Consider the following 57,184-nt stretch of genomic DNA (forward strand, 5'->3'; position numbering starts at 1 on the left):
GTGCCGCGGCGAGCAGGACCAGGCCGGCGCGGGCGGTCGTGAGCGGGCTGGGGCGCCCGGCCCGCCGGACCAGCCACCACACGGCGCCCGCCGCCAGGGCGAGGACCACGACCTGGACGACGGTGCGTGTCGCGGTGGACGCGCCGGGGCCCGTCCGGGCGAGGAGGAACCAGATCGACCCGATGTCGGGGGTCTCCGCGGTCGCGCGGCCGGGAAGGGTGACGACGACATAGGCCGCGGCGGCGGCGAGCAGCGCGTCGACACGGTCGCGGGTGCGACCGCCCACGGCGACCACGGCAACGAAGGCGGCGGCGACCGGCAGCGCGAACGCCGCCCCCACACCGGCTCCGACCCCGGCGAGCCACGTGCGGCCCGTGGTCCAGCCCCACAGCAGCACGGCCACGCCGACCGCCGCCACCAGCTCCCACGACAGCCAGTGGACGAGGAGCACGGGAGCGATCGCCCACCCGGCCGCCGCCCAGGGTCGGCGCGCGTCGACGCGGACGAGCAGCGCGGTGGCCAGCAGGGCGAGGGCGGCGAGGACGACGGCGAGGACGGCCGTGGTCGCCACGGCTCCGGTGCCGGGCAGCCACTCGGCCGCTCGCTGCAGCCACGTGGCCACCCGCGGCGGAGCCCCGGCGTCGACCGACGTGCCGGCGAGGTCGGTCCAGCACAGCTCGGCGTAGGGCTGGTGCTCGTTGCCCCACCCGGTCGGCACGCACGCCGTCTTGCTCAGCATGCCGGCGGCGAGGGTGAGCGCCGTGGCGCCGGTCAGCACGTGCGCAGCGCTCCACCACCGGTGCCCGCCGGCGTGGTCGCCCAGTGGGCCGCCGACGACCTCCGACATCGCCGCGGCGACCGGGTCGGTGCGCGTGGGCGCGTCGTGGTCACCGGTGTCGACCTCGGGCGAGGAGCGGTCGCGGTGTTCCACCGTCGTGCTCAGCGGCGGAGGTCGGCCAGCGGCTGGCGCGGCTGGAAGCGCCCGCTCGGCGGCGGGGTGGTCGGCGGCGGGGTGGTCGGCGGCGGAGCCGTCTCGGTCGGAGGGGGCGGGGGCGGCGTCGTCGGGGGCGGCGTCGTCGGGACGGGCGTCTCGGTCGGGACGGGAACCTCGGTCGGAACCGGCGTCTCCGTCGGGGTCTCCGTGGGCGTCTCCGTCGGCGTCTCGGTGGGCGGGCCGGCGGACTCGGTCGGCGTGTTGGACGGCTGCGGCGCGGACGAGGACGGCGGCGGGGGCGGCGGCGGGGTGTAGTCGTGGCCCTCGTCCGGCGCGTCACCGTCGACGTAGACGGGCTCGGGGAAGTCCTCGACGTCCTTGCCCTCCATCACCCGTCCCATGATCGAGGTCCAGGTCTTGGCGGGGTAGTTGCCGCCGAAGTAGCCGGACTTGCCGTCGGAGCTGGTCGGCAGCCACAGGTCGGCACCGTCGGGCCGCGGGACGTCGAGGCCCTCGCGACCCTTGCCGCGGACGTACATCACTGCGGTCGAGATCTGCGGGGTCATGCCGACGAACCACGAGGAGGAGACCTCGTCGTCGTCGTTGGTGGCCGTGCCGGTCTTGCCCGCCGCGGGGCGATCGAGGGCCAGTGCCTCGGTGCCCGACCCGGACTGGACGACCTGCTGCAGTGCGTAGGTCACGTCGGCCGAGATGTCGGGGTCGACGGTCTCCTTGCTGCGCGGCTTGGCCTCGTAGAGGACCTCGCCGCTCTGGTCGACGACCTTCTGCAGGACGTGGACCTCGTTGCGGACGCCGTTGTTGGCGAGGGTCGCGTAGGCGTTGGCCATGTTGATCGGGCTGACCTGGGCCGTGCCGAGGGTGACGCCGACGTTCTCCTGGAAGTCGATCGAGCGGCGCGGGATGCCCCACCGCTCCGTCTCGTTGCCCGGGATGCCGAGGTCCTCGGCGGCCTGGATGACCTTCTGCGGCCCGTCGTCCATCGAGTCGACCATGTCGACGAAGGCGGTGTTGACCGAGTTCTCGGTGGCGGACAGCATCGACACGGCCGAGCCGTAGTCGGTGTCGCCCTGGTTGCTGAACTCGGTGCCGGCGATGTCGATGGGGCTGTTGCCCTCGAAGGTGTCGTTGAGCGAGAAGCCGTCACGGATGGCCGCCACGTCGGTGGCCGCCTTCATCGTCGAGCCGGCCATGCCACCCGAGACCGCCCAGTTGATCTGGGAGTCGAGGTAGTCCTGGCCGCCGTAGAAGCCGAGCAGCTCGCCGGTCGAGGTGTCGACCGTGGCGGCGCCGATGTGCAGGTCCTTGTTGCCGGCCGGGCCGGGCATGCCGGCGTCGGGGCGCTGCTCGTCGACGGCCTCCTCGACGTCGGTCATCACCGTCGGGTCGAACGTGGTGGTGATGCGCAGACCACCGCCGTCGATCTCGTCCTCGGTGGCGATGCCGCGGGCGAGGATCTCCTGCTTGACGAGCGCGAGCATGTGGCCGCGCTGGCCGCCGAACTGGCTCTGCGCCGCGATCTTGGGGAACTTCGGCAGCTTCTTCAGCGCCTTGTCACGCTGCTCGGGCGTGATCGTCTCCATCTCGGCCATGCTGTCGAGGACGTAGGAGTAGCGGCCCTTGAGGTCGTCCTTGGCCTCCTTGCCGTTGGCCGGGTCGTACTTCGAGGGGTTGTTGAGCACCGTGGCGAGCACGGCGGACTCACGCAGGTTGAGGTCCTTGGCCGGGTGGTCGAAGTAGGCCTCGGAGGCGGCCTCGATGCCGTAGGCGCCGCGACCGAAGTAGATGGTGTTGAGGTAGCCCTCGAGCACCTCTTCCTTGCTCAGCTCCTGCTGGATCTTCAGCGACACGACCGCCTCGCGGATCTTGCGCTTGTAGCTCTGCTCGCTGGTCAGGTAGAGGATCTTGACGTACTGCTGGGTGATCGTGGACGCACCCTGCCGGTCGTTGCCGCGGGCGTTGGAGAAGAGGGCGCGCGCGATGCCCTTGGGGTCGATGCCCTTGTCGGTCCAGAAGGTCTGGTTCTCCGCGGCGACCACCGCGTCCTGCATGGACTCGGGCATGTCGGCCAGCGGGATCGAGACCCGGTTCTGGTCCTCGTAGTAGGTGCCGAGCTGCTGCTCACCGTCGCGGTAGTAGACGAAGGTGGTCTGCGCCTCGAAGTCCTCGTTGGGCTCCGGGATGCTGATCGCCTGGTAGAGGACCACGACGACTCCGCCGAGGACCAGGGCACCGACGACGCCCACGATCGCCAGGATCTTCGCGACCCGGGCCGCCCGCTGCTTGCCGGTGCGCCTCGCCTGGGGCCGTCGTGTCTGGGCCTTGCCGTCGGCCCGCCGCTTCTTAGCACTCACAGGGCAACAGGGTACGGGGAGGGGTACGACAACCCCGATTCGTCGTGCCCGGATATATCGGTACGATAGGTCACATGGCACGTCGTGGCGACACCATCGAGCTCGCAGTCCTCGGACTGCTGCACGAGGGACCCATGCACGGCTACGAGCTCCGCAAGCGGCTCAACCTCATGCTCGGGTGGGGTCGCGTGCTGTCCTACGGCTCGCTCTACCCCGCGCTGAAGAAGATGCTCCGCGCCAACCTCATCACCGAGGTCGCGGCTCCTGCCACGGCAGCCACCCGGCGCCCGCGCATCACCTACGAGGTCACGCCCGCCGGCAACGAGCACTTCCAGCGACTCATGACCGAGGTCGGCCCCACCGCGTGGGAGGACGACAACTTCGACATCCGGTTCGCGTTCTTCTCCTCCACCGACATGGAGATCCGGCTCCGCGTCCTGGAGGGACGCCGCTCGCGTCTGCAGGAGCGGCTCGCGCGCGTGCAGGGAGAGCTCGAGCGCACCCAGGCCGAGGTCAACCGCTACGCCGCCGAGCTCCAGCGCCACGGGGTGGAGTCGGTGGAGCGCGAGGTGCGGTGGCTCTCGGACCTGATCCAGGCCGAGCGCAGCGACGTACGTCCCGCGCCTGCTCCAGCACCAGCACCAGCACCGACCACGAACGACTGAACACCTTCAACCAGCCACAACCAGCCAGCACGACCAGCGATGAGAAGGAGAGCCCCATGGGTTCGGTACGAGTAGGGATCGTGGGAGTCGGCAACTGCGCCACCTCCCTCATCCAGGGCGTTGAGTACTACAAGGACGCGGACCCGACCGGGACCGTCCCCGGGCTCATGCACGTCGTCTTCGGTGACTACCACGTCAAGGACGTCGAGTTCGTGGTCGCCTTCGACGTCGACGACAAGAAGGTCGGCAAGGACCTGTCCGAGGCCATCAACGCCTCGGAGAACAACACGATCAAGATCGCCGACGTCCCGACGCTCGGCGTCGAGGTCAAGCGCGGCCCGACGCTCGACGGCCTCGGCAAGTACTACCGCCAGACCATCGAGGAGTCCGGCGCCGACCCGGTCGACGTGGTCCAGGCGCTCAAGGACGCCGAGGTCGACGTCCTCGTCTCCTACCTCCCGGTGGGCTCCGAGGAGGCTGACAAGTTCTACGCCCAGTGCGCGATCGACGCCGGCGTGGGCTTCGTCAACGCCCTGCCCGTCTTCATCGCCTCCGACCCCGAGTGGGCCAAGAAGTTCGAGGACGCCGGCGTCCCGATCGTCGGTGACGACATCAAGAGCCAGGTCGGTGCCACCATCACCCACCGCGTGATGGCGAAGCTGTTCGAGGACCGCGGCGTCGCGCTGGACCGCACCTACCAGCTCAACGTCGGCGGCAACATGGACTTCAAGAACATGCTCGAGCGCGAGCGCCTGGAGTCCAAGAAGGTCTCCAAGACCCAGGCCGTGACGTCGAACCTCACCGGCGAGCTCGCCGACAAGGTCAGCGACCGCAACGTCCACATCGGTCCGTCGGACTACGTCGCGTGGCTCGACGATCGCAAGTGGGCCTACGTCCGCCTCGAGGGTCGCGCGTTCGGTGACGTCCCCCTCAACCTCGAGTACAAGCTCGAGGTCTGGGACTCCCCCAACTCGGCCGGCATCATCATCGACGCCGTCCGTGCGGCCAAGATCGCCATGGACCGTGGCATCGGCGGCCCGATCCTCCCCGCCTCGGCCTACCTCATGAAGTCCCCGCCGGTGCAGATGGCCGACGAGCTCGGTCGCGCCGAGCTGGAGAAGTTCATCGCGGGCGAGTGACCCCACCCCTGGCCCCGCGCCAGGTCGACGCAGGCCCCGTCCCCTCCGTGGGGGCGGGGCCTGCGTGCTGCGGAGGGTGGTGCGTACGCTCGCGGCCGTGACCGCACGCACCCCCCTCGTGGTCGGCTTCGACCTCGACCTCACCCTGATCGACACCGCGGCCGGGTTCCGGCAGGTGCTGCTCGCGCTCGGCGCCGAGCTCGGCGTGGACTTCCCGGTCGAGGAGATGACGGCGCGGCTCGGTCCGCCCCTCGACCACCTCCTCGCACCGCACCTGTCGCCGGACCAGGTCGGCCCGGCGGGTGACCGGTTCCGCGCCCTCTACCCCGACCACGCGATCACGACGGTGCCCGCGCTGGCCGGGGCGCACGAGGCGTTCGCCGCGGTGCGCGCCCACGGGGGCCGGGTGCTCGTCGTCACCGGCAAGTACGGCCCCAACGCCCAGCTGCACCTCGACCACCTCGGCCTCGAGGCCGACCACCTCGAGAGCTGGGTGTGGGGCGTCGGCAAGGCCGAGGTCCTGCGCCGGGAGGGAGCGCTGGCCTACGTCGGCGACCACGTGCACGACGTCGAGGGCGCCCGGGCCGCCGACGTGCTCAGCGTGTCGGTGCTGACCGGCGGGTGCACGCGGGCCGAGCTCGAGGAGGCGGGCACCGACGTCGTGCTCGACGACCTGTCGGCCTTCCCGGCCTGGCTCGACGCCGCGGTCCGCGACCGCAGCGCCTGAGACCCGCTCAGGAGCGAGCGGCCCACCAGGCGCGCAGCGCGGCCTCGGCCTGCTCGGGGGTCTGCGGGCCCTCGTCCATCCGCAGCTCGAGGAGGAAGGCGTAGGCCTGGCCCACCTCGCGACCGGGGCCGATGTCGAGGGCCTGCATGATCTGGTTGCCGTCGAGGTCGGGCCGGATCGAGGCCAGCTCCTCCTCCTCCGACAGCCGGGCGATCCGCTCCTCGAGCGAGTCGTACGTCCGGCGCAGGCGGTCGGCCTTGCGCTGGTTGCGGGTGGTGCAGTCGGCGCGGGTGAGGATGTGCAGCCGCTCGAGCTGGTCGCCGGCGTCGCGGACGTAGCGGCGTACGGCGCTGTCGGTCCACTCCCCCGAGCCGTAGCCGTGGAAGCGCAGGTGCAGCTCGACCAGGCGCGAGACCGCCTCGATGTCGTGGTTGGAGAAGCGGAGCGCCTTCATCCGCTTGCGGGTCAGCTTGGCCCCGACGACGTCGTGGTGGTGGAACGTCACGACACCCCCGGTCTCGAAGCGCCGGGTCCGCGGCTTGCCGACGTCGTGCATGAGCGCGGCGAAGCGGGCGACGAAGTCGGGCCCGCCGCCCAGGCGCTGCTCGAGGTCGATCGACTGCTCGAGGACAGTGAGGGTGTGCTCGTAGACGTCCTTGTGGCGGTGGTGCTCGTCTCGCTCGAGGGCGAGGGCGGGCAGCTCCGGCAGGACGTACGACGCCAGGCCGGTCTCGACGAGCAGCGTGAGCCCGAGCCGGGGGTGGGGGGCGCACACCAGCTTCACCAGCTCGTCGCGGACCCGCTCGGCCGAGATGATCTCGATCCGGCCGGCCATCGCGGTCATCGCCTCGACCACCTCGGGCGCGACGGCGAAACCCAGCTGCGCGGCGAAGCGGGCGGCACGCATCATCCGCAGCGGGTCGTCGGAGAAGGAGTCCTCGGGGGTGCCGGGGGTGCGCAGCACCCGCTCGGCCAGGTCGACGATCCCGCCGAACGGGTCGACGAACTCGCGGCCCGGCACCCGCACCGCCATCGAGTTGACGCTGAAGTCGCGGCGACCCAGGTCACCCTCGAGGGAGTCACCGAAGTCGACGTCGGGCTTGCGCGAGGAGGGGTCGTAGCTCTCGGAGCGGTAGGTGGTGATCTCGACCTGCCACGGTCCCTTGCGGCAGCCGATCGTGCCGAAGTCGCGGCCCATGTCCCACACGGCGTCGGCCCAGTCGGAGACGAGGCGCTCGGTGACGTCGGGCCGCGCGGAGGTGGTGAAGTCGAGGTCGTTCTGGAGCCGACCGATCATCGCGTCGCGGACCGGGCCGCCGACCAGCGCCAGCTCCTCGCCGGCGTCGCTGAACAGGGCGCCGAGCTCGTCGATGACCGACCCGATGCGGTCCAGCTCCTCGCCGACGCGGCGCTGGATCTCGACGATCGTGAGGGGCTGCAGTGCGGCGTCGGACACGACAGGCCACTCTACGTGCCGGCCGGGTGGTGCCGAACAACTAGCATCGGTGCGTGCCCCGCCCGTCGTCGTTCCGTGCTGCCCTGGCGGGGCTCCTGACCTTCGGCGTCGCGAGCGCGGGTCTCCTCGCGCCCGGTGCGGCCGCGCTCGCACCCGCCCCTGCCCCCGCCCCTGCCCCCGCTCCTGCCAGGGACGGCGACCCGCTCCTCGTGCACATCGACACCATGAGCCCCGTCCTGCCGGAGAGCGGTGACGTGGAGATCGGCGGGACCGTCACCAACGTCAGCGACGAGACCTTCACGCGGGTCAACCTGCACGCCTTCTCCTCCGAGACGCCCATCCGCGACCCGCTCACGCTCTCCCAGTCGGCCACGATCGACCCCACCCTGTTCGTCGGCGACCGGGTGACCGTGCCCGGCACCTTCGACACCATCGACGAGCTGGCCCCGGGAGCCTCCGCCACCTTCAACGACTCCGTGCCCGTCGAGCTCCTGGCCACCTCGGGTGAGCCGGGCATCTACTGGATCGGCATCCACGCCCTCGGCGACAGCTCGGTCCCGCGCGACCTCGTCGCCGACGGCCGGGCGCGCACCTTCATCCCCCGAGTGGCATCAGGAGGCGCCCAGCCACGCGAGGCCTCGGTGATCCTCCCGATCCGCAGCCGCGTGTGGTTCGACGAGGACGGCGCCGTCGCCGGCACCGACCGCTGGGCGAAGCGGCTCGCGGAGGGGGGCAGCCTCGACGGCGTCCTCGACATGGCCGACTCCGCCGGCTCCGCGCCGTACAGCTGGTTGGTGGACCCCGCCGTCCTCCACACGCTGGCGCGCCTCGCGAACGGCAACCCGCCGCGCACCCTCACCCCCGACCCCAACGTGCCCGGGCAGGAGCCCGCACCCGTGGAGCCGCCCGCGGACGGTGAGGAGACACCGACCACGCCGGGCGAGACGCTCACCCCGACCCAGCCGGTCCCCACCGAGGAGCCGTCCGACGAGGATGCGCAGCTGGCGGCCTCCGCCGCGGCGTGGCTGGAGCGGTTCAAGCTGCTCGTGGGCGCGACACCGGTGCTGACGCTGCCCTACGGCGACATCGACGTCTCCGCGTCGATCCGGAACGACCGCCCCCGCTTCGACCAGGCGGTCGCCCGCGGCGCCGAGGTGATGACCGCCCTGGCGCTGCCGTCCCAGCCGACCGTGGCGCCGGAGAACGACCTGCTCAGCCCCGAGGCTGTCGCCGCCATGCCCCTGGGCACGACGATCCTGCTGGGGGACAACGCCTTCGCCATCCCGCCCACCAGCCCGACGTCCGTCGTCCGGCTGCTCGGGCACGAGGTGGTGGTCACGAGCACCGGCGCGGAGGCGGGCGGACCGGCCCCGACGGCGTCCAACGACCCCCTCGCCCTGCGGCAGCGGCTGCTCAGCGAGGCCGCCCTGCGCCTCGAGGCCGACGACACCGCGCCGCTCGTCGTCACCCTGCCGACGGTGTGGCGAGGCGAGGACGCCGCGTCGTTCTTCACCGACCTCGAGCAGTCGTGGCTCGACCTGGTCCCCCTCGGGGACATCGCCGCCCGCACGCCCAAGGGCGTCCCGGCCGCGAGCCTCACCTACACCGACGACGACATCGACGACGAGCTCGGTCCCGAGGCCTTCTCCGCGGCCAACCGCGCCGGCGGGGCCGCCACGCTGCTGGAGCAGGTGGTCATCCCGGTGACGACCATCGAGGCGCAGGTGCGCGACGAGCTGCTGGTCACCCTGTCCGAGCAGCACCGCGAGCGACCCGGGCTGGCCGTCGGCGCGGCCGAGCGGGTCGAGGAGTCGATCCGCACCGACCTCGGCAAGGTCGAGATCGAGGCACCCCCGGCTGTCACCCTCTCCAGCGACTCCGGCCCCCTCGGCGTCACGCTCGTCAACGGCCTCGACCAGCCGGTCGAGGTGCGGGTGCAGGTGCGGACCGACGGCGAGCTGACGCTCAGCGGCGGCGGCGTACGACGCCTCGGTCCCGGTGCGCGCAGCGTCGTCCGGTTCGAGGCCACCACCAGCCGGGCGGGCGTGCACAACGTCCGCCTCTCGGTCACCAGCCTCGACGGCGTGCCGCTCGGGTCCTTCGACTCGCTGCCCATCCGGGCTGCCCGGGTGAGCGCGATCATCTGGATCGTGATGGCCCTCGGTGCGCTCGTGCTGTTCGGGATGATCGGCTACCGCCTGCCCGGCCAGATCAGGGCCCGTCGCGCCGAGCTCGCCGCCGCCGACAGCGAGCCCGAGGCCGAGCCGGACCCAGCAACCGATCCCGAGCCCGACCGCGAGCCCGATCCCGAGCCCGACCTCGAGCCGGCGCCGGCGGACGGACCCGCAGCGGGGACCCCGGCGGTGGAGCGATCGTGAGCGACCAGAGCGACCAGAAGGTCCTGGCCTCGTCGGCGATCATGGCGGCGGGCACCGTCCTGTCCCGCGCGTCGGGCTACGTGCGCGCCGCGCTGCTGGTGGTCGCCCTCGGGTCGGGCCTGCGGGGCGACCTCTTCGCGATCGCCAACACGCTGCCCAACATGGTCTACATCCTCCTGGCCGGAGGCATCTTCAACGCGGTGCTGGTGCCGCAGCTGGTCCGGCGGATCAAGGAGGACGCCGACGGCGGCGACGCCTACGCCAGCCGGGTGATCACCCTCTCGGCGCTCTTCCTGGGTGTCGTCACGATCGTCCTGGTCGTCGCCGCACCGCTGCTGCTGCGCCTCTACCTCGACAGCCGCTACCTCGACCCGGACCGGGTCACCCAGCTGGAGTCGATCGTCTCCCTGACCCGCTGGTGCCTGCCGCAGGTCTTCTTCTACGGCATGTACGTCCTCGTCGGGCAGGTCCTCAACGCCCGCGGGCGCTTCGGTCCGATGATGTGGGCGCCGATCGCCAACAACCTGCTGTCGGTCCTGATGCTGGTCACCTACCTCATCTTCTTCGGACCGACCGGGGACGGCGCGGCCCGGTCCGAGGCGCTCAGCACCAGCCAGGAGGTCATGCTCGGCCTCGGCTCGACGCTGGGGATCGTGGTCCAGTTCCTCGTCCTCGTGCCCTACCTGCGCGCCTCGGGGTTCACCTACCGACCCCGCTTCGACTTCCGCGACCCCGAGCTGGCGAAGACGCTGTCCCTGGGCAGCTGGACGGTGCTGTTCGTGGTCGTCACCCAGGCGGCGTACCTCGTCGTGGTCAAGCTCGCGTCGGGCGGCACGGTCGGCGGCGGCGACGGCACCGGCTACCTCGTCTACTCCAACAGCCTGCTGATCATGATGGTGCCGCACGCCATCGTCACCGTCTCGCTGGCGACGGCGATCCTGCCGCGGCTCTCGTCGTACGCCCACGAGGGCCGGCTGCCCGAGCTGGGCCGCACCGTCGGGTCGACGCTCCGCACGGCGCTCGCCCTGGTGCTGCCGTTCGCGCTGCTGCTGCCGATCACGGCGGGCGACGTCGCCGGCTTCGCCTTCGGCTGGGACAACCCGGAGGAGGCGGCCGCCTTCGCCCCGACCCTGGCGGTCTTCGGACCCGCGCTGGTCGTCTTCACCGTGCACTACTTCATGCTCCGCGGCTTCTACGCCATGGAGATGACGCGGCTGGTCTTCTTCATCCAGCTCGCGGTGTCGACGACCAACGTCGTCGTCGCCCTCCTGCTGGTGCCCTCCCGGCCGCCGGAGGACACCGCGCCCATGCTCGTCGTCGCCTACCTGGCGTCCTACACCGTCGGCGCGGTCGTGAGCTTCGTCCTCCTCCGCCGCAGGGTCGGCGGCCTGGAGACCCCGCAGCTGCTCCGGTTCCTGGTGCGGATGGCCCTGGTGCTGGCGTTCACCGGCGCTGCCGCGTGGGGGGTGGAACGTGCCCTCGCCGGCATGGGTGAGTACCCCGGACCGCTCCCGTCGCTGCTGCGCGGAGGCCTGAGCGCGGCGGCCGGGATGCTGATCTTCCTCGTCGGGGCCCGCCTGCTGCGGGTGCGGGAGGTCACCAACCTGGTCGACACCGTCGCGGCGCGCCTCCGGCGCGGGTGAGACTCCTTAGAGTGGCCTCAGCAGTGGGACAGGCGAGGAAGGTGGGGTGAGCGATGCCGATGTCGATGCAGGCGGGTGACGTGCTCGCCGGGCGCTACCGCTTCGACGACCTCCTCGCCGAGTCCGGGGCGGGTCGGTTCTGGCGCGCCCACGACCTCGTCCTCCACCGCCCGGTGGCCGTGCACATCCTCGCCGCGGACGACGACCGCGCCCAACCGCTCCTCGAGGCGGCGCGCCGCACCGGGCCCGTCATCGACCGGCGGCTGCTGCGGGTCCTCGACGCCGAGGCCGCCGAAGGGCGCTGCTTCGTCGTCAACGAGTGGGGCCAGGGCGACTCCCTCGACATCCTGCTCACCCGCGAGGGACCGCTCGCCCCCCGACGTGCGGCCTGGCTCGTGGCCGAAGTCGCCGACAGCCTCGTCGAGGCCCACGACGTCGGCCTCGCCCACGGCTGCCTGACGCCCGAGCACGTGCTGATCGACCAGCACGGGCAGGTGCGGATCATCGGCTTCGGGGTCGAGGCGGCGCTCCGCGGCCTGCCCGCGGGCCGGGTCAACGTCGACGAGATCGACCTCGCCGGCCTCCTCTACTGCGCGCTCACCGGCAAGTGGGCCGGTGTCTCGCCGTCGGCGTTGCCGCCGGCCCCAGAGGTGCACGGCGAGGTGCTGCGCCCTCGGCGCGTCCGGGCGGGCATCCCGCGCGTGCTCGACGCCCTGTGCGACCAGGTGCTCAACCCGCAGCGGGAGTCCGACCGCCCGCACCCGTCCGCGCGCAGCATCCGCGACCTGCTCCTCGAGCACGTCGGCGAGATGACCGGCACCCACGTCGCGGTCCCGGGCACGCGACCGACCCCCCAGCCGACCCCCCAGCCGGCCCCCCAGCCGTCGCCCCAGCCGTCCTCCCTCGCCACCCCGCCTCCCACCTCGGCCGTCGCCCCCACCACGGTGGTGCCGGTCGTGCCGGCGGCCGACCTCGAGCCGGGTGCCGACGTGGAGGTGCCCGACCTCCCCGCCGACCCCTCGGACGACCGTCCTGCCGACCCCCCGGGCGAGCCCGAGCCGGAGGTGACGACCGCCGTCCGGGCCGAGGAGCCGCCCGACGACCCGGCGCCGTCGAGCACCGACCTGCCCACGCAGGCCGGGATGCCGGTCTTCCACGACGACGACGAGGTCGACTGGCTCCGCGCACGCTCCGAGAAGCCCGCCCCACCGCCGCCCTTCGCCGACCCGGCGCCCAAGCCGCTCTTCGCGCCCGACCCGCCGGAGGGCGAGCCCGTACGCCGTCCCCGTCCGGGCAGCCGCGCCGTCACCAACCCGGCGTACTGGCCGTGGGACTCCAGCCACGACTCCGGCGTGGACCCGAACCGCGACTCGGGGGTGCGCCCGGTGGGCCGCGACACCGGGTCGTGGTCCTCCGGCTCGTGGACCGAGGACCGGTGGGACACCGGCGACGGGTTCGACGACACCGGCGACCAGGTGCCGGGGCGCACCTGGATCCGGCTGGCGATCATCGTGGGCATCTGCCTGCTCGTGGGCGTGGCAGCCGTCGCGGCCTACCAGCTCGGCCTGAAGCCACCGACGCCCGGCTCCAGCGAGGAGCCGACGTCCACGACCACCCCGAGCGCCGCCGCGCCGACACCGTTCGCCGACCTGACCGCCAACGACTTCGACCCGCAGGGAGCGGCTCCGCGGGAGGAGAACCCGGACTCGGTCCCCAACGTCCTCGACGGCGACCCCGCGACCTCGTGGTCCACCTCGACCTACGAGCAGAACTTCGGCCCCGCCGGGCTCAAGACCGGCGTCGGCCTCGTCATCGACCTCGGCACGACCAAGGCCGTCCGCCAGGTGCTGGTCACCACGGCGGGTGGTCAGACCTCGCTGGCGGCGTACGTCACCTCGGAGCCCCCCACGGGCGTGTCCGGGCTGACCCCCGTCGGGACCGCGTCGGGCGACGGCGAGCTGACCATCGACCTCACGGAGCCGGTGTCGGGCCAGTACGTCACCGTCTGGCTGACGCTGCTGCCGCAGGTCAGCGACGGGTTCCGCGGCACGATCACCGAGGTGCAGGTGCTCGGATGACCACCCCACGGGACCCCGGGTGACCCACACCCCGACGAGCGACGAGCGCTCCGACCGGGACCTCCTCCAGGCCCACGTCGACGGTGACGCCGCCGCCTTCGGCGAGCTGTTCGCCCGCCACCGCGACCGGTTGTGGGCGGTCGCGCTCCGCACGATGGGCAACCCGGAGGACGCCGCCGACGGGCTGCAGGACGGCATGATCGCCGCCTTCCGGCGGGCGGGCTCCTTCCGCGGGGAAGCCGCCGTGACCACGTGGCTGCACCGCGTCGTCGTCAACGCCTGCCTCGATCGCCTCCGGGCCGCGAAGATCCGCCGCTTCGAGTCCATGCCGGACGACGTCGAGGACCGCGGCACCGTGGTGGCGACCGCCGTGCACGACGACCAGCCCGAGTCGGTCGCAGAGGACGCCGAGCAGCGACGCCGGGTGCTCGACGCGCTCGCCACGCTGCCCGCCGAGCAGCGTGCCGCGCTCGTCCTCGTCGACATGGAGGGCTACCCCGTCGCCGAGGTGGCCGAGATGCTGGGCTGCGCGGAGGGCACCGTGAAGTCGCGCTGCTCGCGGGGTCGCACCAAGCTCGCCGCGCTGCTCGCCGACCTGCGCCACCCCGCCGGTGACCCGCCTCACGGGAACCCGCCCCCGGACGGTCCCGTCCAACGCATCGTGCGGCCACGCGGTCCTCCCGCGCCCTGAGCATCCCCACCCGCACCCGTCCCCCGCACCACCGCGACACCCGAGGAGGTGACCGCCGATGTCCGAGTCCTCCGGACTCCCGCCCGAGCAGGAGGCCGTACGACGCCTGCTCGCGGACGCCCGTCACGACGGGCCGCCGCCTCCCGACGTCGTCGCCCGCCTCGACGAGACCCTCGCCTCCCTCATGTCCGAACGCGTGGCCGAGCGCGTGTCGGAGCGCACCGTCGCCCCCGCGACCGAGAACGACGACCGCTCGCCGGGACGCGTCGTCGATCTCGGCTCCCGCCGACGCCGGGTGGCGGGCATCGGCCTGCTGGCCGCCGCCTCCGTCGTCGTCGCGGGTGTCGCGATCGGCCAGGCCCTCCCCCGCGGCGGCAACGACTCCTCCAGCGAGTCGAGTGCCGGCTCGCAGTCCGACTCCTCGCTCGCCGAGTCCCCCGAGGCCGGGGGGTCCAGCGCCGACTCGAGCACCAGCTCCGGCGCCGACCAGGGCGGGGACTCCGGTGCCGCCTCCGAGCCCGCGCCGGAGTCGCTGAAGAGCTCGCCCGCCACCCCCTTCGCCGGGGTGCCGAGCCTGTCGACGGCCGACGCCGACCTCGACGACCAGCTCCTCGCCCTGCGAGCGGAGGGCGCCACCCGTCGCCAACAGCTCGCCACGCTCGACGCGCTCCGGGGCTGCGACGTACCCCGTCCGGGCAGGGCCGCCGCCCTCGTCGCCGCGGAGGTCGACGGCCGGACCGGGGTCGTCGTGTTCCGTCGCCCCGTCGACCAGGCACAGGGCGTCGAGCTCTACGTGTGCGGCGAGGCCGTTCCGGTGCGTACGATCACGCTGCCCGCGCCCTGAGCGGTGCGGGCGGGCGTGGAACAACGGTCGCCTACGATCGGTTGAGGACGACGTACCTCACCACCCCGTACCAGCAAGCCAGCAGGAGTGATTGACCCACATGAGCACCAGCACCGAGACCCGCAACGTCATCATCATCGGCTCGGGGCCCTCGGGCTACACGGCCGCCGTCTACGCGGCTCGCGCCTCGCTCAACCCGCTCGTCTTCGAGGGCTCGGTCACCGCCGGTGGCGCGCTGATGAACACCACCGAGGTGGAGAACTTCCCCGGCTTCCGCGACGGCATCATGGGCCCGGCCCTGATGGACGAGATGCGCGCCCAGGCCGAGCGGTTCGGCGCCGAGCTGGTCTCCGACGACGTCATCGAGGTCGACCTGACCGGTGACGTGAAGGTCGTGAAGACCGCCACCGACACCTACACCGCCCGGTCGGTGATCCTCTCCACGGGCTCGAGCTACCGCAAGCTCGGCCTGCCCCGCGAGGAAGAGCTCTCCGGCCGCGGCGTCTCGTGGTGCGCGACGTGCGACGGCTTCTTCTTCCGCGAGCAGGCCATCGCCGTCATCGGCGGCGGCGACTCCGCGATCGAGGAGGCGACCTTCCTGACCCGCTTCGGCTCGAAGGTCTACCTGATCCACCGCCGCGACGAGCTGCGCGCCTCCAAGATCATGCAGGAGCGAGCCTTCGCCGACCCCAAGCTCGAGATGGTCTGGAACTCCGAGGTCGCGGCCATCAACGGTGCCGACAAGCTCGAGTCGATCACCCTGCGCGACACCGTCACCGGCGACGAGCGGCAGCTCGACGTGACCGGCATGTTCATCGCGATCGGCCACGACCCGCGTTCGGAGCTGCTGACCGGACAGGTCGACCTCAACGACGACGGCTACGTCCTGGTCTCCCACCCCTCGACGGCCACCAACCTGCCGGGCGTCTTCGCGGCCGGCGACCTCGTCGACCACCACTACCGCCAGGCCATCACCGCTGCCGGCACCGGCTGCGCCGCCGCCCTCGACGCGGAGCGCTTCATCGCCGCGCTCGACCACGAGGCGTCCACCGCCGGCGACGCTGCGGCGACCGTGCACGCCATCGAGGAGCAGGTGCAGACGGCCGGCGCCTGACCTCCGCTCGTCCCGCCCCGCAGACGGGAACAACTGTCGGTGGGGCGGTGTTCAGTAGACATCGCCGAACAGACCTCCTGAAAGGGGCACCAACCGTGGCCAACATCGCCGCCGTGACCGACGCCGAGTTCGAGGCGCAGGTCCTCAAGTCCGACAAGCCCGTCCTGGTCGACTTCTGGGCTGAGTGGTGCGGTCCGTGCCGCCAGGTCGCCCCGATCCTCGACGAGCTCAACGCCGAGCACGGTGAGAAGCTCACCTTCCTCAAGATGAACGTCGACGAGAACCCCGTGACCCCCTCGTCTTACCGCGTCACCGGCATCCCGACGATCAACGTCTACCAGGGTGGCGAGGTCGTGAAGTCCATCGTGGGCGCCAAGCCCAAGGCTGCGCTCCTCAAGGAGCTCGACGGCATCATCTGAGCCACGCAGTGACGGGCGCTTGCGCTCGGCACGTGGGCGTGGCCAGATCGAGTGGCCCCGCGACTGAGGTACGAAGTCGCGACAGGGCTGTATCGAGATCTCACCACGTCTAGTCGCGAGAGGCGACCCGCACCGATCCGATCGGGCGGGTCGCCTTCTGCGTGGGGCGGACGACCCCCCAGACCTTCTCGAGGGCGAGCTCGACCTCGTCCTTCCAGCTCAGCGCCGTCCGCAGCTCCATCCGCATCCGCGGGGTGGTGGGGTGCGCGCGCTGGGTCTTGAAGCCCACGCCGCCGAGGAACTCGGCCGGCAGCACGCATCCCGTCGTCTGCCCCCGCGTGTCGCCGTACGCCTCGATGGCGGAGTGGCCGCGCTCGACCAGGTCGGCTGCCATCGCCTGCACGAGCAGCCGGCCGAGGCCGCCCCGTCGCAGGCCCGGCTCGACCCACGCGGTCGCCGCGATGATCGCGTCGGGCGAGCCCGGCGCCGTCGGCAGGGTGGCCGCCCCGGRCAGCCGCGCCGCCGGCGCGTAGACGATGTGCCCGACGGTGCGCCCGTCGAGGCGTACGACCCGCCCGCACGAGCCCCAGTCACGCAGCACCGTCGAGAGCCAGTTCTCCTTCTCCGCGATCCGCTCGTCGTGGTCGAGCCGTGCCCGGTCGACGGGCGAGAGCTCCCAGAACAGGCACGACCGCACCGGGTCGGCCAGCTCCGCGAGATGGTCGACCGTCAGGCGCGCGGTCTTGCGGGACACGCTCCCGATGCTAGCGCCGGAAGGCGCCTGAGAGGATGAGGCGTGCGCCCGATCCGACAGAGCAAGAAGCTGCAAGGTGTCCGCTACGACGTGCGCGGGCCGATCCTGGTCGAGGCGCAGCGGCTCGAGGCCGAGGGCCACCGGATCCTCAAGCTCAACATCGGCAACACGGCGCCGTTCGGCTTCGAGGCCCCCGAGCAGATCCTCGCCGACATGATTCACCACCTGCCGCAGTCGCAGGGGTACGCCGACAGCCAGGGCATCTGGTCGGCGCGCACCGCAGTCATGCACTACTACCAGTCCCACGGCCTGCGCGACGTCGGCGTCGAGGACATCTTCATCGGCAACGGTGTCTCCGAGCTGATCTCGATGGTGCTGCAGGCCTTCGTCGACGATGGCAACGAGATCTTGGTGCCGGCGCCCGACTACCCCCTCTGGACGGGCGCCGTGACGCTCGCCGGCGGGATCCCGGTGCACTACCGGTGCGACGAGGAGTCCGACTGGAACCCCGACCTCGCCGACATCGAGTCGAAGATCACCGAGAACACGCACGCCATCGTGATCATCAACCCCAACAACCCCACGGGTGCGGTCTACAGCGAGAGCACGGTCAAGGCGCTCGTCGACATCGCCCGGCGGCACCAGCTCGTCGTCATGGCCGACGAGATCTACGAGAAGATCCTCTTCGAGGACGCGCAGCACCACCATGCGGCGACCTACGGCGGCAACGACGTGCTGTGCCTGACGTTCTCGGGCCTCTCGAAGGCCTATCGCGTGTGCGGCTACCGCGCCGGCTGGGTGATGATCTCCGGCCCGAAGGAGATCGCCGGTGACTTCCTCGAAGGCCTCACGCTGATCGCCAACATGCGGATGTGCGCCAACGTGCCCGCGCAGCACGCCATCCAGACGGCCCTGGGCGGCTACCAGTCCATCGAGGAGCTGATCGGCCCCGGTGGCCGCTTCTACGAGCAGTCGATGCTCGCCCACCGGCTCCTCAACGAGATCCCCGGCGTCAGCAACGTCAAGCCCCGCGGCGCTCTCTACTGCTTCCCGCGCCTCGACCCGGACGTCTACGCCATCGACGACGACCAGGACTTCGTGATCGAGCTGCTTCGCGCCAAGAAGATTCTCGTCACGCACGGGACGGGCTTCAACTGGCCCGACACCGACCACTTCAGGCTCGTCACGCTCCCCGAGGCATCGGTCCTCGAGGAGGCCATCGGCCGGATCGCCGACTTCCTCGCCACGCGACGCTGATCACGAAGGGTCGCGGCCACGGTCGGCTGACCCTAGGCTCCTCCGCATGCGCGATGTGACCTACCCGCCGATCATCGTCACCGCCAAGGCGGCCTTCAAGGCCCTTGGCCAGAGCTTCCGGATGAGCGGCACCGAGCACGTCCCGCGCGAAGGCGGTGTGCTGCTGGCCTACAACCACATCGGCTACGTCGACTTCATCTACGGCGGCCTGGCGGCCAACCCGTCCGGCCGGCTCGTGCGCTTCATGGCCAAGCGCGAGCTGTTCGACCACCGGTGGGTCGGCCCACTCATGCGCTCGCTCCACCACATCGAGGTCGACCGGGGCGAGGGGATCGCGAGCTTTCACGCGGCCGTCGACCGCCTGCGCCAGGGCGAGGCCGTCGGGATCTTCCCCGAGGCGACCATCTCCCGCGCCATGGAGCTCAAGGAGTTCAAGACCGGGGCCGTACGCATCGCCGCGGAGGCCGGCGTACCCGTCGTGCCCGTGATCCTGTGGGGCACCCAGCGGATGATGACCAAGGACCACCCCCGCGACTTCTCCCGGGGCAAGACCATCTCCATCACGGTCGGCGAGCCGATCAACCCGACCGGTGACGACCCCGTCGGCGACACCGCGAGGCTCCACGCCCAGATGTCGCAGATGCTCCGCGACACCATCGCCGACTACCCCGCCGACGAGCAGCCTCCCGGCTCGTGGTGGCTGCCCGCCTCGATGGGCGGCTCCGCCCCCACGCTGGAGGAGGCCGCTCGCCTCGACGGCGAGGAGAAGCGGGAGCGCGCTCGCAAGCGGGCCGAGAAGCGCGTGAAGAAGACAAAGCGATAGATCGACAGGTCGCTTTGTAGACAGGTCGATCTGTCGTTTTGTCGACATTGAACGTGGCACTGTGTCATACGGACCGGCACTCATCGGTGCGGCTCGGTATGACGCAGGCATGGCGACCGACGCCTGCGTCATACAGATGAGCACCCATGGGTGCCAGTCCGTATGACGCTGACAATGATCTGGCCGGGCTGGACCTAGATAGGTCGGTCGTTGCGATTCCGTGGGTCCATGATGTCGACGATCCGACGCAGGTCGTCAAGGCTGGCGAACTCGACCGTGATCTTGCCCTTGGCCTTGCCGAGGTCGACCTTGACGCGGGTCTCGAGGCGGTCCGAGAGGCGTTCTCCCAGCTCCTCGAGACCGGGGGCGACGGGCTTCTTGCGCAGGACGCGCGGAGCCGACTCCTCCTCGCTGCGGAGCGAGACGATCTCCTCCAGTCCCCGCACGGAGATGCCCTCTGCGGTGACCCGGGAAGCGAGCCTGTCCTGGAGTCCGGCGTCGTCGACGGAGAGGAGGGCACGGGCGTGTCCGGCCGAGAGGACGCCGGCCGCGACGCGACGCTGGACGGCAGGGGACAGCTTCAGCAGCCGCAGCGTGTTGGAGATCTGCGGCCGCGAGCGGCCGATGCGCTGGGCGAGCTCCTCGTGGGTGCAGCCGAAGTCCTCGAGCAGCTGGCCGTAGGCCGCCGCCTCCTCGAGCGGGTTGAGCTGCGAGCGGTGGAGGTTCTCCAGCAGCGCGTCGCGGAGCATGTCGTCGTCGTCGGTCTCGCGCACGATCGCGGGAATCGTGTCGCGGCCGGCCTGCTGGGAGGCGCGCCACCGACGCTCGCCCATGATCAGCTCGTACGCGTCCTCGCCGGTGCGGCGTACGACGACGGGCTGCAGGAGGCCGACCTCCTGGATCGAGTGCACCAGCTCGGCGAGCGCCTCCTCCTCGAAGACCTGCCGCGGCTGGCGGGCGTTCGGACGGACCTGCGCGATGGGCAGCTCCGCGAAGTAGGCACCGGCGACGGTGCCGTCCACGGCCTGCGACCCGTCTGGGACGGGGGCGGCAGGCGTGGCCGGCTCGTTCGGGCCGGCCGAGGACGAGGCTGGGTCGGCCGCGGCCGGCGGCGGGAGCGGCTGGCTGGGAGCGGTCGGGATCAGCGAGCCGAGGCCGCGCCCCAGTCCGCGCCGCGGTGCGTTGCTGCTCATGCGGGGTCCTCGCGGCGTTGTTCGGGGGAGCGGAGCGGAGGAGAAGAACGTCGTGGGGTGTTCATGCGGTGACCTCGTTCATGCGGGCGCTCCCTTGCTGGCGATCTCGCGGGCGGCCTCCAGGTAGGAGAGCGCTCCCGCCGACGCCGGATCGTAGGTCATCACGGTCTGGCCGTAGGACGGCGCCTCCGACACACGGACCGACCGCGGGACCGCAGTCTTGAGGACCTGGTCGCCGAAGTGGCCACGCACCTCGTCGGCCACGCCGGCGGCGAGGCGAGTGCGGGCGTCGTACATCGTGAGCAGGATCGTGGAGATGACCAACCGCGGGTTGAGGTGCTGGCGCACCATCTCGACGGTCTCGAGGAGCATGCCGAGCCCCTCGAGGGCGTAGTACTCCGCCTGGATCGGGATGAACATCTCGCGGCCGGCGACCAGCGCGTTCAGCGTGAGGAGGCCGAGCGACGGGGGACAGTCGACGAGGACGTAGTCGAAGCGGTCCTCGCCGACCTCGGCCGCGCTGCCGACCAGGGGGTGGGCGGCGATCGCGCGGTCGAGCCGCTGCTCGCGCGCGACCATGCTGACGAGCTCGATCTCGGCACCGGCCAGGTCGATCGTCGCCGGGACGACCCACAGGCCCGGGAGGTCGGCCGACTCGGTCATCACGTCGGCGAGGGGAGCGCCCTCGACGAGCATGTCGTACGTCGACGGCACCCCGCGGTGGTGCTCGATCCCGAGCGCCGTCGAGGCGTTGCCCTGCGGGTCGAGGTCGATGACCAGGACCTTCTGACCGAGCTGCGCCAGGCCGGCAGCGACGTTGACCGTCGACGTGGTCTTGCCGACGCCGCCCTTCTGGTTGGCGACGACGAGGACACGCGTGGCGTTCGGACGAGGGACGCCCTGCCTCCGCAGACCGCCGGTGCGCGCCAGGACCGAATGCTGGGCGGCTTGCGCCAGCGGTGTAGCCGCGTCAGCGAAGTCGTTGTCCTGACCGGCGAGGTCGCCGGCGGTCCGCACCTGCCAGGCGGGTCGTGTTTCACGTGAAACGTCGTCCGCCGGTGTTTCACGTGAAACGGCCGCGCTATCCACTTCCTGTGGATGAACACGTCCATCCTGTGGATATCCCCGCTCAGGGGTGCCCTCTTGAGCGGTGGAAAACGGGTACGGGTCGCCACCCGTGCTGCGCCAACCCATGTCGTCACTGGGGCCCTGGCTCAACTCAGCTCACCTCTCGCTCGACCGCAGAACGGTCCCGACGCCCGGGGCGCCGCTTGGGATTCCGGGCAAGGGGCCAACCTATCCGGGAAGGGTCGGCCCACGGCACCCGCACCACGGTGGTGGGGGGATCGAGAAGACCGGCGCCCACCTCGAACACCTCGGGCACGCCACAACGCCATTGGCGCAGGAAGTCCCGTGTCTCCGCGACTTCCTCGTGGATCGAGCGGCCCTTCATGGCCACCGTCGCACCGGTGGGGGACACGAGCGGCATCGACCACCCGAGCAGACGCTCGAGGGGGGCGACGGCACGCGACGTGACGACATCGAACGTCGCCGTCCCGTGCAGGTCCTCGGCGCGCCCGCGGACCACCGTCACGTGGCTGAGCTCCAGCTCGTCCACCACCTCGTCGAGGAACGTCGTACGTCGCAGGAGCGGCTCGACCAGCGTCACCGCGAGGTCCGGCCGGGCGATGGCCAGGACCAGACCAGGCAGACCGGCACCGGTCCCGATGTCGCACACCGAGGAGCCCTCCGGCACGGCGTCACCGAGCACGGCCGAGTTGAGGACGTGACGTTCCCACAGCCGCGGTGCCTCGCGGGGCCCGATCAGCCCGCGAAGGACACCTTCGGTGGCCAGCAGCTCGGTGTAGCGCTCGGCCAGCACGAGGCGGTCGGACGCGAACACCCTCCGCGCCTCGGGAGGCACGGAGGGTGGTCTCGACACGGCCCCGGGGGGCCTGCTCGACCCACCCGTTTCACGTGAAACGTCGTCGCTCACGCCGGGAGGATCACCACGTGCCGCTTGGGCTCAGCGCCCTCGGACTCCGACGTCAGGCCCGCAGCGGCCACAGCGTCGTGGACGACCTTGCGCTCGAAGGCGCTCATCGGCTCCAGTGAGACCGACTCGCCGGACTCCTTCACCTCGGCGATGGACGTCTCGGCCAGGGCGACCAGCCGCTCGCGCTGCTGGGCGCGGTGGCCGTCGACGTCGAGCATGAGACGCGACCGCTCGCCGGTCTCGCGGTAGACCGCGAGGCGGGTGAGCTCCTGGAGCGCCTCCAGCACCTCGCCGTTGCGACCGACGAGCTGGCTCAGGTCGGCGCCGCCGATCTGCACGCTCGCGCGGTCACCCTCCACGTCCATGTCGAGGTCACCGTCGAGGTCGGCGATGTCGAGGAGCTCCTCGAGGTAGTCCGCGGCGATGTCGCCCTCGTGCTCGAGGCGCTTTACCTTGGAAGGTCGGGCCGCCCCGGTGGACTCGCTGGTCGGCTCGTCGTTCTCGGTCGTCTCGGCGGCGGTCTCGCCGTCGGTCAGCTGCTCACTCACGTGTGTCTCCTGCTTCTCGGTCAGGTACGACGACACCCTCGCGAGCGTCGTCAGGGGAGGTCTGGGTCAGCGCTTCTTCTTGCTGCGCTGGGACTTGGACTGCCGCTGGGGCTGCTGGCGGGTGTCGGACTTCTCCGCGCGGCGGGCCTCGGCCTCGGCGGCGAGGCGCTCCTCCTCGATCTGCGCGGGCGTCTTCTGCCCCTTGCGAGCGGCCTTCGCCCGGTCGCGGTCCTCCTTGGCGGCGGCCGCGGGCGTGCCGGGGGCCGGGTTGTTGCGGATGACGTAGAACTGCTGGCCCATGGTCCAGAGGTTCGACGTGGTCCAGTAGAAGAGGACACCGATCGGGAACGCGATACCACCGACGGCGAACACGACCGGGAGGACGTAGAGGAGCATCTTCTGCTGCTGGGCGTAGGGGCCGGAGAGCGCATCGGCCGGCATGTTCTTGCTCATCAGCTGGCGCTGGGTGAGGAACGTGGTCGCCGTCATGGCGAGCACGAGGAAGGCCGCCAGCACCCGCACACCGATGTCGTCGGTGTTGAGGAAGGTGTCGGAGATCTTCGCGCCGAGGAACGTCGCGTCACGGAACTGCTCGTTCAGCGTGACCGTCATCAGGCCCTTGGGGTCCGCGGGGTTCTTCACCGCCTGGTCGATCAGCCGGAACAGCGCCAGGAAGATCGGCATCTGGAGGATGATCGGCAGGCAGGACGCGAACGGGTTGGTGCCCGAGTCCTTGTAGAGCTTCATCGTCTCCTGCGCGAGACGCTCCCGGTCGTGGCCGTACTTCTTCTGCAGCTCACGCACCTTGGGCTGGATGAGCTGCATGTTGCGGCTGGACTTGATCTGCTTGACGAACAGCGGGATCAGCGCGATGCGGATCACGAGCGTCAGCCCGATGATCGACAGCACCCACGCGATGCCGGTCTCGGGTCCGAAGATGCTGCCGAACAGCTTGTGCCAGCCCACTAGCACCGCCGAGATGACGTAGTAGAGCGGCGCCATGATCGCGCCGCCGATGGTGCCGAAGAAGTCGAGCACTCATGCTCCTCGAGTTGCGGTGGACGTGGATGAGGACTGGCCGGCCGATCCGGCGCCGGGGGGAACGGGGTCGTAGCCGCCGGCGGCCCACGGGTGGCAGCGGGCGATACGGCGTACGGCGAGCCAGGTGCCGCGGATCGAGCCGTGCACGGTGACGGCCTCGAGGGCGTACGCCGAGCAGCTCGGGTGGTACCGGCAGACCTGGCCGTAGAGCGGGCTGATCGCGAAACGCCACGCCCGGATGAAGCCGATGAGGAGGTGCTTCATGACGAGCTCACCCTGCTCAGGGTACGGGCGAGGTCGGCACCGAGGGAGGAGTACGACGCCTCCGACGAGGCCGGGAGCGCACGAACCACGAGCGCAGCACGACCCGGGAGCTCCTCCAGTGCAGCGAGGTGTTCCCGGGTCAGGTGCCGAAGTCGTCTCTTCACACGGTTGCGCGTGGCGGCATTGCCCACGGCCTTTCCGACCGTGAACCCCACCTGCGCCGGTGCCGGCGCGGCGTCCCGGTCCACCCACAGGTGGACCACGAGGGTCGTCGAACCGGCGCGTCGCCCCTGACGCACCGTGCGGCGGAAGCCGTCAGCGGTGGTGAGGCGGTGGACAGCGGAGAGCAACGGCGTGTGCCGCGGGCTCTGGCCGTCAGACGGCCAGGCTCTTGCGGCCCTTGCGACGACGGCCCGACAGGATGGCGCGACCGGCACGGGTCCGCATGCGCAGGCGGAAGCCGTGCACCTTGTGACGGCGACGGTTGTTCGGCTGGTACGTACGCTTGCTCACGGCTATTTCTCCGAAGGTTTCGAGGGATGTCCACTCCACACGGCGTCAGTGCTGGTCGTTCAACCGGCACCGCCCGTCCGCGCGGCCGCCAGGTGGCGGATCGTGGACATGCGGCACCCGTCGACGGGGAGCGACCGGCCAACGGTACGCGGCGGGCGAAGTGGGGGTCAAACCCGCGAGCCGCCCCTGCTGGTCTGCCTGTGGATGACATCTTGCTCCCCGCCTCCACCGGTTGTTACGTTCGGGACCTCCGCGGTCAGTCCCGACCACGGTCCGACCAGGGTCCAGCACACCATGTGATCCGGGTCACAGACCACTCGAACCGGTCTCTGACCTGCGGAAACGCTGGAAGGATCACCAGCCGTTGCGGCCGTGGGGGTCTGATCCCACGGATCGGGCCCGGCAGTTCACAGCTTGTGGACAACTCTGTGGAAGCCTCACCGGTCACATCGGTGGCGCCGTCCCTGTGAGGCCGGATCCAGAGCAGCACACGAGCACGACGACATGATAGAAGCGAAGGCGGTCCGGGTGGACGACCAGCAGGTAGATCTCGGGACGGCGTGGCAGCAGATCGTCGAGGACCTCCAGCCCAACCAGAGGGCCTGGCTGCGACCGAGCGTCCCGGTGACGTTGCACGAGAACACGGCGATCATCGCCGTGCCCAACGACTTCACCCGCAACCAGCTCGAGGGCCGGCTACGCAACCACATCGAGGACGCGCTGACCGAGGGCTTCGGTCGCGAGATCCGGATGCTCGTGACGGTCAACCCGGCGCTCGAGGAGGAGACCCAGCCGCAGATCGATGAATCGACAGATGGATCTGTCGCTTTGTCGACAAACATCCAGACGCCGTACGAGCCCCCCGCTCCGGTCACGATCGAGCCCCACGAGCCGGTCGGCGTCAGCGGCGAGCGCCGATCCTCGGCCCTGGAGACGCGCCTCAACCCCAAGTACACCTTCGAGACCTTCGTCATCGGCTCGTCCAACCGGTTCCCGCACGCCGCTGCGGTGGCCGTCGCCGAGGCACCGGGCAAGGCCTACAACCCGCTGCTGGTCTACGGGGACTCTGGTCTGGGCAAGACCCACCTCCTGCACGCGATCGGCCACTACGTGCGCAGCCTCTACAGCAACGCCAAGGTGCGCTACGTCTCCAGCGAGGAGTTCACCAACGAGTTCATCAACGCGATCCGCGACGACCGGCAGGACCGGTTCAAGCGGCGCTACCGCGACGTCGACGTCCTGCTGATCGACGACATCCAGTTCCTCGAGGGCAAGACGCAGACCCAGGAGGAGTTCTTCCACACGTTCAACACCCTCCACAACGCCAACAAGCAGATCGTGCTGACCTCCGACCGCGCACCCAAGCGGCTCGAGGCGCTGGAGGACCGGCTGCGCAACCGGTTCGAGTGGGGCCTCATCACCGACGTCCAGCCGCCCGACCTCGAGACCCGCATCGCGATCCTGCGCAAGAAGGCCGCGATGGACCGGCTCACCGCGCCGCCGGACGTGCTCGAGTTCATCGCCTCGAAGATCCAGACCAACATCCGAGAGCTCGAGGGTGCGCTGATCCGGGTGACGGCGTTCGCCAACCTCAACCGCCAGGAGGTCGACATGACCCTGGCCGAGATCGTGCTCAAGGACCTGATCCCCGAGGGCGGCGAGCCCGAGATCACGCACGCGCTGATCATCGCCCAGACGGCCGCCTACTTCGGCGTCTCGCTCGAGGACCTCACCGGTCCCTCACGCGGGCGCCACCTGGTGATGGCGCGCCAGATCGGCATGTACCTGTGCCGCGAGCTCACGTCGATGTCCCTGCCCCAGATCGGACGCGAGTTCGGCGGCCGCGACCACACGACGGTGATGTACGCCGACCGCAAGATCCGCCAGCTCCTCGCCGAGCGCCGCGCCGTCTTCAACCAGGTCAGCGAGCTCACCAACCGGGTCAAGATGCAGGCCCGCCAGGCCTGACGTCCCGAACCGCCCGCGACCTGCCTCGCGTGTGGAGAAGTTGTGGTTCGGTCCGACAGTTCATCCCCAGACCCTGTGGACACCTCGGGACGAACCACACGGAATGCCCGCCGATCCACATGCCGGGCAGCGGGCCCGCGCGGCGTCCACACCTGTCGTGCACAGGGTTTCGGACCCCTGACCTGCACAAACCTGAGTTGTCCACAGTTTCCACGGACCCTATGACGACTATGAACCTCAAGACTGGATCGATCTCCCGCCAACACCTGACTGCCCTCACTCTGGGGAGAACCCTGCCGCTGGCTCGACAGCGCGTGGCAGGATGCACTTCCCACGTGCACGCGTGTAGTTCCCGCCTGCGTGCAGCCGCTCGTTGCCCGCACCACCTCTCGTCGAGGAGACCCTTGTGAAGTTCCGCGTCGAACGCGACGTCTTCGCCGATGCCGTTGCCTGGGCTGCCCGCAGCCTGCCCGTCCGCCCGAGCTCGCCGGTCCTGGCCGGTCTGCTGATCGAGGCGAGCGACGCCGGGCTGGTGCTCTCGACGTTCGACTACGAGACCTCGGCCCGCGCCACGCTCTCCGCCGAGGTCAATGACGAGGGCAAGGCGCTGGTGAGCGGACGCCTCCTCGCCGACATCTGCCGCAGCCTGCCGGCCAAGCCGGTCGAGCTGACCCTCGACGGTCCCCGCGTCTCGCTCACCTGCGGGTCCGCGCGCTTCAGCCTCCAGACGATGCCCGTCTCCGACTACCCGACGCTGCCGGAGATGCCCTCGGCCACCGGCACCGTCTCCAGCGCCGACTTCGCCCACGCCGTCGCGCAGGCCGTGACCGCGGCCGGTCGCGACGACATGCTGCCGGTGCTGACCGGCGTAYGGATCGAGATCGACGGCTCGACCATGGCGCTGCTCGCGACCGACCGCTTCCGCCTCTCGCACCGCGAGCTCACCTGGAACCCCCAGTCCCCCGACGAGTCGGTCGCCGCGCTGGTGCCGGCCAAGGTGCTCGGCGACACCGCCAAGTCACTCACCTCCGGTGCCGAGGTGACGATCGCCCTGAGCTCGGGCGGCGCCGGCGAGGGCCTCATCGGCTTCGAGGGCAGTGGTCTGGGCGGCGTACGTCGCACCACCACGCGGCTGCTCGACGGCGAGTTCCCCAAGGTGCGCTCGCTCTTCCCGGCCGAGCACCTCACCGTGGCCAAGGTCAGCAAGGCCGACCTGATCGAGACCGTCAAGCGCGTCGCGCTGGTGGCCGAGCGCAACACCGCGGTGCAGATGAAGTTCGGCGACAACCAGATCGTCCTCGACGCCGGCTCCGGCGACGAGGCGATGGCGACCGAGGCCGTCGACGCCGACATCAACGGCGACGACCTGACCACCGGCTTCAACCCGCAGTTCCTGCTCGACGGCCTCACCGCCATCGACGGGGAGATGGTCGACCTCGCCTTCACCCAGGCGACCAAGCCCGTGGTCATCTCCGGAACCGACGCCGACGACACCACGGGGTCGTTCCGCTACCTGCTGATGCCGCGAAGGCTCCTGTCGTAGTCGGCGGCGAGCTGTCGATCGCGAATTCGGTCGCGGTGGGTCTCGATACAGCACGTCGCGAGCTCGCAGGCTCGCTCGCGGTGCCACTCGACCTCCCCCGACTAGCCGTGCGCTCGTTCCTCGCGCACGGCTAGTCTCGTGACCATGGACATCGGACTCGTCGGACTCGGCAAGATGGGCGGCAACATGCGCGAGCGCATGCGCCGCGCGGGACTCACGGTCGTGGGCTACGACCGCAACCCCGACGTCAGTGACGTCGACTCGCTCGAGGGGCTCGTCGAGGCGCTGCCGAGCCCCAAGGTCGTGTGGATCATGGTGCCCGCGGGCGACCCGACCCGCGCGACGGTCAAGGAGCTCGCCGCCCTGATGGGCGAGGGCGACGTGATCGTCGACGGCGGCAACTCGCGCTGGACCGACGACATCGCCAACGCCGAGCTGCTCGCGGAGAAGAAGATCGGCTACGTCGACTGCGGCGTCTCCGGCGGTGTGTGGGGCCTGGAGAACGGCTACGCGCTGATGTACGGAGGCGACGCCGACGACATCGCGAAGGTGCAGCCGGCGTTCGACGCGCTCAAGCCCGAGGGCGACTTCGGGTCGGTCCACGCCGGCAAGGTCGGCGCCGGGCACTTCTCCAAGATGGTCCACAACGGTATCGAGTACGCGATCATGCAGGCCTACGCCGAGGGCTGGGAGCTGCTCGAGGCGGCCGACCTCACCGACAACGTCACCGAGGTCTTCCGCTCCTGGCGCGAGGGCACCGTCATCCGCTCGTGGCTGCTCGACCTCATGGTCTCCGCGCTCGACGACGACCCGGGCCTGTCGAAGGTCGCCGGCTACGCCGAGGACTCCGGCGAGGGACGCTGGACCGTCGAGGCCGGCATCGAGCACGCCGTCGCGACACCCGCGATCACCGCTGCGCTCTACGCCCGCTTCGTCTCGCGCCAGGACGACTCGCCGACGATGAAGGCCGTCGCGGCGATGCGCAACCAGTTCGGCGGCCACGCGATCCGCTCCGCGGCACCCAAGGGCGGCGACGCCGAGGGCAGCAGCTCCGGCGCCGAGCAGTCGGAGACGGCGAAGAAGGCCGGTGCCGGCAGCGCCCAGGAGCCCGGCGAGAGCTGATGTCCCTGTGCACGTCGCGCACCTGACCCTGCACGACTTCCGCTCCTACGCCGACATCGACGTCGCGCTGGAGCCGGGGGCGACGGCGTTCATCGGCCGCAACGGCCAGGGCAAGACCAACCTCGTCGAGGCGATCGACTACCTCTCCCGGCTCTCGTCGCACCGCGTCGCGACCGACGCGCCGCTGGTCCGCGCCGGTGCCGACCAGGCGATCGTCCGCGCGTCCGTGGTGAAGGAGGGACGCCCGGCGCTGATCGAGGTCGAGCTCAACCCCGGGCGGGCCAACCGCGCGCGGATCAACCGCTCGCCGCTCCCCCGGCCCCGCGAGATCGTCGGCCTCGTGCGCACGGTGGTCTTCTCCCCCGACGACCTGACCCTCGTGAAGGGCGACCCGTCGGACCGGCGCAAGTTCCTGGACGACCTGCTGATCCTGCGCTCGCCGAGGCTGGCCGGCGTGCGGGCCGACTACGACCGCGTGCTCAAGCAGCGCAACAGCCTCCTCAAGACGGCCGGCGTCGCGCGTGGCTCGTCACGCGACGCGGCGATGTCCACGCTCGAGATCTGGGACGACAACCTGGCCCGCGTCGGCGCCGAGATCCTCGGCGCCCGGCTGCGGCTCGTCGAGGACCTGCGCCCCTACCTCGGCAAGGCCTACGAGGCCGTCGCCCGCGGTGCGAGCCGCGACGACGCCGACATCGACTACAAGGCCAGCATCGACCTCGGACTCGCGACAGGACCTCGTCCTTCCTCGACCAGCGAGGCGGTCGAGGAGGTCGCCCAACCGGGGGCACGCAATCCGCTCGAGGCTGCGCTGCTCGACGCGATCGCCGCCCGGCGCAAGGAGGAGCTCGACCGCGGCATCTCCCTCGTCGGTCCGCACCGCGACGAGCTGCTGCTCTCCCTCGGCGACCCGCAGCTTCGCCTGCCGGTCAAGGGCTACGCCTCCCACGGGGAGTCGTGGTCGTTCGCGCTCGCGCTGCGCCTGGCGTCGTACGACCTGCTGCGCGCCGACGGCGACGACCCGATCCTGGTCCTCGACGACGTCTTCGCCGAGCTCGACGCCGAGCGTCGCCAGCAACTGGCGGAGCTCGTCGCCGGTGCCGAGCAGGTGCTGGTCACCGCCGCGGTCGCGGCGGACGTGCCCGCGTCCCTGCAGGGTGTCCGTTACCTGGTCGCGGACGGGCAGGTGACCCGTGACGACTGACGACCGTCCGACGGACGCGTCGTCCGACGAGCCCACGCCGGCGGACGCCGCGGCGGAGCACCAGCCCGACGGGCTCGACCTCGCGCGCGCGGCGGCCCGGGCAGCGGCTGCCACGCCGGGCGGCAAGCCCCGGAAGAAGACCTCGACCTTCCGGCGTCGTACGTTCACGAAGTCCTCCGGCGCGCGTCCCGACGACCGCGACCCGCAGCTGCTCGACCAGGCGATGGGGCGGCTGATCGCCAACCACGGCTGGGAGCTCGACCTCAAGGTCCAGGGGGTCTTCGGGCGGTGGGCCGAGCTCGTCGGCGACGAGGTGGCCGACCACTGCACGCCCGAGACGTTCGACGACGGCCGGTTGGTGGTGCGCACCGACTCGACCGCCTGGGCCACCCAGCTCAAGCTGCTCGCGCCCACCGTCGTACGACGCCTCAACGAGGAGCTCGGGCACGGCACCGTGACCGTGATCGAGGTGCTCGGGCCCCACCTGCCGAGCTGGACCAAGGGGCGGCTGTCGAGCCGCGACGGTCGCGGTCCGCGCGACACCTACGGCTGAGCCTCGTTCTGCCGATCTGGGAGCCTCCCGACCACATGGGGACCCACCGACCCCCCTGTTCGACCGGCTGACAGGCCTTCACGGGCCCGCTGAGGGCACATTTTCCCTCGGATCCATCCCCAACCGGGGGTTGGTGCTTCGGTTCAGGGGCCCTGGCAGGTAATATGAGGGTCACGAGTCGCATGCCGTGTTGCCCCGCAACCGCCGCGACTCGACTCATGTCGAACGCACCCGGACTTCGTCCGGGGCGACGAGCAGAAGGCCGTGCCTTGAGCGAAGAGAACCACGAGTCCACTCCGGCCACCACCGACGCCACTCCCGGTTCCACTCCCGATCCACAGCCTGCCGACAGCCCGAGCGAGACCGAGCGCGCCGAGGCGCTGGCCGCTGCCGTGGAGGAGACGGTCGAGAAGCGCTCCAACACCGCCGTCGACGGCAGCGTCGAGTACGACGCCTCCGCGATCCAGGTGCTCGAGGGCCTCGAGGCCGTGCGCAAGCGCCCGGGCATGTACATCGGCTCCACCGGCGAGCGCGGACTCCACCACCTCGTCTGGGAGATCGTGGACAACGGCGTCGACGAGGCACTCGCCGGCTACGCGACCCGCATCGTGCTGACGCTCCAGGCCGACGGCGGTGTCCGGGTCGAGGACGACGGTCGCGGCATCCCGACCGACACGGCCCCGGGCCAGGACATGCCCGCCCTCACGATGGCCCTGACGATGCTCCACGCCGGCGGCAAGTTCGGCGGTGGCGGCTACAAGGTCTCCGGCGGCCTCCACGGCGTCGGCGTCTCGGTCGTCAACGCGCTCTCCTCGCGCCTGGTCGCGGAGGTCAGGAACCGCGGCCACCTGTGGCGCCAGTCGTTCCAGCTCGGTGTGCCCGATGCCGACCTCGAGCAGGTCCGCGCGATGGAGCCCGGAGAGGGCACCGGCACGACCGTGACCTGGTACGCCTCGGAGGACATCTTCGAGCACACCGACTACAACCTCGAGACGATCACCGCCCGCCTGCGAGAGATGGCGTTCCTCAACAAGGGCGTCGAGTTCGTCGTCCGCGACGAGCGCGCCCGGGCCGAGGCGATCGTCGATGCAGTCGAGGACGACACGATCGCCGGCGACGTGGACAGTGCCGGACACGACGCGATCAAGCGGGCGGAGGCCGGCGGTCTCGAGCAGGTCTTCAAGTACGACCGCGGCCTCGTCGACTACGTCGAGCACCTCAACCGCCGCAAGGACAAGGCCAACGCGACGGTCATCTCCTTCGAGGCCGAGACGGCCGAGGGCGCCTCGGGCCAGCACATGAGCCTCGAGGTCGCGATGCAGTGGAACACCACCTACACCGAGTCGGTCCACACCTTCGCCAACAACATCAACACCCACGAGGGCGGCACGCACGAGGAGGGCTTCCGGGCCTCGCTGACCTCCCTCGTCAACAACTGGGGCGAGGAGTGGGGCCTGATCAAGAAGAAGGAGGACCGCGTCTCGGGCGACGACATCCGCGAGGGCCTGACCGCGATCATCTCCATCAAGCTCGGCGAGCCGCAGTTCGAGGGCCAGACCAAGACCAAGCTCGGCAACACCGAGGCCAAGGGCTTCACCCAGCGCATCATGAACGACCAGCTGGGCGCCTGGTTCGAGGAGAACCCGGCCGAGGGGCGCGACATCGTGCGCAAGTCGCAGGCCGCGGCCAACGCGCGGATCGCGGCCCGCAAGGCCCGCGAGCTCGCGCGCGGGCGCAAGGGCCTGCTCGGCGGTGGCGGGCTCCCCGGCAAGCTCAGCGACTGCCAGTCGACCAACCCGGTCGAGTGCGAGGTCTTCATCGTCGAGGGCGACTCGGCCGGCGGCTCGGCCCGCCAGGGCCGCGACCCGCGCATCCAGGCGATCCTCCCGATTCGCGGCAAGATCCTCAACGTCGAGAAGGCCCGCATCGACAAGGTGCTGGCCAACACCGAGGTCCAGGCGATCATCTCCGCCCTCGGCACCGGCATCCACGAGGAGTTCAACCTCGACAAGCTGCGCTACCACAAGGTCGTGATGATGGCCGACGCCGACGTCGACGGCCACCACATCAACACCCTGCTGCTGACGCTCCTCTTCCGGTTCATGAAGCCGCTCATCGAGCACGGCTACGTCTACATGGCACAGCCGCCGCTCTACCGCCTGCGCTGGAACAAGCCGGCCGAGCACGAGTTCGTCTACTCCGACGCCGAGCGCGACGCGCTGATGGCCGACGGCCTCGCGCAGGGCAAGAAGCTGCCCAAGGAGAACCCGGTCCAGCGCTACAAGGGTCTCGGCGAGATGAACGCCGACGAGCTGTGGGAGACCACGATGGACCCCGACGCCCGCCTGATGAAGCAGGTGACCCTCGAGGACGCCGCCCAGGCCGACGAGATCTTCTCGATCCTCATGGGCGAGGACGTCGAGCAGCGCCGCTCCTTCATCCAGCGCAACGCCAAGGACGTCCGTTTCCTCGATATCTAGGTCGCTAGTCCGATCTACGACCAGCCCTAGACATCGATAGAACGCAGGAGATAACCAGACATGACCGAGACCCCCACCGGCACCGGCGGCGCAGACGGCTTCGGCCTCGGCGACGAGCGCATCCAGCCGATCGAGCTGCAGACGCTGATGCAGCAGTCCTACATCGACTACGCGATGACCGTGATCGTCGGGCGCGCGCTGCCCGACGTACGCGACGGGCTCAAGCCGGTGCACCGCCGGATCCTCTACGCGATGTACGACGGCGGCTACCGCCCCGACCGCGGCTTCTCCAAGTGCTCGCGCGTCGTCGGTGACGTGATGGGTCAGTACCACCCGCACGGCGACTCCGCGATCTACGACACCATGGTGCGCCTCGCGCAGCCCTGGGTGCTGCGCTACCCGCTCATCAACGGCCAGGGCAACTTCGGCTCGCCGGGCAACGACTCCGCCGCGGCCATGCGATACACCGAGTGCCGGATGGCGCCGCTGGCCATGGAGATGGTCCGCGACATCGACGAGGACACCGTCGACTTCCAGCCCAACTACGACGGTCGCTCGCAGGAGCCGACCATCCTGCCCAGCCGGTTCCCCAACCTCCTGGTCAACGGCTCGGCCGGCATCGCGGTCGGCATGGCGACCAACATCCCGCCGCACAACCTCATCGAGGTCGCCGACGGTGCGAAGTGGGCGCTCGAGCACCCCGACGCCAGCCGCGAGGAGCTGCAGGACGCGCTCGTCGAGCGGATCAAGGGCCCCGACTTCCCCAACGGCGCGCTGATCGTCGGCCGCCAGGGCATCGAGCAGGCCTACCGCACCGGTCGCGGCTCGATCGCCCAGCGCGCGGTGGTGGAGATCGACGAGGACGCCAAGGGTCGCGTCATGCTGGTCATCAGCGAGCTCCCCTACATGGTCAACCCGGACAACCTGGCGCTCAAGATCGCCGAGCTCGCCGACTCCGGCCGGATCCAGGGCATCTCCGACGTCCGCGACGACACCAGCTCGCGCACCGGCCAGCGCCTGGTGATCATCCTCAAGCGCGACGCCGTCGCCCGCGTCGTGCTCAACAACCTCTTCAAGCACACCGAGCTGCAGTCCAACTTCTCGGCCAACATGCTGGCCCTGGTCGACGGGGTGCCGCGCACCCTGCCGATCGACCAGTTCATCTCCAACTGGGTCACCCACCAGATCGAGGTCATCCAGCGGCGTACGCGCTTCCGGCTCGCCGAGGCCGAGCGTCAGGCCCACATCTACCGCGGGCTCGCCAAGGCTCTCGACGCGCTCGACGAGGTCATCGCCCTCATCCGTCGCAGCCCCGACGTCGAGGAGGCCCGCCAGGGACTCATCGCGCTGCTCGAGATCGACGAGATCCAGGCCAACGCCATCCTCGAGATGCAGCTGCGTCGCCTGGCCGCCCTCGAGCGCCAGAAGATCATGGACCGCCTCGGCGAGCTCGAGCGTGTCATCGCCGACCTCGAGGACATCCTGGCCAACGAGGCGCGCCAGCGGCAGATCGTCTCCGACGAGCTGACCGAGATCGTCGACAAGTACGGCAACGAGCGGCGTACGCAGATCATCGCCGCCGACGGCGACCTGTCGATGGAGGACCTGATCCCCGACGAGGACCTCGTCGTCTCCATCACGCGCGGCGGCTACGCCAAGCGCACGCGTGCCGACCAGTACCGCCTGCAGAAGCGCGGCGGCAAGGGCGTGCGCGGTGCGACGCTGCGCGGCGACGACGTCGTGCAGCACTTCATCGCCACGACCAACCACCACTGGCTGCTGTTCTTCACGACCGCCGGTCGCGTCTACCGCACCAAGGCCTACAACCTGCCCGAGGCCGCACGCGACGCCAAGGGCGGCCACGTCGCCGGCCTGCTGAGCTTCCAGCCCGACGAGGACATCGCCCAGGTGCTGGCGATCCGCGACTACGAGCAGGCCCCCTACCTCGTGCTCGCCACCCGCACCGGCCTGGTCAAGAAGACCAAGCTCGGCGACTACAACAGCCCGCGCCAGGCCGGCGTCATCGCGATCAACTTCCGCGAGGACGACGACGAGCTGATCGGCGCCGAGCTGGTCAACGCCGACGACGACATCCTGCTCGTGTCCCGCAAGGGCCAGGCGATCCGCTTCCAGGCCAGCGACGAGCAGCTGCGCCCGATGGGCCGCGCCACCGGCGGCGTACGCGGGATGAAGTTCAAGCACGACGACGACGCGGTGCTCTCCCTCTCAGTGATCCGGGCCGACCAGGTCGCGGCGGAGGAGGCGGTCGAGGAGGCCGGCGCCTCCGTCGAGGACAGCGAGGTGAAGGAGCAGTACGTCTTCACCATCACCGACGGCGGCTTCGCCAAGCGCTCGCGCATCACCGACTACCGCACCACCAACCGCGGCGGTGTCGGCATCCGAGCGGTCAAGCTCACCAACGAGGACCGCGGCGGCCTGGTCGGCGCGTTCATCGTGGAGGAGGGCGACGAGGTGCTGTCGATCACCAGCGGTGGGCAGGTCGTCCGCAGCCCGATCGACGCCAACTTCCGGGCCACCGGTCGCGACAGCCAGGGTGTGAAGTTCGTGACGCCCAAGAAGGGCGACACGGTCGCCGTCGTGGCCCGCTCGGTCGAGGCACGCGAGGACGAAGAGGTCGAGGAGCAGGCTGCCGAGGCCGCCGCCGAGGTCGAGGCAGGCGCCCGTGAGGCTGCCGTCGAATCGCCCGACGTCGTCGACGATGCAACAATCGATGGTCAGGACGCTGTCGAAGCACCTGCCGATGCCCCCGCCGACGACACCGAGGAGTGAGTGACCCATGTCGGAGCGCACCGCGACTCCCCGCCGTACCTCCGGGGGCGAGCCCAGCAAGCGGTCCCTGACCGAGCGGCTCCAGGACACGCTGTCCAGCGCCGCTGAGGAGCACCGCGCCAACGCCGGACCGGCCGAGTCGCGCGGCAGCCGCGTGCGTCGTGCGGCCGGGCGCCAGCCGCGTCGGGCCCGGCTGCGGCTGACCCGGGTGGACCCGTGGTCGGTGATGAAGACGTCGTTCCTGCTCTCCGTCGCCTTCGGTGTCGTCACCTTCGTCGCCATCTTCATGGTGTGGTCGGTGCTCGGCGCTGCGGGCGTGTGGGACTCGATCAACTCGGCCGTGGCGAGCATCGTCGAGGGCGACAGCGGCAACTCCACCTTCGACGTCACGAACTACGTCGGCATGTCCCGCGTGCTCGGCTTCACGCTCCTCGTCTCGGTCGTCGACGTCATCCTGATCACCGCGATCGCGACCCTCACGGCGTTCCTCTACAACCTCGCGGCCGCCCTCCTCGGCGGCATCGAGGTCACCCTCGCCGAGGACGAGAAGTGAGCCCGGCCTGAACGACACGGGCCGATTGGCACCGCCTGACCGTGGTCAGGTAACCTTCGGCGTCGCCGCTTGCGGCATGCACGGGCCTATAGCTCAGACGGTTAGAGCGCTTCCCTGATAAGGAAGAGGTCGGAGGTTCAAGTCCTCCTAGGCCCACTCCATCCCTTCGCACCACCCTTCGCTCCGATCCCGAGGAGAGTCCATGAAGAAGCTCCTGCTGGTCGCACTCGCCGCCGCCGGCGCGGTCGTCGCGAAGAAGAAGATGGACGAGGGCAAGAACGAGCAGGCCCTCTGGGCCGAGGCCACCGACACCGTCGAGAAGGCCTGACGCTCCACCTCCGGCGCCCCGGCGCCACCACGGGGCCTTGGCGCAATTGGTAGCGCACCTGCTTTGCAAGCAGGGGGTTAGGGGTTCGAGTCCCCTAGGCTCCACCAGAGAGAAGCCGCAACTCAGCGAGCGGCTTCTGCGTGTCCTGGGTCTTCCGGTCGGTTGAGCACCCCGCCAAGGCGGCTCGTCAGTTCGACCGGGTCGCGGTCAGGACCACGTTCGCGTCGTAGTGGCCAGTTGCCGGGTTGTAGTCCTCGCAGGTGACGATCACCAGTCGGTGCGGGCCGGACTGGGCGAACAGGCGCGGAGCCTGCTCGGCGAGTGCGGTCTTGCTGATCACCTTGACGCTGGCGACCTGGTAGCGAATCCCGCTCACGCGTGCGGTGGCTCCCACCGGCACGTCCTCGAGGTCGTCGAGGTCCCCGCCGCCGGTGTGCACGGTGTGCCCCACCAGCAGGGTGACCCCGTGCCGAGCCCCGGCATCCTTGCCCCACCAGCCGAGCACCGTGGGATCGTCGGGCGGGACCAGCGTGGATCCGGCGAGGTCCAGCGGGACGACGGGAGCGTCGATCTCGTCCAGCCGCAGCCGGGTCGGCTTGGTGGGATCCGCCGCAGCAGTAGGGGTAGCAGCAGCGACAGGAGTAACGGCAGGGGCGTCGACCTCGCTCTGCGTCGAGGCTGTCGACGAGAGCGGCTCCGTCACGGCGCCGCCGCAGGCGGTCAGCGAGACGACCGCCAGGAGGCCGAACAGGAGCCACTTCATCTCACAGCCCAGCGTCGATCGTGGTGGGCACCGTGGCAGGAGCGCGGTGCTGCTTCGGGGCGTGGGCCGCCACCTGGGCCGGCATCACCTGAGCTACCGGCGTGGTGCCCGCAGACGAGACTCCCGTGTGGGCTGCTGCGGGCACGTGGGCCACCGACGTGGCGGTGTGGGCTGCCAGCACCTCGGCCACCGGCGGGGTGGCGGCCGTCTGAGGCGTCTCGGTCGGCTCGTCGGTCTGGGTCTCCGGGGTCACGGTCGGCTCGTCCGTCGGCGCCTCCGTCGGCTCGTCCGTCGGCTCCTCCGTCGGCTCGTCGGTGTCGCAGGTCACGGGAGCAGTGCCCTCGGTGATGCGCCGCTGGTAGACGGACCAGCGGTACTCGTAGTGGAAGGCGTACACGTCGAACTGGTACTCGGTGTGGAACGTCTCCGCCTTGGCAGGGGTGCCTGGAACTGCCGGGGTGCCCGGGACTGCCGGAGTGCCCGGCGTACCCACCGAGCGGTAGAACCACGACCCGTTGCCGCTTCCGTCGCTCTGGCTGTAGATGCCGTCGGGACCCGCGTGACCACCGGGGATCATGTCCTTCGCGTTCCACGTGCCGCGGCTGTCGGTCGGGTAGGACGGCGCGTCGGTCAGGGGCCCCTGCTCCTTGTTGGGGGAGAAGCTCGCCCAGACGGTCGACGTGCCCGGAACGGCGGGAGTGCCCGGGACGGCGGGCTTGCCCTCGGTGGCGGGAGCGCCGTCGTTGTTGCCGACCTCGCGGGTGTAGCGGTGTCCGGCCTCTTCGTTGGCCGCGACGGCGGGAGCGGTGTCGCTGGTCGACCACGGGGTGAACCGCTGCCAGCCGTCGCTCACCTTCTGGCGGTAGGCGGAGTCGGCGGTGTCGGTCCAGCCCTCGCCGATCTGGATCAGGTTGGCGAGGTTGTCCTCACCGGACTCGTCCGGGTCGGCGGGCGTGGCGTCGCTGGTGGACCAGTCGGTGAACGAGTTCCACGCCCACGCGCCGGGCGCGGCGTCGGTGCCGCTGTTCCAGGTGCAGTCGTCGGTGGCGTTGGCGGGTCCAGCAAGCGCGACCGTGGTGCTGATGGCGGTGACGGCCAGCGCGGTGGTGGTGATGAGCTTCCTCATGATGACTTCCATTCGTAGGGGACTCCGCACTTCTCTGGCGGGTCGGTGAGTGGCCAAGCGGGGTCGGAGGAGAGCTGCGGGGTGTTCGCCAGGTCGCAACGCGACTGAATCGACTTGTTGACACAATGCTAACAGTCTGTTGACGAAGTGCCAATTCAAGGCACCGGTGCCCTTGGTGCAGTCCCAACGAGACGCCGACCTCTTTTTGACGAATCGCCAATCACTGCAACACTGCACGCATGACCACGACGCCGAAGTACAAGCGCCTCGATCCCGCGCAGCGACGCGAGCAGATCCTCGACGCGGCCAACGACCTGTTCGCCGAGCGTGGCTACGAAGAGGTCTCGGTCGAGGACATCGCGCGTGCGGCAGGTGTCACTCGCGGGCTGGTGCACCACTATTTCGGTGGCCGTACCGAGGTCTACATCGCGCTGCTCCAGAGGATCGATGCCCTCCGCGAGGACGGCCTGCGGGCGCCCGAGGGGCGCAGCGCCCGCGCACGGGTGGCGGACTCCGTCTCACGCTGGCTGGACTGGACCGAGGCGAACCGCACGATCTATCTCGGGACGATCGCGCCCGGTGATGACATAGCCGACCCCGAGGTGAGCCGTGTGGTCGCCGACCTCAGAGGCCGCGCGGTGGCGTGGCTCGCGACCTTCCACTCCGACATCGCCCCCCAGGACTCGATCCGACTGCGCTACGCGCTCGAGTGTTGGACCGGCCTCAACCGCGCCGCGACCCGGCGCTGGCTGCGCGGCGACGCCACCCGCGAGGCGACGCACGAGCTGCTGGCCGTCACTCTCGAACACGTCCTGCGAACGTTCGGCGCGCCAACCAGCCCCGGCTGAGCTTCGCCCGAGTCGGCGCGGGGACTGCCGTGGCCGCTGCCACAGGGTCACCTGATGACCTCACGGCTCCGGCGTCGCGTGTGACGTTCGGCCCACCTGTCGAAATCGGTGACCCGCGCCCCGCGGCCGGCCGCACACTGGGACGCGTGCTGGGCATCACCGACCTACCGACCTACCTCGTCGGCCTCGTCCTGATCATCCTGCTGCCGGGCCCGAACTCGCTCTACGTCCTCTCCGTCGCGGCACGGCGCGGGGTCCGGAGCGGGTACGCCGGCGCGGCGGGGGTGTGGACCGGCGACGCGGTGCTGATGACCCTGTCCGCGGCCGGCGTCGCGTCGCTGCTGCAGGCCAACCCGTCGGCGTTCGCCGTCGTGAAGTGGGTGGGCGCCTCTTACCTGCTGTGGCTCGCCATCGGCATGCTGCGCGCGGCCTGGGGCATGTGGCGCTCGCGCGTCCCCGTCGCCGACCAGATCGCCGACGCCGCTGTCGAGGCCGGAGTGGAGCCGCAGGCTCGCGGCGAGCGGCCCTACCGTCGCGCGCTCGTGATCAGCCTGCTCAACCCCAAGGCGATCATCTTCTTCGTCGCCTTCTTCGTGCAGTTCGTCGACCCGGCCTACGCCCACCCGGTGGTCTCGTTCCTGGTGCTCGGCACGCTCGCGACGCTGGCAAGCGCGGCGTACCTCAGCGTCCTGATCTTCGGCGGCACCCACCTCGCGGCCGCCTTCCGACGTCGCAAGGCGTTGTCGGCGGGCGCGACCTCGGCGGTCGGCGCGGTCTTCGTCGGCTTCGCGGTGAAGCTGGCCCTGGCCTCGGCCTGAGCCGCGCCGACAATTCGTCGGCCGCCGCTGTCGTATCGACCCCGGCTCGTTCGTGGTAGGGGTGAGAGGTCGCCCGACAGGGGTGGCCGCCGACCACTGGAGACCGACATGCACTACCTCCTCACCGTCATCGGAGACACCGACAACCCCACCGACGACTCGGCGCCCGGCGCGATCGACGCCTTCAACGACCGGCTCAAGGACGAGGGCCGCTGGGTCTTCGGCGGCGGGCTCACCGATCCCAAGGACGCCACCGTCACCGACAGCCGCGCCGGTGAGCCGGTGTTCACCGACGGCCCGTTCGTGGAGTCCAAGGAGTTCCTCGCCGGCTTCTGGGTCATCACCGCCGACGACCTCGACGTCGCGCTCGCGCTGTCCGCGGACGCCTCCCGCGCCTGCCACCGCAAGGTCGAGATCCGCCCGTTCGGCGGCGTGGCCTGACCCATGACCGACGCAGAGACCGACCTCGGGGCCGCAACGGGCCTCGACGAGGTCCTGGCCCGGGTCCACCGCGAGGAGTGGGCCCGGGTCGTGGCCACCCTCGCCCGGCGCTTCGGCGACCTCGACGTCGCCGAGGACGCCACGGCCGAGGCGTTCGCCATCGCCGTCGAGCGGTGGCGCACCCACGGCGTACCACCCAACCCGGGCGCCTGGCTGACCACCACCGCGGGCAACAAGGCGCTCGACCGCCTACGCCGTGAGAGCCGGCGCGACGCCAAGCAGAGGCAGGCCCACATGCTCACCGACCAGCTCTCGGAACCACCGGAGCCAGCCGGCGTCGTCGAGGACGAACGACTCCGACTGCTCTTCACCTGTGCCCACCCGGCCCTCGCGATGGAGGCGCGGGTCGCGCTCACGCTGCGCATGGTCGGCGGCCTCACCGTCTCCGAGATCGCGCACGCGTTCCTCGTTCAGGAGACGACCATGGCGCAGCGGGTCACCCGCGCCAAGGCGAAGATCAAGGCCGCCGGCATCCCGTGGCGCGTCCCGGCCGCGGTGGACCTCCCGTCCCGGATCGACGGCGTCCTGACCGTGCTCTACCTCGTGTTCAACGAGGGCTACCTCGCCAGCGGCGCCGACACCGACCCGGTGCGGGCCGAGCTGACGGGCGAGGCGATCCGTCTCACGCGCCTGGTGCGCGAGCTGCTGCCGGAGGACGGCGAGGCGGCGGGGCTGCTCGCCCTGATGCTGCTCACGGAGGCCCGACGTACCGCCCGGGTGTCCGCGGACGGCGAGCTGGTCACCCTCGACCAGCAGGACCGTGGGGCGTGGGACCGCACGCTCGTCGCCGAGGGCCACGCGCTCGTCCGCGAGCGGCTCGCCTCGGGCCGGCCGCCCGGGCGCTACCAGGTGCTCGCCGCGATCAACGCCGTCCACACCGATGCCGCCGACGCCCGGGACACCGACTGGTCGCAGGTCGCGGCGCTCTACGACCAGCTCGTGAGGCTCGACCCGTCGCCGGTCGTGGCCCTCAACCGCGCGATCGCCGTCGCCGAGCTCGACGGCCCGCACGTCGCCCTCGCCCAGGTGGACGCGCTGGCCACGCCCCTCGCCGGCTACCACGCCTTCCACGCCACCCGCGCCGACCTGCTGCGCCGGCTGGGCCGCAGCGCGGAGGCGCGTGAGGCCTACGACCGGGCGATCGAGCTGTCCGGCAACTCCGCCGAGATGGCGTACCTCACTCGACGGCGGGACCAGCTCGCATCCGCCGGAGGACGGTGACCGGGCGGCTGGGACAATCGAGGCCGTGACCGCCCCCCGCCGACCCGGCCTGCTGACCGACCTCGGGGCGGCGGCCCTCGCGCTCGTGCTGGTGGGGATCGCCGGGATGCTCGGGAAGTGGCAGTACGACGCCTGGCAGGCGCACCGTGACGCCGAGGCACGCGACCTGACCGGCATCGCGCCGGTGCCGCTGGACGACGTGATGGGCAACGACGACCCGTTCCCCGCCCCGGACCTCGGTCGGCCGGTGGAGGTGGCGGGCGAGTGGCTCGACGGCGGCTTCTGGGTCGCCGACCGGTCGCTGGACGGAGAGCCCGGCTACTGGGCCGTGACCCCGCTGCAGACCGGTGACGCCGCGGTGCTCGTCGTACGCGGCTGGGCGCCCGAGCCCGACGCCGAGCTGCTGGCCGCCTCGGGCGAGGCGGAGGTGACCGGCTGGCTGCAACCCCCCGAGGGCACCCTGGTCGTCGACGACGACCCGACCGACGACGTCTTCCCGGAGATCCGGGTCGCCGACGCGGTGCAGCGCGTCGACGTGGACCTCTGGTCGGCCTACGTCATCAGCCAGGACCCCGGTCCCGGGCTGGAGGAGGCCGAGCTCGCGGCGCTCCCGACACCGAGCCGCACGACCGGCGTCCGCAACCTGCTCTACGCCGTCGAGTGGTGGGTCTTCGGGGCCTTCGCCGCCTTCATCTGGTGGCGCTGGCGGCGCGATGCGACCAACCCCGACCTGGCACCCGACCTGCCCTCACCGAGTGCCGGATAGGAGGTGCCGGATATCTTGGCCGCCGTGTCCCGCACCCTCACCGCCTACCGCGTCATGGCCTCCATCGTGGGCGTCCTGCTCGTCGTGCTCTGCCTGATCGGCGTCCCGCTGGCCAACTTCGACGGATCCCCGATGTGGGGCGTCTTCGACAGCACCCCGACCTGGGTCACCCCCGGCTCGGACGCCCAGCACGCCGGCGAGCTGATCACGACCTACCTCGGCGTCGCGCACGGCTGGCTCTACATGATCTTCCTCTTCAGCGCCTTCCTGCTCTCGCGCCGGGCCAGGTGGGACTTCCCCTTCACCCTGGTGACCCTCGTCTGCGGCACGATCCCGCTGGTCTCCTTCTGGGCCGAGCACCGCGCCACCCGCCGCGTGCGCGCCGAGCACCCCGAGCTCGCCTGATCCTCACTAGGGTCGACCCATGGTGACCGCGTTCGTCCTCGGTGGCGGCGGCGTCCTGGGTGCCGTCGAGGTCGGCATGCTGCGGGCGCTGCTCGAGCGCGACGTCGTCCCGGACCTCGTCCTGGGCACGAGCGTCGGCGCCCTCAACGGCGCCATGGTCGCCCGGCAGCCCGAGCTCGCGGTGGTCGACCGGCTCACCGACCTGTGGGTCACCACGGCGCGGGGACGCGACGTGTACGGCGACCGGCCGCTGCGCACGGTCCGGCGGGCCGTCTCGACGGGCACCCACATCTACTCCTCAGAGCCGTTGCGCACCCGGCTGGAGGAGGAGCTCGGCAGCGCCCGCTTCGAGGACCTCCCGGTGCGGCTCGAGGTGTGCGCGGCGAGCATCGAGCGAGCGGCCGAGCACTGGTTCACCGAGGGGCCGATCGTGCCGGCCATCCTCGCCAGCGCCGCCGTGCCCGGCCTGCTCCCGCCGGCCGAGGTCGACGGCGAGCACTTCCTCGACGGCGGCCTGGTGAACTCCATCCCGGTGGGCCGGGCGGTCGAGCTCGGCGCCACCCGCGTCTTCGTGCTCCAGGTCGGGCGGATCGACCGGCCCCTGCAGGTGCCGACCCGGCCGTGGCAGGTGGCGCGGGTGAGCTTCGAGGTGGCCCGCCGCCACCGGTTCACGCGCGACATGGCGACGATCCCCGACGGCGTCGAGGCCCACGTCCTGCCCGCCGCCGGCACGTCGTCGCGCGACGACTCGCTGCTCTCCCACCGCGACTTCTCGGGCGTGCAGGCCCGCATCGACGCGACGTACGCCGCCTCGCGGGACTACCTCGACGCGGAGCTCGGCCGGCCATGAGGCGCCCTCTCGTGTGGGTCCTCCGTCGGCTGGTGGTGGCCCCGGCGGTGGTCGCCCTGACGGCGCTGATGTGGCTCACCCTCCCGGGCTGGCTGCTGGTGGCCGCGGCGCTCGCGCCGGTGCTTCCCGGCCGGTGGCGCGCGCTGCGCGTGCTGTGGCTGGTGCTGCTCTACGCCACCTTCGAGACCCTGATGCTGGCAGTGATGCTCGGCCTGTGGCTGGCCAGCGGCTTCGGCTGGCGGATCCGCTCGCCCTACTTCGCCGGCATCCACTACGACCTGGTGCAGGGCGCGCTGATCGTGTTCTTCCGCGAGGCCCGCCGCGTGCTGGCCCTGCGCATCCGCACCGACGGTCCGCACCCGTCGCGGGTGCCGGATGGGCCGGTGCTGGTGATGTGCCGCCACGCGGGCCCCGGCGACTCGTTCGTGCTGATGTACGCCCTGCTGCACTGGTACCACCGCGAGCCGCGGGTCGTCCTGAAGAACACCCTCGCCTGGGACCCGGCGATCGATGTGGTCCTCAACCGGGTCCCGGCCCGCTTCATCTCCCCGAACCCGGCGGCCGGCGAGGACCTCGAGTCCCAGATCGCATCGCTCGCCACGGGACTCGACCACAACGACGCCTTCGTGATCTTCCCCGAGGGCGGCAACTTCACCGCCGCGCGACGCGACCGCGCGATCGCCAAGCTCCGCAAGCTCGGCCTGGAGAAGATGGCGGTGCGCGCCGAGGAGATGGTCCACGTCCTGGCGCCCCGCCCCGGCGGCGTACTGGCCGCGCTCGATGCCGCGCCCGAGGCCGACGTGCTGATGGTCGCCCACACCGGGCTCGACCACCTGCTGACCGTCGGCGACCTGTGGCGCGAGCTGCCGATGGACAAGCAGATCACCATGCGCTGGTGGCGGGTGGCCCGCGAGGACATCCCGGCCGACCGCGAGGAGCGCATCGAGTGGCTCTTCAACTGGTGGGAGCACATCGACGACTGGATCGAGACCAACCGCGTCGACACCCCCTGACGTTCCTCCGAGCGCCGACGAGCGGTGGCCCACCCACCTTCCGAGCCGGCCGAAGGTGGCTTAGCCACCGCCCCCCGGGCGACACGCCGTGGACGCGACTCGGGCAGTGCCCCACCCACATGTCGAGCCAGTCGAATGTGGGTGGGACACCGCCCGGTGCGGTGCTGCGGGTGCTGCTAGTTCTTGCGGGGCACGTCGTCGATGTCGATCACGTCGGCGGGCGCGTCGGGGTCGGTCGGCGGGTGCGCCTCCTCGATCGAGTCGCTGATCGCCTCGCCCGGGGCGCCGCCGCCGGTGTCGTCGGTGGCCGGCGGGTCCACGGTGACGACGTCGTCGGCCGTGACCTCGTCTGGCAGCGGGTCGGTGAGCGGGTCGCCACCGGGTGCGGCCGACGTCGAAGCCGGGGAGGCGGGCGTGGGCGGCGGGGTGGCCGACCCGGTCGTCGCGGGCTTCGGCGGGGCCGGGGGCACGTAGGTCGACTGCCAGTTGGCCCCGGCGTCCTGCTTGCCCTTGAGCTTGGTGAACACGAAGCCGCCGATGGCGAGCAGCCCGGTGAGCACCAGGAGCTTCTTCAGCTTGCTGCCCTGCGGCTCGGGCTCGACGCCGCGCAGCTCGTTGACCTTCGCAACGGCGATGTCGCGGCCCTCGGCGGCCCGCTCGGAGGCGAGCGCGGCGGCAACGGCCGCCTTGTCGGCGGCGGTGGCGCGGGCCTCCGCCAGCAGCGGGGCGGCCTTCTCGCGCGCCTCGGCGCCCTTGACGGCGGCGAGCGCAGCTCCGGCAGCGGCCGCCTCGGTGGCGCGGGTGCGCCCCTCCTCGAGCAGCGGCTGGGCCTTGTCACGCGCGTCGGTCAGCGCGGGTCCGGCCTTCTCCACCGCCTGCTCCCACGCCGACTCCAGCTGGGGGACGACGGTGTCGGTGACGGTCTCCGAGAGCTGCTCCACGTAGTCGTGCGCACGGTCCATCAGGGACTTCTTGCGGCCGAAAGGCATGCGTGACCTCCTCAGTCAGTGTGGCTCCATCTCACCACGCCCACCCTGACGCGACCAGCCCCGCCCGGGTGGGCCGGACGGACGACGTCGTGCGAGCGCCCTGCCTGGCTCGCGGGTGGGCGCGGCGTGGCAGGATCGAGGCGCACGGCAGCCGTGCCGCGCCACTTTCGACGTACGACAGACCGACAGCTGAGAGGCACATCCCATGGCCGACCCCAAGGCGACCTTCAAGACCAACCGGGGCGACATCGTCGTCAACCTGTTCCCCAACCACGCTCCCGAGACCGTCGAGAACTTCGTCGGCCTCGCCGAGGGCACCAAGGACTACCGCGACGACGCGGGCCGCTCGGGCGAGAAGTACTACGACGGCCTCGGCTTCCACCGCGTCATCGACGGCTTCATGATCCAGGGCGGTTGCCCCCTCGGCACCGGCACCGGCGGCCCGGGCTACACCTTCAAGGACGAGATCCACCCCGAGCTCGTCTTCGACAAGCCCTACCTGCTCGCGATGGCCAACGCCGGCCCGGGCACCAACGGCTCGCAGTTCTTCATCACTGTCGGCGCCACCCCGTGGCTCAACCGCAAGCACACGATCTTCGGCGAGGTGGCCGACCAGGCCAGCCGCGACGTGGTCGACGCGATCGCCACCAGCCCGACCGGCGCGATGGACCGCCCGCAGGAGCCGGTGGTCTTCGAGTCCGTCAGCATCGAGCGCTGACCCACCCCGGTCCGCACACCGACCCGCGACGCGATCCACCTTGACCCAGCCACCTGACGGGCCGCCCGCGGACCAGACCGCGGCCGGGGTGCCCACCTGCTACCGGCACCCCGACCGCGAGACCTGGATCCGCTGCCAGCGCTGCGACAAGCCGATCTGCCCCGACTGCATGCGCGACGCCGCGGTGGGCTTCCAGTGCCCCGACTGCGTCAAGGAGGCCAGCAAGGGGTCGCGCCAGAACCGCGCCATGTACGGCGGCGAGCGCAGCGCCGACCCGCGGCTGACGACGTTCGTCCTCATCGGCATCAACGCGGTGGTGTGGCTGGCGATCACCATCACGGGTGGTCGCACCTCGTGGCTGACCCACCTGCTGGCGCTGCGACCCGTCGGGGTGTGCGACCCGGCCAACGGCTCCCTCTACGACATCGAGAAGCAGCTCTGCGAGGCGTCCGGCGCGACCTTCCAGGCCGGCTTCTCCGACGGGGCCTGGTGGCAGCTGGTGACAGCGGCGTTCACCCACGTCGAGATCTGGCACCTCGCGATGAACATGTTCGCGCTGTTCCTCTTCGGCCCCGCGCTCGAAGGCATCGTGGGCCGGGTGCGCTTCCTGGCCATCTACCTCATCAGCGCCGTCGCCGGATCGGTGATGGTGGTGTGGTTCAGCTACGACTTCACCTCCACCGTCGGTGCCTCCGGAGCGATCTTCGGCCTGCTGGGCGCCCTGCTGGTCCTGGCCAGCAAGGCCCGGCTCAACTCGCAGTGGCTCGTGCAGAACCTCGTCCTCGGCGTCGTCATCACCGTGGTGGGCTGGCGCTACATCTCCTGGCAGGGCCACCTCGGCGGCCTCCTCGGCGGAGCGCTGGCCGCGGCGATCATCGCCTACGCCCCGGCGCCCCGGCGCGCGCTCGTGCAGTGGGTCGGCCTGGGCCTCCTGCTGGCCGTTCTCCTCGGGCTCGCGCTCGTGCAGGACGTCGCCCTCTCCTGACGTCTGCCCGGCAGGCCCACCGGCCCCCGCCCCTCGTCGTACGACGGGAAGGTGGGGCCGTGTCGTTGCGCGGGGACCGGCCGCCGGGCGCCGTGCTCGATATCCCCAGCTGTGCACACAGGTGTGGATAACTACAGACGTGTAATTCTCCACAGACGTTGTCCACAGTGGGGATATCTCCCGGGCCCGAAATCGACTCGAGCGGTGAGAGAGACGCCTTCCCTTCCCCAGGAAGGCGCCTCACTCACCGCTCGAGGCGCGAGTGCCGTGGTGACCCGGATCACCGGGCCGAGGGAGAACCTACTCCCACTTGGTCGCGAAGCTGAACCCGACCGCCATGAAGGCGATGCCGACGACGAGGTTCCACTGGCCGAGGTCGTTGAAGATCGGCAGCTTGGAGAGGTCGTCGGAGAAGACGTAGAAGGTGCAGATCCACACCAGGCCGATGAGGAAGCAGCCCAGCATGCCGACCACGACGCCGCGGCCGCGGCCGAGGGGCGTGGAGGGGTGGGCGGAGACCATCAGGCCGACCAGCAGGAGCCCGAAGCCGATGAGGTAGTTCCAGTCACCGAGGTCGGCGATGACCTTGGGCGTGCCCTCGACCGGCGGGAAGGCGAGCGGGTTGCCGCGGGCCTGGACGTAGTAGAAGACCAGCCAGCCGATGCCGGCGAGGATGAGCACCAGGGCGATCACGAACCTCGGGGTGAAGAGCGAGGTCTTCTCCGGGGAGGTGATCGTGGGGGACTTCGACACTGCTGCTCCTGGGGCTGGTCTGTCAGGGTCCCGGCGCGCTCGCAGCACCGGTCACGGGCGGTACGGTGCCCGACGGGGGGTTAGCGTAGTCGTCATGCGGTCACCGTCCCACTCGTCCCCCGGGCGTCGTCGCCTGTGGCGGGTGGCGACGCCGGTCATGATCCTGCTCATCGGGGGCCTGTTCGCGGTCAGCGCGGAGCAGAGCGACGGCTTCGACCTCCGCGGTGGACGGCTCACCGACCTCGCCTCCGTGGTCCGCGCCGAGCGCGACGAGGCGGCGCAGCTCACCGCGCAGGCCGGCTCGCTCAACGCCGAGGTGGAGGCACTCAGCACGCAGCTCGGCGACCGGTCGGTCAAGCGGGCGCAGGACGAGATCGCCACCCTCGTCGACCCCGCGGGGCTGACCGAGAAGACCGGACAGGCCGTGAAGGTCTCCCTCGACGACGCATCCGAGGAGTCCCGGCTGGCCTACGACGGCGACCCCAACGACCTGGTGGTGCACCAGCAGGACATCCAGGCCGTCGCCAATGCCATGTGGAACGCCGGCGCCGAGGCGGTCACCATCCAGGGGCAGCGGCTGATCTCCACGACCGGCATCAAGTGCGAGGGCAACCAGGTCACCCTCCACGGCATCCCCTACTCGCCGCCCTACGTGATCGTCGGCATCGGCGACCCGGCCAAGATGGAGGCCGAGCTCACCACCGACCCCATCCTCGCGACCTACCGCGACTACACCCTCGTGCCGGGTGGCGGCGTCTCGTGGGACATGGCCCGCCTCGACTCGGCGGTCGCGCCGCCCTACGAGGGCCTGCTCGACCTCACCTACGCGACGCCGATCCCGGAGTAGTCCCCGCGCCGACCACCGCGATCACGCCGGCGGGGTCTCCGTGGGCGTCTCGGTCGGCGTCTCGGTGGGTGTCTCCGTGGGCGTCTCGGTAGGCGTCTCGGTGGGTGTCTCGGTCGGCGTCTCGACCGGCTCCTCGTAGGCGGAGACGAAGATCGTCACGGTGCTGCCCTGGTCGGCGGTGCCGCCGGCCGGGATCTGGTCGACGACCGTGCCCTTGGGCTCGGTGGAGGCGGCGTCGGTGCGTACGTCCGGGGTGAAGCCCGCGTCGCGGATGGCCCGCTCGGCCTGGCCCTGCTTCAGCCCGCGGACGTCGGGGATCTTCTCGGGTCCGTCGGAGAACACGATCGTGATCGTGGTGCCCTCCTCGACCGACGTGCCGGCGGGCGGGTCGGTGCTGAGGACCTGGAAGCGCGGCTCGTCGGAGTCCTCCTCCTGGAAGCGCACCTTGAGGTCCTGGGCGAGCATCGCGGCCCGCGCCTCCTTGCGCAGCGTGCCGACGACGAAGGGGACCTCGACCTCGGGCTTGCCCAGGGAGAGCACGAAGTCGACCGAGCTGCCGGGGTCGGCGAAGACGTCGCGGTTGGGGTCCTGCTCGATGACTGTGTCGGGGGCCACCGTCTCGGAGGTCTCCCGGGTGATCCGGCCGACCTGGAAGCCGGCATCGGCGATCTGGAGGCGGGCCTCGTCCTCGGTGAGGCCGACGACGTTGGGCACCGGGGAACGCTCGGGCGCGTCGTCGAAGAGCATCCCGTTGAGGACGTACGCACCGCCCGCGAGCAGGGCCACGACCAGGATCCCGGCGAGGACCCACCACCCGGCGCGGCTGCGCGACGGCTCGTCGCGCTGGGGCGGCGGCGAGGCGGCCATGGTCGAGGTGGCGTCGCCCGGCGGGACAGGCGGGACGTACTGCGTCTCCGCCGGCGGCAGGACGGCGGGCGCCTGGATCGGGTGGCCGGCGAGGTAGCGCTCGATGTCGGCCTTCATCGCGGCAGCGCTCTGGTAGCGGTCCTCGACGCGCTTGGCCAGCGACTTCATCACGATCGCGTCGATCTCGGGGTCGAGCTGGTCGTCGAGGTCGGACGGCGGGGCCGCCTGCTCACGCACGTGCTGGTAGGCGACCGCGACGGGGCTGTCGCCGACGAACGGCGGCCGGCCGGTGAGGAGCTCGTAGAGCATGCACCCGGTCGAGTAGACGTCGGAGCGTGAGTCCACCGTCTCGCCGCGCGCCTGCTCGGGGGAGAGGTACTGCGCGGTGCCGACCACGGCCGCGGTCTGCGTCATCGTGGAGGAGGCGTCGGAGATCGCGCGGGCGATGCCGAAGTCCATCACCTTCACGTCGCCCGACGGCGTGAGCATCACGTTGCCGGGCTTGATGTCGCGGTGGATGATCCCGGCGCGGTGGCTGTAGTCGAGGGCCGACAGCACGCCGGCGGTGATCTCGAGCGCCCGCTCGGGAAGGATCTTGCGCCCTTCGCGCAGGATGTCGCGCAGCGTGCGCCCCTCGACGCACTCCATCACGATGTAGGGCTGGGCGACCCCGGACCCGTCGGTGGCCATCTCCTCGCCCGTGTCGTAGGTCGAGACGATCGAGGGGTGGTTGAGGGACGCGGACGACTGCGCCTCGCGTCGGAACCGGGCCTGGAAGGTGGCGTCGCTGGCGAGGTCGGTGCGCAGCCGCTTGACCGCGACCGTGCGGCCGAGGCGCTGGTCCTTGCCCTTGCGGACCTCGGCCATGCCACCTCGGCCGAGGAGCTCGCCGAGCTCGTAGCGGCCGCCGATGAGCGTCGGCTCCGGCTGCGTCATCCCTGGTCGTTCCCTTCGTCGTCCTGTCGCTGGCCCGGCGGGGTCTTGCCCCAGAAGCTGACCGTCACCTGGTCGCCCTCCTGGAGGGCGCCGCTCGGCTCGACCGAGTCCACGATGCCGTCCGGCTGGTCGCCGGGGTTGTCCAGCTCCACGGCGACCGGCTCGAGGCCGAGGTCGCGCAGCTCCTTCTCGACGTCCTTGCGGTCGCGCCCGACGTAGGCCGCGGGGTCGACGTCGACCGGGGCCGGCTCGGTCTCGGTGGGCGTCTCGGTGGGCGTCTCCGTCGGGGTCTCGCTCGGCGTCTCGCTGGGAGTCTCCGTCGGTGTGTCCGTGGGCGTCTGGCTGGGTGACTGGCTGGGTGACTGGCTCGGCGAGTTCCCGGGCGACTGCGACTGACCCTGCGAGGGCGTGTTGTCGCCTGTCGAGCCGGTGGGCTCGTCGTCGCGGGTGCCGAGCCAGACGGCCAGCAGCACGGCGACCAGCACGGCCGCGATGCCGAGGAGCAGCGGCCACGGCGTCGTACGACGACGGGCGGGCGGCGCCGGCTCGGGGGCCGGGACCGGGGTCGGGGCGGGTGCGGGAGCAGGTGCGGCCGCCGGCATCACCTCTGTCGTGCTCCCCGCAGGTGCGACGGGCGGGGCGACGACGGTGGCAACGCCCGCCCCGGTGACCGAGGCGGGGGAACGCAGCGCCCGGGCGAACGCGGCACCGTCGGGGAAGCGCTCCCCGGGCGACTTGGCCATCCCACGGCGTACCACGGCCGCGAGGTCGGCGGGCACCGTGTCGGGCAGGTCGGGCACCGGGTTGCGCAGGTGGGCGATGGCGGTGCCGACCGGGGTGTCGGCGACGAACGGCTTGCGTCCGGCCAGGCACTCGAAGGCCACGACGGCGAGGGAGTAGACGTCGGACGCCGCGGTGGCCGACGTGCCCTCGGCCTGCTCGGGCGAGATGTAGGCGGGCGTGCCCATGACCTCACCGGTCTGCGTCAGCGCCATCCCCTCGGCCGCGCGGGCGATGCCGAAGTCGGTCACCTTGATCCGGCGGTCGGGGGTCACGAGGAGGTTGGCGGGCTTCACGTCGCGGTGCACGATCCCGGCCGCGTGGGCGACGCCGAGGGCGTCGGCCGCCTGGGCGAGCAGCTCCTGGGTGGCGGCCGGGTCGAGCGGGGCCCCCGGTCGCAGCAGGGCGGAGAGCGGCTGGCCGTCGACGAGCTCCATGACCAGGTAGGGGCGGTGGGTCGACGACCCGTCGCGGGGTGCGCCCTGCCCATAGTCGAAGACCGCGGCGATGCCGGGGTGGTGGAGCGCGGCGGCGTTGCGCGCCTCGGTCTCGAAGCGGGTGCGGAAGAGCGCGTCGTCGGCGTACTCGGCCTTGAGCACCTTGACCGCCACCGGCCGGTCCAGGACGGTGTCGCGCGCCGACCACACCTCGCCCATGCCGCCTGTGGCGATGCGCGACTCGAGGAGGTAGCGCTGGGCGTCGTCGACGTGTCCGCCCGGGGTCAGCGCCGTCACTGGTTGATCACCGCCTCCATGACCGCCTTGGCGATCGGGCCGCCGAGGCGCCCGCCGCCGATCTCCGAGCGCGAGGTGTCGCTCGACTGCACCAGCACGGCGACAGCCACCTGGGGGTTGTCGGCCGGCGCGAAGGAGACGAACCAGGCGTAGGGCGGCCGGTCGGCCGTGGACTGCGCGGTGCCGGTCTTGCCGGCGACCTGCACGCCCGGGATCTGTGCCGGGGTCGCGGTGCCGGAGTCGACGGTCGCGACCATCATCGTGGTCAGCTCCTCGGCGGTGGTGCTCGAGATCGCCTTGCTGATGCTCTGCGGGTCGGTGCGGTCGAGCACCGACAGGTTGGCCGCGCGCACCTCGTCGACGACGTAGGGGCGCATCACGTCGCCGTCGTTGGCGATCGCGGCGACGACCATCGCCATCTGCAGCGGGGTGGCGGTGACGCTTGACTGGCCGATGCCCGACAGGGCCGTCTGCGGCGGGTCGAGGTCACGCGGGTAGAGCGACTCGGCCTGGCCGCCGAGGTCCTCCAGCGAGGTGTCGTTGAAGCCGAACGCCTCGGCCTGGTCGGCCATCGCGTCGACGCCGAGCTCGTTGGCCAGGCTCATGAAGGTCACGTTGCAGGAGACCTGCAGCGCCTGGGTCAGCGTGATCCGGCGACCGCCGCAGTTGCCGCCGTCGTAGTTGCCGACCGACGTCGTGGACTGCGGCAGCTTGAAGCGGTAGCCGCCGGGGACCTGCGAGTCGGCGTCGTAGTTGCCCGACTCGATCGCGGCCGCGGCGGTGACGAGCTTGAACGTCGATCCCGGCGGCAGCGTGGTGCCGATCGCGCGGTTGATCAGCGGCTCGCGGGGGTCGGCGTTGAGCTCCTTGCTGAGGTCGGCCACGGCGCCGAAGTCGTGCGAGGCGAGCTTGTTCGGGTCGAACGTCGGCGTGGAGGCCATCGCCAGGACGCGCCCGGTCGTCGGCTCGAGCGCGACGACGGCACCCTGCGCATCGCCCGGCAGGGCCTGGAGGCCCTCCCACGCGGCGTCCTGCGCGGCGGCGTTCGCCGCCAGCTGGACGTTGCCGCCCTTGGGGTCGCTGTTGCTGAGCATGTCGACGAGGCGGGTGACGAACAGTCGCGAGTCGTCGCCGGCGAGCACGGAGTTCTGGGAGCTCTCCACCCCGGTCTGGCCGTACCAGGAGAAGTAGCCGGTGATCGGGGCGTACTTCATCGGCTGCGGGTAGACGCGCTGGAACTTGTACTTGTCGTCGGACGGCACGCTGCGGGCGACGGCGTCCTTGCCGACGAGGATCGCACCGCGCTCGCGGGAGAAGGTCGCGGTGATGATCCGCCGGTTGCGGGGGTCGTCGGACAGGGTGTCCGCGCGGACGTACATCAGGTAGGTGACGTTGACGAGCAGCGCCATGAAGAGCACGAGGCAGAAGACCGAGACGACGCGGATGGGCTTGTTCATCGCAGCTTCACCACCTGGGTGGTCTCGCTGTCCTCGCCCGCGTCGTCGACCGGGTCGAGGCGGGGGGTGGGCCGGCGGGCCTGGTCGGAGATGCGCAGCAGCAGCGCGACGACGACCCWGTTGGCGACGAGCGAGGAGCCGCCGTACGAGAGGAACGGGGTGGTCAGGCCCGTGAGCGGGATCAGGCCGGTGACGCCCCCGATGACGACGAAGACCTGGAGCGCGATGATCGTCCCGAGGCCGACGGCCATCAGCTTGCCGAAGCCGTCGCGCGAGATGAGCGCGATGCGCAGCGCCCGCTCCACGATCAGGCCGTAGCAGAGGATCACCGCCATGATCGCGGTCAGGCCGAGCTCCTCGCCGATGGTCGAGAGGATGAAGTCGGAGTAGGCGAACGGCACCCGCTCGGGGAAGCCGTTGCCGAAGCCGCGCCCGATGAGGCCGCCCCAGCCCTGGCCGAACAGCGCCTCGACGAGCTGGTAGCTGCCGGGCGAGTCGTCGTAGTAGTCCATCGGGTGCAGCCAGAAGTTGAAGCGGTTCTGCACGTTGCCGACGAACGTGTACGCCGCCAGCGCGCCGGCCCCGAACAGGAGGCCGCCGACGACGAGCCAGCCGGGCCGCTCGGTGGCGACGTAGAGCATCGCGAGGAAGAGGCCGAAGAACAGCAGCGAGGACCCGAGGTCGTTCTGCAGGACCAGGATCATCATCGACACGCCGAACATCGCCAGGATCGGGCCGAGGTCGCGCCCGCGCGGCAGGTCGACGAAGACGACCCGGCGCCCGGCGAGCGCCAGGGCGTCGCGGTGGAGGACGAGGTAGCCGGCGAACGCGATCACCAGCATCACCTTGGCGACCTCGCCCGGCTGGAAGCTGAAGCCGGCGACGTTGATCCAGATCCGGGCGCCGTTGATCTCGCGACCGACGAGGGGGAGGAAGGGCAGGATCAGCAGCGCGATGCCGAGCAGGCCCGCGGTGTAGGTGAACCGCTGGAGCACCCGGTGGTCGCGCAGCAGGACCAGCGTGACGATGAACAGGACGACGCCGAGCGTCATCCACGTCAGCTGCTGACGCGCGAAGGTGTGCGGGTCGCCCAACGACTCGTAGGTCAGGTCGAGGCGGCGCAGCACCGCGAGCCCGAGGCCGTTGAGGGCGGCCACGAGGGGCAGCAGCACCGGGTCGGCGTAGGGCGCGACGATGCGCACGGTGATGTGCGCGGCGACGATCAGCCCCGTCAGCCAGCCGCCGTAGCCGAGGATGTCTGCGGGCACGGCTCCCTCGACCCCGAGGCCGACGGCGGCGTAGGCGCCGATGCCGACCGCGAGCGCGAGGATCAGCAGGAACAGCTCCGCGCCCCGGCGGCGCCGGTGCACGAAGCCCATGAGGGTCCCGGTCTGACTCATCGCAGTCGGCCCGTCAGTCGACTTCCTGGCGCGCGGCGTAGTTGTCCACGGTCAGCCGCGCGTCCTCCAGGTCGTCGGACTCGATGCCCTCGCGGACCTGCTCGGCGTCGATGTCGCTGAGCCGGGTGAGCTCGACGTCGGTGACCTCGTAGGGGTGGGAGAGCGATACGCCGGGGAGGCTGGCGTCGATGCCGCGGAAGATCGCGACCTTGCCGTCGTCCTCGGCGACGTAGAACTGCTGCTGGCTCCACGACCAGCCGGCGGCCAGCACGACCCAGACCAGGCCGAGCAGCACGGCGGCCACCAGCAGCCGGCGCAACCAGGCATGACGACCGGGGTCGCGGGGCGCGTAGCGCGCGGCCTCGGGGTCGATCGGGTCGGCGACGTAGGCGCCCTCGGGGACGTCGTCCGGGACGGGCGGGATCTCGCCGGTGTCACCGGAGCGGTGGCCACGGAACAGCCCGCCGACCGCGCCGCCGAGCGGAAGGCGCCGGGGCAGGTCGGCGGCCGCGCCGACGAGGAGGGGGGTGAGGTCCTCGGGCGGCGCCTCCTCGGAGACGTCGGCGACGAGGCAGGTGACGTTGTCGGTGCTGCCCGCCTCGAGGCTCGCGCGGACGAGCTCCACCGCGGCGAAGTCGGGGGTTCCGGTGCCGAGGATCTCAGCCATCCGGTCGTGGGTGAGCGTGCCGCACGCGCCGTCGCTGCAGAGGAACACGCGGTCGCCCGGCTCGGCGGGGAACTCGAAGAGGTCGGGCTCCTCGTGGCGGATGCCGTCGAGCGCCTTGAGGATGAGGTTGCGGTGCGGGTGGGTCCGCGACTGCTCCTCGGTGATCCGGCCCTCGTCGATGAGCGACTGGACGAACGTGTGGTCGTGGGTGAGCTGGCGCAGCTCGCCGCGGCGGTAGAGGTAGGCGCGGCTGTCGCCGATGTGACCGACCCCGAAGCGGGTGCCGTCGAAGAGCGCGACGGTGGCGGTGGTGGAGGTGCCGTTGAGGGCAGGGTCCTCCTCGACCAGCT

Annotated in this window: 52 protein-coding genes, 2 tRNA genes and 1 pseudogene (1 of these 55 cut by a window edge); 34 read left to right on the forward strand and 21 right to left on the reverse strand. The window is 71.0% G+C overall.

Annotation, left to right across the window (positions count from 1 at the left end; all coding sequences use genetic code 11):
- Together ACXJKB_RS05570 and ACXJKB_RS05575 are read right to left on the reverse strand one after the other, a co-directional pair.
- Positions 1 to 931: pseudogene (locus ACXJKB_RS05570) on the reverse strand (hypothetical protein); the annotation flags it as partial.
- An 8-nt stretch (positions 932 to 939) separates the two neighbouring features.
- Positions 940 to 3,306: a transglycosylase domain-containing protein gene (locus tag ACXJKB_RS05575; RefSeq protein ID WP_457186218.1), complete on the reverse strand. Its 2,367-nt coding sequence runs from the start codon at positions 3,304 to 3,306 to the stop codon at positions 940 to 942.
- Positions 3,307 to 3,380: 74 nt separating this feature from the next.
- On the opposite strand from ACXJKB_RS05575, the gene ACXJKB_RS05580 reads away from it, so the two are divergent.
- The 3 genes from ACXJKB_RS05580 to ACXJKB_RS05590 all read left to right on the forward strand — a co-directional run bounded on the left by ACXJKB_RS05580 (position 3,381) and on the right by ACXJKB_RS05590 (position 5,837).
- Positions 3,381 to 3,971 carry a PadR family transcriptional regulator gene (locus ACXJKB_RS05580; RefSeq protein WP_457186220.1) on the forward strand — a complete coding sequence of 197 codons (591 nt, stop codon included), beginning with the start codon at positions 3,381 to 3,383 and terminating at the stop codon, positions 3,969 to 3,971.
- A 56-nt stretch (positions 3,972 to 4,027) separates the two neighbouring features.
- Positions 4,028 to 5,110 carry an inositol-3-phosphate synthase gene (locus ACXJKB_RS05585; RefSeq protein WP_457186222.1) on the forward strand — a complete coding sequence of 361 codons (1,083 nt, stop codon included), beginning with the start codon at positions 4,028 to 4,030 and terminating at the stop codon, positions 5,108 to 5,110.
- 97 nt (positions 5,111 to 5,207) lie between these two features.
- A complete protein-coding gene (locus ACXJKB_RS05590) occupies positions 5,208 to 5,837 on the forward strand; it encodes an HAD family hydrolase (protein WP_457186224.1) in 630 nt (209 codons plus the stop codon).
- A gap of 7 nt (positions 5,838 to 5,844) precedes the next feature.
- Here the strand turns inward: ACXJKB_RS05590 and ACXJKB_RS05595 are convergent, their stop codons facing one another.
- Entirely contained in the window at positions 5,845 to 7,254 is a 1,410-nt protein-coding gene (locus tag ACXJKB_RS05595) for a CCA tRNA nucleotidyltransferase (RefSeq protein WP_457186559.1), read from the reverse strand.
- 92 nt (positions 7,255 to 7,346) lie between these two features.
- Here ACXJKB_RS05595 and ACXJKB_RS05600 point away from each other — a divergent pair, with 92 nt between their 5' ends.
- The 7 genes from ACXJKB_RS05600 (at position 7,347) to trxA (ending at position 16,460) form a co-directional block, all read left to right on the forward strand.
- Positions 7,347 to 9,671 (forward strand): DUF6049 family protein, encoded by a 2,325-nt coding sequence (locus tag ACXJKB_RS05600; RefSeq protein WP_457186226.1) that lies wholly within the window; start codon positions 7,347 to 7,349, stop codon positions 9,669 to 9,671.
- Complete coding sequence (murJ, locus tag ACXJKB_RS05605; protein WP_457186228.1) at positions 9,668 to 11,314, forward strand: murein biosynthesis integral membrane protein MurJ; 1,647 nt, start codon at positions 9,668 to 9,670, stop codon at positions 11,312 to 11,314. The genes ACXJKB_RS05600 and murJ overlap by 4 nt, the downstream gene beginning before the upstream one ends.
- 53 nt (positions 11,315 to 11,367) lie before the next feature.
- Positions 11,368 to 13,392, forward strand: coding sequence for a hypothetical protein (locus ACXJKB_RS05610; protein WP_457186230.1), 2,025 nt, complete (start codon positions 11,368 to 11,370; stop codon positions 13,390 to 13,392).
- 19 nt (positions 13,393 to 13,411) lie between these two features.
- The gene (gene sigM / locus ACXJKB_RS05615) at positions 13,412 to 14,083 is read left to right on the forward strand and encodes an RNA polymerase sigma factor SigM (RefSeq protein ID WP_457186232.1); all 672 of its coding nucleotides are present in this window, start codon (positions 13,412 to 13,414) and stop codon (positions 14,081 to 14,083) included.
- A 58-nt stretch (positions 14,084 to 14,141) separates the two neighbouring features.
- Entirely contained in the window at positions 14,142 to 14,927 is a 786-nt protein-coding gene (locus ACXJKB_RS05620; RefSeq protein WP_457186234.1) for a hypothetical protein, read from the forward strand.
- 100 nt (positions 14,928 to 15,027) lie between these two features.
- Positions 15,028 to 16,041: a thioredoxin-disulfide reductase gene (gene trxB / locus ACXJKB_RS05625; protein WP_457186236.1), complete on the forward strand. Its 1,014-nt coding sequence runs from the start codon at positions 15,028 to 15,030 to the stop codon at positions 16,039 to 16,041.
- 95 nt (positions 16,042 to 16,136) lie between these two features.
- Positions 16,137 to 16,460: a thioredoxin gene (gene trxA / locus ACXJKB_RS05630; RefSeq protein WP_299930264.1), complete on the forward strand. Its 324-nt coding sequence runs from the start codon at positions 16,137 to 16,139 to the stop codon at positions 16,458 to 16,460.
- Between the two features lie 109 nt (positions 16,461 to 16,569).
- Here the strand turns inward: trxA and ACXJKB_RS05635 are convergent, their stop codons facing one another.
- Positions 16,570 to 17,214: a GNAT family N-acetyltransferase gene (locus tag ACXJKB_RS05635; RefSeq protein ID WP_457186238.1), complete on the reverse strand. Its 645-nt coding sequence runs from the start codon at positions 17,212 to 17,214 to the stop codon at positions 16,570 to 16,572.
- Between the two features lie 42 nt (positions 17,215 to 17,256).
- On the opposite strand from ACXJKB_RS05635, the gene ACXJKB_RS05640 reads away from it, so the two are divergent.
- Together ACXJKB_RS05640 and ACXJKB_RS05645 are read left to right on the forward strand one after the other, a co-directional pair.
- A complete protein-coding gene (locus ACXJKB_RS05640) occupies positions 17,257 to 18,471 on the forward strand; it encodes a pyridoxal phosphate-dependent aminotransferase (protein ID WP_457186240.1) in 1,215 nt (404 codons plus the stop codon).
- A 46-nt stretch (positions 18,472 to 18,517) separates the two neighbouring features.
- Positions 18,518 to 19,294, forward strand: a complete 777-nt coding sequence (locus ACXJKB_RS05645) for a lysophospholipid acyltransferase family protein (protein WP_457186242.1) — start codon at positions 18,518 to 18,520, stop codon at positions 19,292 to 19,294.
- A 194-nt stretch (positions 19,295 to 19,488) separates the two neighbouring features.
- On the opposite strand, the gene ACXJKB_RS05650 is transcribed toward ACXJKB_RS05645, so the two are convergent.
- The 8 genes from ACXJKB_RS05650 to rpmH form a co-directional block, all read right to left on the reverse strand.
- A complete protein-coding gene (locus tag ACXJKB_RS05650; protein ID WP_457186244.1) occupies positions 19,489 to 20,487 on the reverse strand; it encodes a ParB/RepB/Spo0J family partition protein in 999 nt (332 codons plus the stop codon).
- Positions 20,488 to 20,565: 78 nt separating this feature from the next.
- Complete coding sequence (locus ACXJKB_RS05655) at positions 20,566 to 21,504, reverse strand: ParA family protein (protein WP_457186246.1); 939 nt, start codon at positions 21,502 to 21,504, stop codon at positions 20,566 to 20,568.
- Between the two features lie 202 nt (positions 21,505 to 21,706).
- Complete coding sequence (gene rsmG, locus ACXJKB_RS05660) at positions 21,707 to 22,390, reverse strand: 16S rRNA (guanine(527)-N(7))-methyltransferase RsmG (protein ID WP_457186248.1); 684 nt, start codon at positions 22,388 to 22,390, stop codon at positions 21,707 to 21,709.
- An 89-nt stretch (positions 22,391 to 22,479) separates the two neighbouring features.
- The gene (locus ACXJKB_RS05665; protein ID WP_457186561.1) at positions 22,480 to 23,055 is read right to left on the reverse strand and encodes a Jag family protein; all 576 of its coding nucleotides are present in this window, start codon (positions 23,053 to 23,055) and stop codon (positions 22,480 to 22,482) included.
- A 42-nt stretch (positions 23,056 to 23,097) separates the two neighbouring features.
- A complete protein-coding gene (gene yidC / locus ACXJKB_RS05670; protein ID WP_457186250.1) occupies positions 23,098 to 24,069 on the reverse strand; it encodes a membrane protein insertase YidC in 972 nt (323 codons plus the stop codon).
- Positions 24,070 to 24,336: a membrane protein insertion efficiency factor YidD gene (gene yidD / locus ACXJKB_RS05675; protein ID WP_457186252.1), complete on the reverse strand. Its 267-nt coding sequence runs from the start codon at positions 24,334 to 24,336 to the stop codon at positions 24,070 to 24,072.
- Positions 24,333 to 24,773 (reverse strand): ribonuclease P protein component, encoded by a 441-nt coding sequence (gene rnpA, locus ACXJKB_RS05680; RefSeq protein WP_457186254.1) that lies wholly within the window; start codon positions 24,771 to 24,773, stop codon positions 24,333 to 24,335. The genes yidD and rnpA overlap by 4 nt, the downstream gene beginning before the upstream one ends.
- On the reverse strand, positions 24,712 to 24,849 hold the full coding sequence (gene rpmH, locus ACXJKB_RS05685; RefSeq protein ID WP_300048438.1) for a 50S ribosomal protein L34: 138 nt from the start codon (positions 24,847 to 24,849) through the stop codon (positions 24,712 to 24,714). The genes rnpA and rpmH overlap by 62 nt, the downstream gene beginning before the upstream one ends.
- 504 nt (positions 24,850 to 25,353) lie before the next feature.
- Between rpmH and dnaA the strand changes: the two genes are divergently transcribed.
- The 11 genes from dnaA to ACXJKB_RS05740 all read left to right on the forward strand — a co-directional run bounded on the left by dnaA (position 25,354) and on the right by ACXJKB_RS05740 (position 37,497).
- The gene (dnaA, locus tag ACXJKB_RS05690) at positions 25,354 to 26,817 is read left to right on the forward strand and encodes a chromosomal replication initiator protein DnaA (protein ID WP_457186257.1); all 1,464 of its coding nucleotides are present in this window, start codon (positions 25,354 to 25,356) and stop codon (positions 26,815 to 26,817) included.
- A gap of 406 nt (positions 26,818 to 27,223) precedes the next feature.
- Positions 27,224 to 28,360: a DNA polymerase III subunit beta gene (gene dnaN, locus ACXJKB_RS05695; protein WP_457186259.1), complete on the forward strand. Its 1,137-nt coding sequence runs from the start codon at positions 27,224 to 27,226 to the stop codon at positions 28,358 to 28,360.
- Between the two features lie 138 nt (positions 28,361 to 28,498).
- A complete protein-coding gene (gene gnd, locus ACXJKB_RS05700) occupies positions 28,499 to 29,482 on the forward strand; it encodes a phosphogluconate dehydrogenase (NAD(+)-dependent, decarboxylating) (protein WP_457186261.1) in 984 nt (327 codons plus the stop codon).
- A 7-nt stretch (positions 29,483 to 29,489) separates the two neighbouring features.
- Complete coding sequence (recF, locus tag ACXJKB_RS05705) at positions 29,490 to 30,686, forward strand: DNA replication/repair protein RecF (protein WP_457186263.1); 1,197 nt, start codon at positions 29,490 to 29,492, stop codon at positions 30,684 to 30,686.
- Positions 30,676 to 31,239, forward strand: coding sequence for a DUF721 domain-containing protein (locus ACXJKB_RS05710; RefSeq protein WP_457186265.1), 564 nt, complete (start codon positions 30,676 to 30,678; stop codon positions 31,237 to 31,239). Before recF ends, ACXJKB_RS05710 begins: the two co-directional genes overlap by 11 nt.
- Before the next feature lie 392 nt (positions 31,240 to 31,631).
- Positions 31,632 to 33,719 (forward strand): DNA topoisomerase (ATP-hydrolyzing) subunit B, encoded by a 2,088-nt coding sequence (gene gyrB, locus ACXJKB_RS05715; RefSeq protein WP_457186563.1) that lies wholly within the window; start codon positions 31,632 to 31,634, stop codon positions 33,717 to 33,719.
- Positions 33,720 to 33,779: 60 nt separating this feature from the next.
- Positions 33,780 to 36,509 carry a DNA gyrase subunit A gene (gene gyrA / locus ACXJKB_RS05720; protein ID WP_457186267.1) on the forward strand — a complete coding sequence of 910 codons (2,730 nt, stop codon included), beginning with the start codon at positions 33,780 to 33,782 and terminating at the stop codon, positions 36,507 to 36,509.
- A gap of 7 nt (positions 36,510 to 36,516) precedes the next feature.
- The gene (locus tag ACXJKB_RS05725; RefSeq protein ID WP_300048452.1) at positions 36,517 to 37,062 is read left to right on the forward strand and encodes a DUF3566 domain-containing protein; all 546 of its coding nucleotides are present in this window, start codon (positions 36,517 to 36,519) and stop codon (positions 37,060 to 37,062) included.
- A gap of 82 nt (positions 37,063 to 37,144) precedes the next feature.
- A tRNA-Ile gene (locus ACXJKB_RS05730) sits at positions 37,145 to 37,218 on the forward strand.
- Between the two features lie 46 nt (positions 37,219 to 37,264).
- Positions 37,265 to 37,390: a DLW-39 family protein gene (locus tag ACXJKB_RS05735; protein WP_224747136.1), complete on the forward strand. Its 126-nt coding sequence runs from the start codon at positions 37,265 to 37,267 to the stop codon at positions 37,388 to 37,390.
- A gap of 31 nt (positions 37,391 to 37,421) precedes the next feature.
- Positions 37,422 to 37,497 (forward strand) — tRNA-Ala (locus ACXJKB_RS05740).
- Between the two features lie 80 nt (positions 37,498 to 37,577).
- On the opposite strand, the gene ACXJKB_RS05745 is transcribed toward ACXJKB_RS05740, so the two are convergent.
- Entirely contained in the window at positions 37,578 to 38,153 is a 576-nt protein-coding gene (locus ACXJKB_RS05745) for a class F sortase (RefSeq protein ID WP_457186270.1), read from the reverse strand.
- 1 nt (position 38,154) lies between these two features.
- The gene (locus tag ACXJKB_RS05750) at positions 38,155 to 39,279 is read right to left on the reverse strand and encodes a hypothetical protein (protein ID WP_457186272.1); all 1,125 of its coding nucleotides are present in this window, start codon (positions 39,277 to 39,279) and stop codon (positions 38,155 to 38,157) included.
- A gap of 239 nt (positions 39,280 to 39,518) precedes the next feature.
- Here ACXJKB_RS05750 and ACXJKB_RS05755 point away from each other — a divergent pair, with 239 nt between their 5' ends.
- The 8 genes from ACXJKB_RS05755 (at position 39,519) to ACXJKB_RS05790 (ending at position 45,701) form a co-directional block, all read left to right on the forward strand.
- The gene (locus tag ACXJKB_RS05755; protein ID WP_457186274.1) at positions 39,519 to 40,127 is read left to right on the forward strand and encodes a TetR/AcrR family transcriptional regulator; all 609 of its coding nucleotides are present in this window, start codon (positions 39,519 to 39,521) and stop codon (positions 40,125 to 40,127) included.
- 146 nt (positions 40,128 to 40,273) lie between these two features.
- Positions 40,274 to 40,945: a leucine efflux protein LeuE gene (gene leuE, locus ACXJKB_RS05760; RefSeq protein ID WP_457186276.1), complete on the forward strand. Its 672-nt coding sequence runs from the start codon at positions 40,274 to 40,276 to the stop codon at positions 40,943 to 40,945.
- 108 nt (positions 40,946 to 41,053) lie between these two features.
- Entirely contained in the window at positions 41,054 to 41,386 is a 333-nt protein-coding gene (locus ACXJKB_RS05765; RefSeq protein ID WP_457186278.1) for a YciI family protein, read from the forward strand.
- Positions 41,387 to 41,389: 3 nt separating this feature from the next.
- Positions 41,390 to 42,667, forward strand: a complete 1,278-nt coding sequence (locus tag ACXJKB_RS05770; RefSeq protein WP_457186280.1) for an RNA polymerase sigma factor — start codon at positions 41,390 to 41,392, stop codon at positions 42,665 to 42,667.
- A 25-nt stretch (positions 42,668 to 42,692) separates the two neighbouring features.
- A complete protein-coding gene (locus ACXJKB_RS05775) occupies positions 42,693 to 43,433 on the forward strand; it encodes an SURF1 family protein (RefSeq protein ID WP_457186282.1) in 741 nt (246 codons plus the stop codon).
- Between the two features lie 24 nt (positions 43,434 to 43,457).
- Positions 43,458 to 43,838 (forward strand): DUF3817 domain-containing protein, encoded by a 381-nt coding sequence (locus ACXJKB_RS05780; RefSeq protein WP_300053751.1) that lies wholly within the window; start codon positions 43,458 to 43,460, stop codon positions 43,836 to 43,838.
- A 19-nt stretch (positions 43,839 to 43,857) separates the two neighbouring features.
- Positions 43,858 to 44,688, forward strand: coding sequence for a patatin-like phospholipase family protein (locus ACXJKB_RS05785; protein WP_457186285.1), 831 nt, complete (start codon positions 43,858 to 43,860; stop codon positions 44,686 to 44,688).
- Between the two features lie 11 nt (positions 44,689 to 44,699).
- Complete coding sequence (locus ACXJKB_RS05790; RefSeq protein WP_457186287.1) at positions 44,700 to 45,701, forward strand: lysophospholipid acyltransferase family protein; 1,002 nt, start codon at positions 44,700 to 44,702, stop codon at positions 45,699 to 45,701.
- A 176-nt stretch (positions 45,702 to 45,877) separates the two neighbouring features.
- On the opposite strand, the gene ACXJKB_RS05795 is transcribed toward ACXJKB_RS05790, so the two are convergent.
- The gene (locus tag ACXJKB_RS05795; RefSeq protein ID WP_457186289.1) at positions 45,878 to 46,690 is read right to left on the reverse strand and encodes a hypothetical protein; all 813 of its coding nucleotides are present in this window, start codon (positions 46,688 to 46,690) and stop codon (positions 45,878 to 45,880) included.
- A 205-nt stretch (positions 46,691 to 46,895) separates the two neighbouring features.
- Between ACXJKB_RS05795 and ACXJKB_RS05800 the strand changes: the two genes are divergently transcribed.
- Together ACXJKB_RS05800 and ACXJKB_RS05805 are read left to right on the forward strand one after the other, a co-directional pair.
- Positions 46,896 to 47,408 (forward strand): peptidylprolyl isomerase, encoded by a 513-nt coding sequence (locus tag ACXJKB_RS05800; protein ID WP_457186291.1) that lies wholly within the window; start codon positions 46,896 to 46,898, stop codon positions 47,406 to 47,408.
- A 40-nt stretch (positions 47,409 to 47,448) separates the two neighbouring features.
- Positions 47,449 to 48,393, forward strand: coding sequence for a rhomboid family intramembrane serine protease (locus ACXJKB_RS05805; RefSeq protein WP_457186293.1), 945 nt, complete (start codon positions 47,449 to 47,451; stop codon positions 48,391 to 48,393).
- 300 nt (positions 48,394 to 48,693) lie between these two features.
- Here ACXJKB_RS05805 and ACXJKB_RS05810 read toward each other — a convergent pair whose 3' ends face one another.
- Positions 48,694 to 49,146: a cell division protein CrgA gene (locus ACXJKB_RS05810; RefSeq protein ID WP_457186294.1), complete on the reverse strand. Its 453-nt coding sequence runs from the start codon at positions 49,144 to 49,146 to the stop codon at positions 48,694 to 48,696.
- 94 nt (positions 49,147 to 49,240) lie between these two features.
- On the opposite strand from ACXJKB_RS05810, the gene ACXJKB_RS05815 reads away from it, so the two are divergent.
- The gene (locus ACXJKB_RS05815) at positions 49,241 to 49,993 is read left to right on the forward strand and encodes a DUF881 domain-containing protein (RefSeq protein ID WP_457186296.1); all 753 of its coding nucleotides are present in this window, start codon (positions 49,241 to 49,243) and stop codon (positions 49,991 to 49,993) included.
- Between the two features lie 21 nt (positions 49,994 to 50,014).
- Here ACXJKB_RS05815 and pknB read toward each other — a convergent pair whose 3' ends face one another.
- The 5 genes in view from pknB to ACXJKB_RS05840 are tightly spaced (at most 13 nt apart) and all read right to left on the reverse strand, a layout consistent with a single transcriptional unit that may run on beyond the window.
- A complete protein-coding gene (gene pknB, locus ACXJKB_RS05820) occupies positions 50,015 to 51,796 on the reverse strand; it encodes a Stk1 family PASTA domain-containing Ser/Thr kinase (RefSeq protein WP_457186298.1) in 1,782 nt (593 codons plus the stop codon).
- Entirely contained in the window at positions 51,793 to 53,310 is a 1,518-nt protein-coding gene (locus ACXJKB_RS05825) for a serine/threonine protein kinase (protein WP_457186300.1), read from the reverse strand. The genes pknB and ACXJKB_RS05825 overlap by 4 nt, the downstream gene beginning before the upstream one ends.
- Complete coding sequence (locus tag ACXJKB_RS05830) at positions 53,307 to 54,767, reverse strand: peptidoglycan D,D-transpeptidase FtsI family protein (RefSeq protein WP_457186302.1); 1,461 nt, start codon at positions 54,765 to 54,767, stop codon at positions 53,307 to 53,309. Before ACXJKB_RS05830 ends, ACXJKB_RS05825 begins: the two co-directional genes overlap by 4 nt.
- Positions 54,764 to 56,167 (reverse strand): FtsW/RodA/SpoVE family cell cycle protein, encoded by a 1,404-nt coding sequence (locus ACXJKB_RS05835; protein ID WP_457186304.1) that lies wholly within the window; start codon positions 56,165 to 56,167, stop codon positions 54,764 to 54,766. The genes ACXJKB_RS05830 and ACXJKB_RS05835 overlap by 4 nt, the downstream gene beginning before the upstream one ends.
- Positions 56,168 to 56,180: 13 nt before the next feature.
- On the reverse strand, positions 56,181 to 57,184 hold the 3' portion of the coding sequence (locus tag ACXJKB_RS05840) for a PP2C family protein-serine/threonine phosphatase (RefSeq protein ID WP_457186565.1). It continues 238 nt past the right edge of the window; the window shows 1,004 of its 1,242 coding nt (coding positions 239–1,242); the start codon falls outside the window, past its right edge — the gene reads right to left on this strand; it ends in the stop codon at positions 56,181 to 56,183.

It is taken from the genome of Nocardioides sp. P5_E3 (assembly GCF_054049275.1).

What these genes read in the sequence shown, in the direction of transcription:
- ACXJKB_RS05585 (WP_457186222.1), top strand. Translation starts at nt 4,028, where the DNA reads ATGGGTTCGGTACGAGTAGGGATCGTGGGAGTCGGCAACTGCGCCACC.
- ACXJKB_RS05620 (WP_457186234.1), top strand. Translation starts at nt 14,142, where the DNA reads ATGTCCGAGTCCTCCGGACTCCCGCCCGAGCAGGAGGCCGTACGACGC.
- pknB (WP_457186298.1), bottom strand. Translation starts at nt 51,796, where the DNA reads ATGACGCAGCCGGAGCCGACGCTCATCGGCGGCCGCTACGAGCTCGGC.
- ACXJKB_RS05745 (WP_457186270.1), bottom strand. Translation starts at nt 38,153, where the DNA reads ATGAAGTGGCTCCTGTTCGGCCTCCTGGCGGTCGTCTCGCTGACCGCC.
- ACXJKB_RS05750 (WP_457186272.1), bottom strand. Translation starts at nt 39,279, where the DNA reads ATGAGGAAGCTCATCACCACCACCGCGCTGGCCGTCACCGCCATCAGC.
- dnaA (WP_457186257.1), top strand. Translation starts at nt 25,354, where the DNA reads ATGATAGAAGCGAAGGCGGTCCGGGTGGACGACCAGCAGGTAGATCTC.
- ACXJKB_RS05645 (WP_457186242.1), top strand. Translation starts at nt 18,518, where the DNA reads ATGCGCGATGTGACCTACCCGCCGATCATCGTCACCGCCAAGGCGGCC.
- ACXJKB_RS05785 (WP_457186285.1), top strand. Translation starts at nt 43,858, where the DNA reads ATGGTGACCGCGTTCGTCCTCGGTGGCGGCGGCGTCCTGGGTGCCGTC.
- ACXJKB_RS05800 (WP_457186291.1), top strand. Translation starts at nt 46,896, where the DNA reads ATGGCCGACCCCAAGGCGACCTTCAAGACCAACCGGGGCGACATCGTC.
- ACXJKB_RS05795 (WP_457186289.1), bottom strand. Translation starts at nt 46,690, where the DNA reads ATGCCTTTCGGCCGCAAGAAGTCCCTGATGGACCGTGCGCACGACTAC.
- yidD (WP_457186252.1), bottom strand. Translation starts at nt 24,336, where the DNA reads ATGAAGCACCTCCTCATCGGCTTCATCCGGGCGTGGCGTTTCGCGATC.
- trxB (WP_457186236.1), top strand. Translation starts at nt 15,028, where the DNA reads ATGAGCACCAGCACCGAGACCCGCAACGTCATCATCATCGGCTCGGGG.
- ACXJKB_RS05770 (WP_457186280.1), top strand. Translation starts at nt 41,390, where the DNA reads ATGACCGACGCAGAGACCGACCTCGGGGCCGCAACGGGCCTCGACGAG.
- ACXJKB_RS05580 (WP_457186220.1), top strand. Translation starts at nt 3,381, where the DNA reads ATGGCACGTCGTGGCGACACCATCGAGCTCGCAGTCCTCGGACTGCTG.
- ACXJKB_RS05725 (WP_300048452.1), top strand. Translation starts at nt 36,517, where the DNA reads ATGTCGGAGCGCACCGCGACTCCCCGCCGTACCTCCGGGGGCGAGCCC.
- ACXJKB_RS05815 (WP_457186296.1), top strand. Translation starts at nt 49,241, where the DNA reads ATGCGGTCACCGTCCCACTCGTCCCCCGGGCGTCGTCGCCTGTGGCGG.
- ACXJKB_RS05610 (WP_457186230.1), top strand. Translation starts at nt 11,368, where the DNA reads ATGCCGATGTCGATGCAGGCGGGTGACGTGCTCGCCGGGCGCTACCGC.
- gyrA (WP_457186267.1), top strand. Translation starts at nt 33,780, where the DNA reads ATGACCGAGACCCCCACCGGCACCGGCGGCGCAGACGGCTTCGGCCTC.
- ACXJKB_RS05755 (WP_457186274.1), top strand. Translation starts at nt 39,519, where the DNA reads ATGACCACGACGCCGAAGTACAAGCGCCTCGATCCCGCGCAGCGACGC.
- ACXJKB_RS05650 (WP_457186244.1), bottom strand. Translation starts at nt 20,487, where the DNA reads ATGAGCAGCAACGCACCGCGGCGCGGACTGGGGCGCGGCCTCGGCTCG.
- ACXJKB_RS05735 (WP_224747136.1), top strand. Translation starts at nt 37,265, where the DNA reads ATGAAGAAGCTCCTGCTGGTCGCACTCGCCGCCGCCGGCGCGGTCGTC.
- ACXJKB_RS05765 (WP_457186278.1), top strand. Translation starts at nt 41,054, where the DNA reads ATGCACTACCTCCTCACCGTCATCGGAGACACCGACAACCCCACCGAC.
- ACXJKB_RS05830 (WP_457186302.1), bottom strand. Translation starts at nt 54,767, where the DNA reads ATGAACAAGCCCATCCGCGTCGTCTCGGTCTTCTGCCTCGTGCTCTTC.